The sequence below is a fragment of the Bacteroides sp. HPS0048 genome (assembly GCF_964240755.1).
GTDB lineage: Bacteria > Bacteroidota > Bacteroidia > Bacteroidales > Bacteroidaceae > Bacteroides > Bacteroides nordii.
On sequence record NZ_CAXSVC010000011.1, the window covers coordinates 57,672 to 115,342 of the forward strand.

The 57,671-nt window shown below is 40.8% G+C and carries 42 protein-coding genes, 1 tRNA gene and 2 pseudogenes (2 of these 45 cut by a window edge); 11 read left to right on the top strand and 34 right to left on the bottom strand.

From position 1 onward, the window contains the following. The 4 genes from ACESQI_RS10875 to ACESQI_RS10890 form a co-directional block, all read right to left on the bottom strand. Positions 1 to 199, bottom strand: partial view of a pyridoxal phosphate-dependent aminotransferase gene (locus ACESQI_RS10875; RefSeq protein WP_002559157.1) — the 5' portion only. It extends 995 nt beyond the left edge of the window; only the first 199 of its 1,194 coding nucleotides appear in the window; the start codon lies at positions 197 to 199; its stop codon lies beyond the left edge, outside the window. An 82-nt stretch (positions 200 to 281) separates the two neighbouring features. Beyond that, positions 282 to 1,496: a bifunctional 3,4-dihydroxy-2-butanone-4-phosphate synthase/GTP cyclohydrolase II gene (locus ACESQI_RS10880; protein ID WP_007483864.1), complete on the bottom strand. Its 1,215-nt coding sequence runs from the start codon at positions 1,494 to 1,496 to the stop codon at positions 282 to 284. Between the two features lie 11 nt (positions 1,497 to 1,507). Then, complete coding sequence (locus tag ACESQI_RS10885) at positions 1,508 to 3,409, bottom strand: LptF/LptG family permease (protein WP_002559155.1); 1,902 nt, start codon at positions 3,407 to 3,409, stop codon at positions 1,508 to 1,510. A gap of 79 nt (positions 3,410 to 3,488) precedes the next feature. Then, positions 3,489 to 3,875 carry an START-like domain-containing protein gene (locus ACESQI_RS10890; protein WP_002559154.1) on the bottom strand — a complete coding sequence of 129 codons (387 nt, stop codon included), beginning with the start codon at positions 3,873 to 3,875 and terminating at the stop codon, positions 3,489 to 3,491. A gap of 223 nt (positions 3,876 to 4,098) precedes the next feature. On the opposite strand from ACESQI_RS10890, the gene ACESQI_RS10895 reads away from it, so the two are divergent. Next, positions 4,099 to 4,172: transfer RNA gene (locus ACESQI_RS10895), tRNA-Met, on the top strand. 255 nt (positions 4,173 to 4,427) lie between these two features. Here the strand turns inward: ACESQI_RS10895 and guaA are convergent. After that, on the bottom strand, positions 4,428 to 5,735 hold the full coding sequence (guaA, locus tag ACESQI_RS10900) for a glutamine-hydrolyzing GMP synthase (protein WP_002559153.1): 1,308 nt from the start codon (positions 5,733 to 5,735) through the stop codon (positions 4,428 to 4,430). 425 nt (positions 5,736 to 6,160) lie between these two features. Between guaA and ACESQI_RS10905 the strand changes: the two genes are divergently transcribed. The 3 genes from ACESQI_RS10905 to ACESQI_RS10915 all read left to right on the top strand — a co-directional run bounded on the left by ACESQI_RS10905 (position 6,161) and on the right by ACESQI_RS10915 (position 10,889). Continuing rightward, on the top strand, positions 6,161 to 8,983 hold the full coding sequence (locus tag ACESQI_RS10905; protein WP_007483862.1) for a TonB-dependent receptor: 2,823 nt from the start codon (positions 6,161 to 6,163) through the stop codon (positions 8,981 to 8,983). 61 nt (positions 8,984 to 9,044) lie between these two features. Continuing rightward, on the top strand, positions 9,045 to 9,977 hold the full coding sequence (locus ACESQI_RS10910; protein ID WP_007483861.1) for a metallophosphoesterase: 933 nt from the start codon (positions 9,045 to 9,047) through the stop codon (positions 9,975 to 9,977). Between the two features lie 513 nt (positions 9,978 to 10,490). Further along, the gene (locus ACESQI_RS10915; RefSeq protein ID WP_002559150.1) at positions 10,491 to 10,889 is read left to right on the top strand and encodes a polymer-forming cytoskeletal protein; all 399 of its coding nucleotides are present in this window, start codon (positions 10,491 to 10,493) and stop codon (positions 10,887 to 10,889) included. 273 nt (positions 10,890 to 11,162) lie between these two features. Here the strand turns inward: ACESQI_RS10915 and ACESQI_RS10920 are convergent, their stop codons facing one another. The 4 genes from ACESQI_RS10920 to ACESQI_RS10935 all read right to left on the bottom strand — a co-directional run bounded on the left by ACESQI_RS10920 (position 11,163) and on the right by ACESQI_RS10935 (position 12,413). Next, the gene (locus ACESQI_RS10920) at positions 11,163 to 11,369 is read right to left on the bottom strand and encodes a hypothetical protein (RefSeq protein WP_122200965.1); all 207 of its coding nucleotides are present in this window, start codon (positions 11,367 to 11,369) and stop codon (positions 11,163 to 11,165) included. 54 nt (positions 11,370 to 11,423) lie between these two features. Further along, the gene (locus ACESQI_RS10925) at positions 11,424 to 11,714 is read right to left on the bottom strand and encodes a hypothetical protein (protein ID WP_007483859.1); all 291 of its coding nucleotides are present in this window, start codon (positions 11,712 to 11,714) and stop codon (positions 11,424 to 11,426) included. Positions 11,715 to 11,828: 114 nt separating this feature from the next. Further along, positions 11,829 to 12,125 (bottom strand): YtxH domain-containing protein, encoded by a 297-nt coding sequence (locus tag ACESQI_RS10930; RefSeq protein ID WP_007483858.1) that lies wholly within the window; start codon positions 12,123 to 12,125, stop codon positions 11,829 to 11,831. Positions 12,126 to 12,155: 30 nt separating this feature from the next. Next, positions 12,156 to 12,413 (bottom strand): GlsB/YeaQ/YmgE family stress response membrane protein, encoded by a 258-nt coding sequence (locus tag ACESQI_RS10935; protein ID WP_007483857.1) that lies wholly within the window; start codon positions 12,411 to 12,413, stop codon positions 12,156 to 12,158. Between the two features lie 593 nt (positions 12,414 to 13,006). Between ACESQI_RS10935 and ACESQI_RS10940 the strand changes: the two genes are divergently transcribed. Further along, positions 13,007 to 13,522, top strand: coding sequence for an outer membrane protein (locus ACESQI_RS10940; protein ID WP_007483856.1), 516 nt, complete (start codon positions 13,007 to 13,009; stop codon positions 13,520 to 13,522). Between the two features lie 108 nt (positions 13,523 to 13,630). On the opposite strand, the gene ACESQI_RS10945 is transcribed toward ACESQI_RS10940, so the two are convergent. The 17 genes from ACESQI_RS10945 to ACESQI_RS11025 all read right to left on the bottom strand — a co-directional run bounded on the left by ACESQI_RS10945 (position 13,631) and on the right by ACESQI_RS11025 (position 35,763). Next, the gene (locus tag ACESQI_RS10945) at positions 13,631 to 14,560 is read right to left on the bottom strand and encodes a hypothetical protein (RefSeq protein WP_373126061.1); all 930 of its coding nucleotides are present in this window, start codon (positions 14,558 to 14,560) and stop codon (positions 13,631 to 13,633) included. 173 nt (positions 14,561 to 14,733) lie between these two features. Beyond that, the gene (locus tag ACESQI_RS10950) at positions 14,734 to 15,678 is read right to left on the bottom strand and encodes a hypothetical protein (protein ID WP_278511459.1); all 945 of its coding nucleotides are present in this window, start codon (positions 15,676 to 15,678) and stop codon (positions 14,734 to 14,736) included. Between the two features lie 293 nt (positions 15,679 to 15,971). Further along, positions 15,972 to 17,957, bottom strand: a complete 1,986-nt coding sequence (locus tag ACESQI_RS10955) for a hypothetical protein (RefSeq protein WP_373126062.1) — start codon at positions 17,955 to 17,957, stop codon at positions 15,972 to 15,974. A gap of 28 nt (positions 17,958 to 17,985) precedes the next feature. Next, on the bottom strand, positions 17,986 to 18,981 hold the full coding sequence (locus ACESQI_RS10960) for a T9SS type A sorting domain-containing protein (RefSeq protein WP_157457808.1): 996 nt from the start codon (positions 18,979 to 18,981) through the stop codon (positions 17,986 to 17,988). Beyond that, entirely contained in the window at positions 18,978 to 20,687 is a 1,710-nt protein-coding gene (locus ACESQI_RS10965; RefSeq protein ID WP_234130619.1) for a T9SS type A sorting domain-containing protein, read from the bottom strand. Before ACESQI_RS10965 ends, ACESQI_RS10960 begins: the two co-directional genes overlap by 4 nt. Before the next feature lie 54 nt (positions 20,688 to 20,741). Further along, positions 20,742 to 21,140 (bottom strand): DUF3244 domain-containing protein, encoded by a 399-nt coding sequence (locus tag ACESQI_RS10970; protein ID WP_195660476.1) that lies wholly within the window; start codon positions 21,138 to 21,140, stop codon positions 20,742 to 20,744. A 140-nt stretch (positions 21,141 to 21,280) separates the two neighbouring features. Beyond that, a complete protein-coding gene (locus tag ACESQI_RS10975; RefSeq protein WP_234130618.1) occupies positions 21,281 to 22,972 on the bottom strand; it encodes a tetratricopeptide repeat protein in 1,692 nt (563 codons plus the stop codon). A gap of 27 nt (positions 22,973 to 22,999) precedes the next feature. After that, on the bottom strand, positions 23,000 to 24,700 hold the full coding sequence (locus ACESQI_RS10980; RefSeq protein ID WP_251235252.1) for a T9SS type A sorting domain-containing protein: 1,701 nt from the start codon (positions 24,698 to 24,700) through the stop codon (positions 23,000 to 23,002). Positions 24,701 to 24,755: 55 nt separating this feature from the next. Continuing rightward, positions 24,756 to 25,358, bottom strand: coding sequence for a T9SS type A sorting domain-containing protein (locus tag ACESQI_RS10985; RefSeq protein ID WP_251235251.1), 603 nt, complete (start codon positions 25,356 to 25,358; stop codon positions 24,756 to 24,758). A 291-nt stretch (positions 25,359 to 25,649) separates the two neighbouring features. Then, positions 25,650 to 27,089 carry an ATP-binding protein gene (locus ACESQI_RS10990; protein WP_373126064.1) on the bottom strand — a complete coding sequence of 480 codons (1,440 nt, stop codon included), beginning with the start codon at positions 27,087 to 27,089 and terminating at the stop codon, positions 25,650 to 25,652. Positions 27,090 to 27,273: 184 nt separating this feature from the next. Further along, positions 27,274 to 28,401: a sensor protein KdpD gene (locus tag ACESQI_RS10995; RefSeq protein ID WP_373126065.1), complete on the bottom strand. Its 1,128-nt coding sequence runs from the start codon at positions 28,399 to 28,401 to the stop codon at positions 27,274 to 27,276. A 203-nt stretch (positions 28,402 to 28,604) separates the two neighbouring features. Continuing rightward, positions 28,605 to 29,363, bottom strand: a complete 759-nt coding sequence (locus ACESQI_RS11000) for a hypothetical protein (RefSeq protein WP_373126066.1) — start codon at positions 29,361 to 29,363, stop codon at positions 28,605 to 28,607. Positions 29,364 to 29,375: 12 nt separating this feature from the next. Then, positions 29,376 to 29,945 (bottom strand): K(+)-transporting ATPase subunit C, encoded by a 570-nt coding sequence (locus ACESQI_RS11005; RefSeq protein WP_291582280.1) that lies wholly within the window; start codon positions 29,943 to 29,945, stop codon positions 29,376 to 29,378. 11 nt (positions 29,946 to 29,956) lie between these two features. Next, positions 29,957 to 32,005 (bottom strand): potassium-transporting ATPase subunit KdpB, encoded by a 2,049-nt coding sequence (gene kdpB / locus ACESQI_RS11010; RefSeq protein ID WP_373126067.1) that lies wholly within the window; start codon positions 32,003 to 32,005, stop codon positions 29,957 to 29,959. A 9-nt stretch (positions 32,006 to 32,014) separates the two neighbouring features. After that, the gene (gene kdpA / locus ACESQI_RS11015) at positions 32,015 to 33,721 is read right to left on the bottom strand and encodes a potassium-transporting ATPase subunit KdpA (protein ID WP_373126068.1); all 1,707 of its coding nucleotides are present in this window, start codon (positions 33,719 to 33,721) and stop codon (positions 32,015 to 32,017) included. Positions 33,722 to 33,728: 7 nt separating this feature from the next. Next, positions 33,729 to 33,809, bottom strand: coding sequence for a K(+)-transporting ATPase subunit F (gene kdpF, locus ACESQI_RS11020; RefSeq protein WP_081504715.1), 81 nt, complete (start codon positions 33,807 to 33,809; stop codon positions 33,729 to 33,731). Between the two features lie 610 nt (positions 33,810 to 34,419). After that, entirely contained in the window at positions 34,420 to 35,763 is a 1,344-nt protein-coding gene (locus ACESQI_RS11025; protein ID WP_373126069.1) for a sigma-54-dependent transcriptional regulator, read from the bottom strand. Between the two features lie 266 nt (positions 35,764 to 36,029). Here ACESQI_RS11025 and ACESQI_RS11030 point away from each other — a divergent pair. From ACESQI_RS11030 to ACESQI_RS11040, 3 genes and pseudogenes are all read left to right on the top strand, one after another. Beyond that, positions 36,030 to 37,688: pseudogene (locus tag ACESQI_RS11030) on the top strand (FAD-dependent oxidoreductase); the annotation flags it as partial. A gap of 78 nt (positions 37,689 to 37,766) precedes the next feature. Further along, positions 37,767 to 38,489 (top strand): annotated as a pseudogene (locus ACESQI_RS11035) (DsrE/DsrF/DrsH-like family protein); the annotation flags it as partial. Between the two features lie 16 nt (positions 38,490 to 38,505). Beyond that, complete coding sequence (locus ACESQI_RS11040) at positions 38,506 to 38,862, top strand: MarR family winged helix-turn-helix transcriptional regulator (RefSeq protein ID WP_278511479.1); 357 nt, start codon at positions 38,506 to 38,508, stop codon at positions 38,860 to 38,862. 133 nt (positions 38,863 to 38,995) lie between these two features. Here the strand turns inward: ACESQI_RS11040 and ACESQI_RS11045 are convergent, their stop codons facing one another. After that, positions 38,996 to 40,294, bottom strand: a complete 1,299-nt coding sequence (locus ACESQI_RS11045; protein WP_373126072.1) for a S28 family serine protease — start codon at positions 40,292 to 40,294, stop codon at positions 38,996 to 38,998. Positions 40,295 to 40,471: 177 nt separating this feature from the next. On the opposite strand from ACESQI_RS11045, the gene ACESQI_RS11050 reads away from it, so the two are divergent. Together ACESQI_RS11050 and ACESQI_RS11055 are read left to right on the top strand one after the other, a co-directional pair. Further along, positions 40,472 to 41,104: a DUF4136 domain-containing protein gene (locus ACESQI_RS11050; protein WP_007483825.1), complete on the top strand. Its 633-nt coding sequence runs from the start codon at positions 40,472 to 40,474 to the stop codon at positions 41,102 to 41,104. A gap of 18 nt (positions 41,105 to 41,122) precedes the next feature. Then, a complete protein-coding gene (locus ACESQI_RS11055; RefSeq protein WP_002559122.1) occupies positions 41,123 to 41,752 on the top strand; it encodes a porin family protein in 630 nt (209 codons plus the stop codon). Between the two features lie 97 nt (positions 41,753 to 41,849). Here ACESQI_RS11055 and ACESQI_RS11060 read toward each other — a convergent pair whose 3' ends face one another. The 4 genes from ACESQI_RS11060 to ACESQI_RS11075 are packed head-to-tail and all read right to left on the bottom strand — an operon-like array spanning position 41,850 to position 49,508. Then, entirely contained in the window at positions 41,850 to 44,849 is a 3,000-nt protein-coding gene (locus ACESQI_RS11060; RefSeq protein WP_373126097.1) for a glycoside hydrolase family 3 N-terminal domain-containing protein, read from the bottom strand. Between the two features lie 14 nt (positions 44,850 to 44,863). After that, positions 44,864 to 47,878 carry a glycoside hydrolase family 3 N-terminal domain-containing protein gene (locus ACESQI_RS11065; protein WP_373126074.1) on the bottom strand — a complete coding sequence of 1,005 codons (3,015 nt, stop codon included), beginning with the start codon at positions 47,876 to 47,878 and terminating at the stop codon, positions 44,864 to 44,866. Then, positions 47,875 to 48,708 carry a bifunctional UDP-sugar hydrolase/5'-nucleotidase gene (locus tag ACESQI_RS11070; RefSeq protein WP_373126099.1) on the bottom strand — a complete coding sequence of 278 codons (834 nt, stop codon included), beginning with the start codon at positions 48,706 to 48,708 and terminating at the stop codon, positions 47,875 to 47,877. Before ACESQI_RS11070 ends, ACESQI_RS11065 begins: the two co-directional genes overlap by 4 nt. Positions 48,709 to 48,740: 32 nt before the next feature. Further along, positions 48,741 to 49,508 carry a 5'-nucleotidase C-terminal domain-containing protein gene (locus tag ACESQI_RS11075; protein WP_002559118.1) on the bottom strand — a complete coding sequence of 256 codons (768 nt, stop codon included), beginning with the start codon at positions 49,506 to 49,508 and terminating at the stop codon, positions 48,741 to 48,743. A 155-nt stretch (positions 49,509 to 49,663) separates the two neighbouring features. On the opposite strand from ACESQI_RS11075, the gene rplS reads away from it, so the two are divergent. Beyond that, positions 49,664 to 50,017: a 50S ribosomal protein L19 gene (gene rplS / locus ACESQI_RS11080; protein ID WP_002559117.1), complete on the top strand. Its 354-nt coding sequence runs from the start codon at positions 49,664 to 49,666 to the stop codon at positions 50,015 to 50,017. 319 nt (positions 50,018 to 50,336) lie between these two features. Here the strand turns inward: rplS and ACESQI_RS11085 are convergent, their stop codons facing one another. The 3 genes from ACESQI_RS11085 to ACESQI_RS11095 all read right to left on the bottom strand — a co-directional run. Continuing rightward, positions 50,337 to 51,644: a LamG-like jellyroll fold domain-containing protein gene (locus tag ACESQI_RS11085; protein ID WP_002559116.1), complete on the bottom strand. Its 1,308-nt coding sequence runs from the start codon at positions 51,642 to 51,644 to the stop codon at positions 50,337 to 50,339. A 520-nt stretch (positions 51,645 to 52,164) separates the two neighbouring features. Then, positions 52,165 to 55,905, bottom strand: coding sequence for a LamG-like jellyroll fold domain-containing protein (locus tag ACESQI_RS11090; protein WP_373126077.1), 3,741 nt, complete (start codon positions 55,903 to 55,905; stop codon positions 52,165 to 52,167). A gap of 42 nt (positions 55,906 to 55,947) precedes the next feature. Continuing rightward, on the bottom strand, positions 55,948 to 57,671 hold the 3' portion of the coding sequence (locus ACESQI_RS11095; protein ID WP_002559114.1) for a SusD/RagB family nutrient-binding outer membrane lipoprotein. The gene runs 43 nt beyond the window's last position; the window shows 1,724 of its 1,767 coding nt (coding positions 44-1,767); the start codon falls outside the window, past its right edge; it ends in the stop codon at positions 55,948 to 55,950.

Consider the following 57,671-nt stretch of genomic DNA (forward strand, 5'->3'; position numbering starts at 1 on the left):
CAGGAGAATAACGTGAGAAATTATCATCTACAGCTTTCTTTGCAGCTTCTTTGATATGATCGGGAGTATTGAAATCGGGTTCTCCCACACTCAGATTAATTACATCAACGCCTTGTGCTTTGAGTTCGTTACTCTTCTGCGACATAGCAAGTGTTGCCGACGGCGACAAGCTGTTCAAACGGTCTGATAACTGATTCATTTTGTATCTATTTTATTATTGTTGATTGAAAATCGCTGCAAAATAAGCTAAAATATTTGATATATGAAAGCAAATTCCCATTTTACTTGTTAAAATGCAGCGTATGCCCCATACGTTCTTTCTTTGTTTTCAAATATCGTTCATTGTAAGGATTAGGAACTGTTTCAATAGGCACATTTTCTACTATTTCAAGCCCATACGCTTCAAGCCCCACACGCTTAATGGGATTATTGGTCATCAGACGCATTTTATGAACACCCAGTTCACGCAAAATATGCGCACCCACACCATAATCACGTTCATCGGGATCAAATCCAAGATGAATATTAGCATCTACCGTATCATACCCTTCTTCCTGAAGTTTGTAAGCTTCCATCTTATGCATCAATCCAATGCCTCGTCCTTCCTGATTCATATAAACAACTACTCCTTTTCCGGCAGCATCAATCATCTCCAGAGCTTTATGCAACTGTTCTCCACAGTCACAGCGACAAGAACCAAAAATATCTCCTGTCATGCAGGATGAATGTACACGTACAAGAATAGGTTCATCTTCGCTCCAGGTGCCTTTAAAGATGGCAACATGTTCCATTCCGTTTGATTTCTGTCGGAAAGGAATCAGGCGGAAATTTCCATATTGAGTAGGCATATTAACTTCTACCCCTTTCTCCACAAGCGATTCCATGTGCACACGATAAGCTATCAGATCTTTAATAGATATGATCTTGAGTCCGAATCGCTTAGCCACTTCCATCAACTGCGGTAAGCGTGCCATAGTGCCGTCTTCATTGATAATCTCAATCAGCGCAGCAGCAGGATAAAGCCCTGCCAACTTAGCAAGATCCACACTTGCTTCCGTATGTCCGGCACGGCGAAGCACACCACGCGAACGGGCACGCAACGGATTGACATGTCCCGGACGACCAAGATCGGTAGGCTTGGTATTAGGATCGGCCAACGCACGAATCGTAGCAGCACGATCATGCATAGATACTCCTGTAGTACACCCCGGCAACAAATCAACAGTCACAGTGAAAGGAGTCTCATAAATAGAAGTATTGGCAGTAACCTGCATATCCAACTCCAGTTCTGCACAACGCTCTTCTGTTATAGGTGCACATAACACACCACGTCCGTGCGTCATCATGAAATTTACTTTCTCCGGAGTTATCTTTTCGGCTGCGATGATAAAATCACCCTCATTTTCACGATCCTCATCGTCTACTACGATTACGAAATTACCTTCTTTAAAGTCGGCAATAGCCTCATCAATCGTATTCAATCTTATTTCTTCCATACTATATCATGCTATAAATTATTATTCTCATTAATTATAAACTGAACACTTTCATTGTTCTTTATAATCCGTTCTATATCCCGGGCAAGGCGTATACGGAAAATCCAGATACGGAAGTAGAAAAACAATCCTATCGGAACAATGATTCCTGCCAACAGATTCAACCAATAAACGTGGAACGGACGTACGTGCGCCGTTACAGGTATCACCGGATAGTTATTCAAAGCGGTCAACAAAGTGAAGGACTTAGAATTTGATAATTCTTCAACCAACGTTTCAAGGTGTTCATTGATAACTTTTATATCATCATCGTCACCAGTAGTCATCCAAAGCTTAAAATAATTAGGTGCCTTTTTCAACTGACGCTTACTTATATAAGTACGACACTCTGCCGTAAGAGCTGTCAACTCAGATGAAATCCGCGTATAATCCGGGTCGTGAATGATCACCTCCTTCTTGAATAAGTGCCGTACGCTGCGAATTCCCACAATACGCTTGAACCACGCAACGTAAGCATCGCCATTCAGCACAACAGAGTCATTATTGGATTTGTAGGTAAGAAAAGCCCCAAGCGGAGCCAAAATAGAGGAACTGAGCCACATCCCCATCCATACAACCCACTTCCCGTCACGTGCCATCTTGAACCCGCTATTATCTATCACATAATAAATAATAAACACCAATACGGATACAATGACAGGCATACCCAGCCCACCTTTACGAATAATACCTCCAAGGGGTGCACCAATGAAAAAGAACAGCAGGCAGGAGAGAGAAATTGTGATCTTCTTATGCCATTCGGTCCTGTGTCTGCGTATCTGGTAATCATTCCCATCCATCGTGTAGGTCTTAAAGCTGTAATCTCCCTGCAAGCTTTCAGCACGGCTGGTAGCCGAAGAAAGGATTTTTTGCTTCTGCATCAAAGTAGCAGCTTCAAAGAGACTGTCCACATTGTATAAGCTCATATTGGCCCTTTCTATTTTAAGTGTATCCTCTCTGGAAAGCCCCGTCGGCCGACTGTAAACGCCACCGATAGCTTCCTTATAATACTGTCGCCCGATACTGTCGCCCACATATTTCATGGAGTCAATAGAAGCCTGCAACGTCTGCATACTTTTGGTGGTCGCCTGATTACTCATGATACTTGCATCGGCCATATTAAAATCCGAATCAAATTCAATAATCGTATGTTTTTCCCGGAAAGATTCACGCCGATAAGGTACGTTTTGTGCCTTTACATTCTGACTCTTCAGATTTTCAAACAGTTCTCCACTATAAAGATGCAGGTGTAGATGTTGCTTGTCGGCAGTCATTTCCATACGTCCCGAATCCGCATAAATGATATGTGCATTCTCTGCTCCGTCTTTAAAATTATAGATCAACACATCATACAACATACCGGTTTTACGATCCTTCTTACCTACTTTAAGATTATAATCGGGAATTTCCGAATAGAAGACACCCTCCGGAATATCCAGTTCCGGTGACTTCTGTTTCATCGAAATCAACAACGTTCCCAACTTTCCCTGGGCAATAGGACCAATAACATTCTGAAAATAAAAGGAAATACCGCAAATAATACAGACAAGTATAATGAGAGGACGCATAATCTTAAGCAAAGAAATGCCCGCCGCTTTCATGGCGAGCAATTCATAACGTTCTCCAAAATTTCCGAAAGTAATAAGTGATGCCAATAGTACGGCCAGTGGAAGCGACAAAGGCACCAAAGTCAATGCCGAATAGAAGAAGAACTGAGCCATCACACTCATCTCCAACCCTTTTCCGACAAGCTCATCTACATATCTCCACAGGAACTGCATCATGAAGATGAAGAGACAGATGAAGAATGTGCCGACAAAGAGTAACAAAAAACTCTTTACAATAAATATATCTAATTTTTTTATGCGTAGCATCTTACTATTCGTTTCGTACGATTGAGATGCAAAATTAGCACAAAAAAAGGAGTGCAGAAAGTTTTTAGTTGAAAGTTAACTAAAAACCACAAGTTCTTCTCAATTTATTTACCTGAGACTCCCACAGTTCCTTCATATCATCTACCTCATCAGGTTCGGCAAAATCAACGATCTCCAACACAAAATCTCCTGTAAGTTCATTATAATTCATTTTTATCTCAAAATAATCCCGCTCGTTCTCGTCATCCAGCCAGCGGAAACGTATAAAAGAATAAGCACGTATAGCTATAATTTCAGCGTCTCGTTGTTCTGTTTTTCCCCAATGAAACTCCACAATTTTATCATTTGATACAACTTTGTCCGCAAACCAGTCCTCCAGACCGGTCGGTGTGCTGATTGCCGACCAAAGAATATTTTTAGAGGTCGCATTCAGAAGATATTCTAAACGAATTTTCTCTCTTTTCATAGTTACATTTACTTAATTTGTGTGTGCCAAGATAAATACTTTTTTCTAATTACACAGTATAAATCAAACACTTTATTTCTTTATGCTTTCATTTCTCAGTCCCAATGTATCTATTTATCGCAGATTACACATGGGTTTCTAATAGAAAAAACAGAAAAAAACGACAAATGTTTTGGAGTTTTAAAAAAAGTATCTATCTTTGCACCCGCAATCGAGAAACGATGGCGGGATAGCTCAGCTGGTTAGAGCGCATGATTCATAATCATGAGGTCCCCGGTTCAATCCCGGGTCCCGCTACTAAGTCGAAAGACTTACAGATAAGACGTTTGGAGGGCTTCCACCTCTGGGCGTTTTTTCATTTTACTACAAGCCCTTCCTTTTTCATTATTAATCCACAAAGTTATTAACAAGGTTATCAACAGGTATACTATAAAGTTACCAACAAGATAATTTTCTTATATACAATAAATTAACCTCACACCGGTAGTTATATAAAAAATATCCCCGAAAGCTATTTATCTAACTTTCGGGGGAAGATTCAATTTTATTCTTTTATTCCCATTCTATGGTCGCATTGGGTTTCGGCGACATATCATAACAAACACGATTTACATTCTTCACTTCTTTCAGAATACGGTCTGTTATTTTCATCAGAATAGGCCAATCAATCGGTTCGATAGTAGCTGTCATGGCATCCACTGTATTGACAGCACGAATAATAACCGGCCAATCAAAAGAACGGGCATTATCACGTACACCGACAGATTTGAAATCGGGCACTACTGTAAAGTATTGCCATACCTTCTTATCCAATCCGGCAATTTGGAATTCCTCACGCAAAATAGCGTCGGACTCACGTACGGCTTCCAAACGATCGCGTGTGATAGCACCCAAACAACGTACACCTAAACCGGGGCCGGGAAAAGGTTGGCGATATACCATTTCATAAGGCAAGCCCAATTCCAGGCCACAGGCACGAACTTCATCCTTGAACAGTTGACGCAAAGGTTCTACAAGTTCGAATTTAAGGTCTTCGGGCAGACCGCCTACATTATGATGAGACTTCACCATTTTAGCAGTCTTCGTTCCGCTTTCCACAATATCCGGATAAATAGTACCCTGACCTAAGAAATCGATACCGTCCAGCTTACGTGCTTCCTCTTCAAATACACGGATAAACTCACCGCCGATAATCTTACGTTTTTGCTCAGGATCTTCTACGCCTGCCAGTTTATCAAGAAAACGATCTGTAACATCTACATAAATAAGATTCGCCTTCAACTGATTACTGAATACTTCAACCACATCTTCAGATTCACCCTTACGCATCAACCCATGATTCACGTGCACACATACCAAGTTATCCCCGATTGCTTTCAGAAGCAAAGCAGCCACCACAGAACTGTCAACTCCCCCCGACAAAGCCAGTAACACTTTCTTGTTGCCTACCTGACGCTTAATCAACTCTATCTGATCATTGACGAAGTTCGTCATATTCCAGTTAGCTTCAGCCTTGCAAGTATCGAAAACGAAAGATTTTACAGCAGCCTTAATAGCTTCAATATCGTCTGTAAATTCTACCAGTTTCACTGCGCAAGTCGCTTTGTCATGACCGGCAGCCATAACGGGAATCCCCATTGTATAGATATCCGGATTTACGTCAATAGCAACACCGTCAATCACATTGTTCGGTCCGCCATTGATAATAATCCCCTTTACGTTGGGTAATGCTTTCAGTTCTTCTACTGTGATGTCGTGAGGATAAATCTCACTATACACTCCTAATGCACGGATAGCGCGAGCCAATACCGTATTCTCATGACTACCTAAGTCAAGGATAACAATCATGTCCTGTTTCATCTGATTCTGTTTTTTTAAATTATGTTATTATCAGTAGTTTCTTTAGTTTCAACTTATCTGCAAATATAGATATTTCAAAAGACGCTACAATGCCTGGCTTCTCCAAAGTTTCATTTTTCCTTTTCTACTTCCACATCCGTATCGTTAATTCAATAGAGTTGAAAACCTCAGCGATACGTTATTAACAAAGTTATCAACAGGTATACTATAAAGCCGACAACAATGCAACAAACTCACAAACAACTAATTAGCATCATATCGTATACTTTTCATAATTATTAATTCACAATATATAAACAACCAGCTTCAAATAGTACCGACACACAAACGAAACATATTTGTTACTGCATCTTCAATATCCAGCAAAGAAAATGAAACATGATCCCCCTACTTTTGCGGCATATTATTAACGCATACTAACAAATATGAAACGACTCGTTAAATTAGTCTCATTGATTCTCTTATTTTTAAACATGAGCAGCAATACTTTCGCCGAAGAGAAAATAAATGTAGTCAAGCAAGGAACAATCCGCGGACGAATCATCGATGCTTCCAAACAAACACTCCCCGGAGCATCTATCTATATTGAAAACTTACGTACGGGAGTAACAAGTGACGTCAATGGATATTACACATTTTCCAATCTGAATCCAGGCACCTACACCATAAAAATCAGTTACGTCGGCTACTCACCGGTAGAGATGAAAATTACGATTCCTGCCGGAAAGACTTTGGAAAAAGATGTTGTACTCAACGAAGGATTAGAGCTACAAGAGGTAGTAGTAGGAGGCGCTTTTCAAGGACAACGCCGGGCTATTAACTCACAAAAAAACAGCCTGGGTATCACCAACGTTGTTTCTGCCGATCAGGTGGGGAAATTCCCCGACTCAAACATCGGAGACGCACTTAAACGTATCTCAGGTATTAATGTACAATATGATCAGGGCGAAGCTCGTTTCGGACAAGTTCGCGGAACCTCTGCTGATTTAAGCTCGGTCACGATCAATGGTAATCGTATTCCTTCCGCCGAAGGCGATACACGTAATGTACAGTTAGACCTTATCCCGGCGGATATGATACAAACCATTGAAGTAAATAAAGTAGTAACCCCAGATATGGATGGAGATGCCATTGGCGGATCGATCAACCTGGTTACCAAGAATTCTCCTTACAAACGTACAATCACTGCTACTGCCGGAAGCGGTTACAACTGGATCAGTGAAAAAGCCCAACTTAACCTGGGCTTCACCTATGGTGATCGTTTTTTCAACGATAAACTGGGCATTATGCTTTCTGCTTCCTATCAAAATGCTCCCTCAGGATCTGATGATGTAGAATTTATTTGGGATACAGATTCAAAAGGAACAATCTGCCTGACTGATTACCAGATTCGCCAATACTACGTAACCCGTGAGCGCCAAAGTTACTCGGCAGCATTCGACTGGGATATAAACGCAAATCATAAATTATTCTTCAAAGGAATATTCAACAATCGCAATGACTGGGAAAACCGGTATCGCCTTACTCTGAAAGACTTGAACAAAGACGTTAATAAGAAGAAAGAAGGCGCAGTTGCCGACAACAAGGCCTCTGTACGCCTACAGACAAAAGCTGGAAGTCCAAACAACCGTAATGCCCGCCTCGAGCGTCAGCGTACGATGGATTTCACTCTCGGTGGCGAACATCTTTTCGGCAAGTTATCCATGGACTGGAATGCCTCTTATGCCCGTGCCTCGGAAGAGCGTCCCAACGAACGTTACCTGGGATATGAACTAAAGAAACAGAATTTCGACATAGACCTGAGCGATATAAGAAGACCCTATGCTTCAGCACAAGCCGGATCGACACTTATACTTAATAATGATTTCTCCCTGCAAGAACTTACAGAACAACAGGAAGATATTGTAGAGAAAGATCTTAAGTTTTCAATGAATTTCAAACTACCATTAGTGAAAGGATTCTATAGTAATCAGTTGCGATTCGGAGCCAAAGTAGTAGACAAGAGTAAAGACAAAGATCTGGAGTTTTATGATTATGAGCCAGTGGACGAAAAGGCTTTTAATTCAAATAGTTTTTCCAATACCAGCGAACAAAACAGAAATGGATATATGCCCGGGGAAAAATACAAAGCAGGGACATTTATCAGCAAAGAATATGTGGGAGGGCTCGACCTGAACAACAGTAGCCTGTTTAATAAAACAGAAAATCTGGAAGAGCTGGCAGGCGAATACAAAGCACGTGAAACAGTTACAGCCGGCTACCTTCGTTTCGACCAGAACTTCGGTAAAAAACTTAGTGCAATGGTAGGTCTGCGTCTTGAAAATACCCACTTGAAATACAACGGGCGCAAACTGACACTGAACGACGATGGCGATCCGGAATCATTGACTGTTACCCCGGATGTAAAAGACAGCTACCTGAATATTTTACCTTCCGTCTTATTGAAGTACAACGTCAATGAAGATTTCAAGATTCGCGGTTCATTCACTGAAACACTTTCACGCCCTAAATACTCAGCATTGATACCGAATGTAAATATCAACAACAAAGACAACGAATTGACACTTGGTAACCCGGAATTAAAACCGACCACTTCGTTCAACTTCGATCTGAGTGCAGATTATTATTTCAAAAGTGTAGGACTTGTTAGTATTGGTATATATTACAAAGACATCAATGACTTCATCGTAACCCAGACAGTCAGAGGATATGAGTATGAAGGCAATTCTTATGATAAATTCATGCAACCCCGCAATGCAGGAGATGCCAATTTGTTAGGTGTAGAAGTAGGCTACCAACGGGATTTCGGTTTCATCGCTCCCACCTTAAAGTGTGTTGGATTTTACGGAACCTATACCTATACACATAGCAAGGTGAACAACTTCAACTTCACCGGACGTGAAAACGAAAAAGACCTGAAACTGCCCGGATCACCGGAACATACAGCCAATGCGTCTCTCTACTTTGAAAAAGGAGGACTTAACGTACGCTTATCTTACAATTTCGCATCTGATTTTATTGATGAAATGGGTGAAAGCGCTTTCTACGACCGTTATTATGACAAAGTAAACTACATGGATGTAAACGCCAGTTATACTTTTGGTAAAAAGCTTCGGACGACCTTTTATGCCGAGGCTAACAATCTGCTAAACCAACCTCTGCGTTATTACCAGGGAATATCAGAACGCACCATGCAATCAGAACATTATGGCGTAAAGGTAAATGCAGGAGTCAAAATCAATTTCTAAATCTCTATAAAAAGACGCAAAACAAGTATCTATTAATAATCAATAAGAAACAATTTATAAAATGAAAACAAAAAGCCTTCTCGTTCTTCTGTTTATCACAATCTGTACAATAGGATATGCACAAAAGAGCGACTATTCCATCTTCGATAAAAAATTCAATTTCTATATTGCCAATGATCTGGGACGAAACGGATATTATGACCAAAAGCCAATTGCCGAACTAATGGGAACAATGGCAGAAGAAATCGGTCCTGAGTTCGTAGTTGCCACCGGAGATATTCACCATTTCGAAGGTGTACGCAGCGTCAATGACCCTCTATGGATGACAAATTACGAATTAATCTACTCGCATCCGGAGTTAATGATCGACTGGTTTCCTGTATTGGGAAATCATGAATATCGCGGTAATACCCAAGCCGTACTTGAATATAGTAATATAAGCCGCCGCTGGTCCATGCCTGCCCGCTACTACACCAAGGTATTCAATGAAGAAGGTACAACCGTCCGCGTCGTTTGGTTGGATACTGCCCCCATCATTAATAAATACCGCAATGAAAAAGAGACTTATCCGGATGCCTGCAAGCAAAACAGAGAAAAACAGCTCGCTTGGGTAGACTCAGTACTGACCGCAAGCAAAGAAGACTGGGTAGTTGTAGTAGGACACCACCCTATCTACGCTGAAACTCCCAAAGATACCAGTGAACGAGACGACCTGCAGAAATATCTGGATCCCATCCTGAGAAAACATCATGTAGATATGTATATCTGCGGGCACATTCATAACTTCCAGCATATCCGCGTATCAGGAAGCGATATTGACTACGTTGTCAATTCTTCCGGCTCACTGGCACGTAAAGTAAAGCCGATCGGAGGAACACTGTTCTGTAGCCCGGAACCTGGTTTTTCAGTCTGTTCTATTGATAAAAAAGAATTCAACCTGCGCATGATCGATAAAAAGGGAAACGTACTTCATACAATAACCCGAAAGAAATAAATTCTACTCTTATAAAAACACACAACTCAAGGGTACTCCATTCGTGATGAAAGGAGTACTCTTTTTATTTAAACTCAATTATAGGAAATTCAAAAATAACCATTATCTTTGCGCCTCAAACAAGAGAATCCTTCTTTTTTTCTCCCTGCCCCACTCTTAATCCACAAAGTTATGAACAATGTTATCAACAGGTGGATGCCAAAGTTATCAACAAGTTAATACCCTTATTATCAAACGAATGTAATCTTCACACATCATTTATCATAATTACATATTCACAGACCTACAAACAGATTCATACCACTGCCCTTTCAAATACCTGGTAATTTTAAAAGAGCTAAAAATCTTTTCCAATTGAGATATTATCAATCAAAACACAAAAACTCTTCAATATATCCCTACACATTCCAAATAAAAATAATATTAATATTTATTATTTTACTATTTTTGCAATATCATTCGATATTTAAGCAAATAAACAATATATAGCATAAACATTAATATAAAATCGTCATGTTTGGAAAAAAGAAAGATGAAAGAAATTCCCAAATACAGTCTGAGCCCCTGAAACTGACAACTATAGCTATGGGGACAGTTATAAAAGGAACAGTTGATGTAGAGGGAAGTTTAAGAGTAGATGGTACTATAGAAGGAAATGTTTCCTGTCATAAAACCATGATATTGGGTCCACAAGGAACAATCATAGGAAATGTAACCTCTGTTTCTGCAATATTACATGGTATCCTGAAAGGAGATATACATACGGAAGAGGAATTAGTGCTGAAGTCAGGATGTTCAATGAAAGGAGATATTTACACTTGCAAGTTAGAAATAGAACCGAAAGCACTCTTTAACGGTGCTTGTAAAACAATGGAAGAAAATATACAGCCACAAGGACAATCACCTGAATAATCCCAGATCAATCTGACTTTATAATCATAAGATCCCGGAAGCGTCCTCAAAGCTAACCATTTTTGAAAGCAAATATAACGGAAGAAGTGCGTATCACTCGAATGACAACATAGATATATTTCTTATTATATAAGTTAAAATACTAAATCAGTTCAATGCAACATTTCCATATTTGTATGATTACATTATAAATATCCCAAAACAAAAAATGAGTCAGAAATCTTCATCAGTTTTGGGATATTTCTGTCAGGTAAAATCCGGATTCCGAGATTATCAATACTTTTCTACTTCGGTACCCAGCCACCGTGGCATTCGAGATTTACCATAAAAATAATAGAATAGTAATCCTATCCAACTAGTAAGCACAATCAAGACTATAGCAATTAATCTTTTTTCTGCCGCAGCATGAATACGCCATATTTCCAATGCGGCCTTAATTGTCAGCACCAGACCTACAACCCATATAACAAATCCAATCATAACTTATTAATATATAACATATTACTATTCACAGAATGATATCCAAATGAAAAATCAATCAAGTTTTTTACTTGCTTCCTTTTTTACTTCGTTATATCCTTCCTTTATTTCTTTCTTAGCTTTTTCCGCACCCTTTTTAACATCCTGCTTTGTATCTTTCCAAGCATCTTTTACGGCATCAGCACCGTCTTCAACTTTGTCAGATACTTTATCTGCTGCATCATTAACATTTTCTTTCACTTTTTCAACCTGTTGTTGCATTTTATCCTGTTCTTTTTTGTTACGACAGGATGTGAGAGATAATACAGCTGTAAATACCAGAACAGCAACTAATATCTTTTTCATATATTTCCTATTTTAATTAACATAAATAAGGTTTCAATTTGAGCAAAGACCCCTATCTATAACCATTTGTAAAAATAATCCCGTATATCCTTGGCTGACACACCAGACTTCGACTTATTTTTTTGCCTCGGCAGCTTTGGTGTGCATTTTATTTTTGAGTTCATCCGCCTTTTCAGCAAGATCCAATGTCTTATCGGCAACTTTATCAGCAACAGCAACTCCGGTATCCAAAACCTTTTCTTTTCCAAGATCCAATATGTCTTCTGCCTGTCCACCTATTTTTTGAAAGGTATCACATACTTTTCTCTTCAACCTTTTTGCTTTTGAAGTGCGTGAAAAACGATAAACAATCGCACCAATGACCGATCCTATTCCCAGACCAATCCAAAAATTAGAATTCTTATTTTCCATAATTAAGTTGGTTTTAAATGGTTAAAAAAATTAAAGTCCAGTTTTTTTCCTACCAGTAAATAAAGAAACTATCCATAGCAACACAACCGCCCCCACAACGGAAGTAATTAAGCTCCCCAACAGGCCAGTCGTAGCGATTCCTAATAGACCGAATACCCAGCCTCCCAGTACACCACCAATGACACCCACTAACAAATTGATGAAGAGTCCGAAACCGCCACCCCTCATGAGTTTACCGGCAATAAATCCGGCAACAATCCCAATAATAATGTACCAAAGAAAATACATAAATTAGCTTTTTAAAATTAAACACTCATTTTTAGCATTTACATGTAAACAATTCATATTTTTTCAAATTTCTTAATCACATAGGGAAACTACAGGCACAAATATCTCTTTACAGAATCTATTGTATGCAAGAATTTTCAATTACATATAATTTCCTTTCGTTCCCCTATCAGCCTACTCGTGCTAATCATTAATTTGATCCATAAATCACGACTTATACTTTTCATGGTTGTAGATTTTAATAATACAATTAAAAGTTTAGTCTTTGCAGACCAATACAGACTCAATTTGTTGCAGTTGTTCAACACACTATACCATTCCTATTTTATACAAGCATGTAATTCACAATGTAACTTTTGTTCCTGTGATATGAAAAAAACACAGTATAAAAAAAAATAGTTCGAGGTATAAAAACATAATTAACATCATTTTTTACTTTATAAAAAATTGAAGAAAAACATTAATATATTAACTTTATCCAATTTGTTTATGTAACAATATATAGCAAACAAATGTAACAAAACTGTTGTTTTTTTTATTAAAAGGGATTATTCTCTTTTTAGAAAACATTTTATTAACTAAATGCCTTAATTATGAAAAAATTATTTTTGTCGGCCATGATTGCATTGGCATCAATGGGTATGAATGCTCAAACTGTTAAAGGTGAAGGTTCTCTATTAGGGAATATTGGTTATCAGACCAACTATGAGAGATTCGGTTTAGGTGTACAAGGGCGTTATGCGATAGCCAATAAACTTCGGATTGCACCAGATGTAACCTTTTTCTTTCCTAAGGATAAAGTCACCGGATTGGATGTAAACGTAAATTTCCATTATGTATTTAACTTTAAAGAAGATGGCCAGGGATTTTCCGTTTATCCCCTCGCCGGTATCGGTATGCAAAACAACTTTTATGGAAAAAACAGTGTTGAAATAGAAGGGAAAGAGATTGAAATAGATCGAAGCAACTCTACTAAATTTGCTTTCAATCTGGGAGGAGGAATCACTCTTCCACTTTCCGAACACAGTTATTTGAATGCCGAAGCCAAATTTATGTTTGCCAAAGATGATAACGTAGTCATCATGCTGGGTTATGGATATAAATTCTAAATGCGTAATCATATAGTCAAAAATGTAACGGGAATTATCCTAAATCCTGGATAATTCCCGTTTGATATATAGACCACTCTACCATCGAGACTTACAAACAGATTCACCTCACTGCCCTTTCAGATACTTGATAGTCTTAAAAGGAATACCATCTTTATTGCATAGCCGAAGTATATAAATCTCTTGATTAAGTTCTTTCAAATTATCCCAATCGGTTATCTGCATCATATATTTTCCTTCTTTCGTATATATTTTTATAACAGAAGCATTTACAAAATCGCTATGTATTGTCTGTACCCCTGTTATATCACTCTCCAAGGTTATAATAACCTCATCTTCGCCATACTCATTGTAAACATGAAGCCAAACCCATGCACAATCAAATGTATTAATACCACTTCGGCGCACATGGGCAACAAAGGGTTCTTCAATCGTTTGTATTTCCAAAAAAGGTGAATATTCCTCTCTAACTCCAACTTCCAAAAAATCAGAACCTACATAGCGAACCGTAAAATCAATGCTGTATGCAGTATTCGTTTCATTTACCGTTTTTATGATTTCACTATAAGATATAATGTGAGGTTTCAAATCCAACATTATATTATATGAGACTATCGCCTCTTCCCCATCAATTATGTCACGAAATACGATCCGCCCACTAATGCAATGATCTGCATCTATATCATAGAGATCTTTACTCCCAACTATAGGGATCGTAAATATATCATTTGGGGATGTAGCAATAATGAACTCTCCACCACCTTTCAAAGGCAAAGTATAAGTCCACTGCGGCTCACTAATAGGATGAACCGTGTTATTTTCAATACTAAAGTTATAACTTTCATAAGCAGAAGCAAATCCATCCTCTTCAATTCTTTCACATACAATCTTCAAGCCCGATTGTTCTTGAACCTCTCTTCCAACAGGCGATATCTCTGAAAACCGGCTATTAATCGGCAAAGATTCCGTATCGTTCTTTTGCGCAAAGAGAGTACAACTAAGACTAATTAACAGCAGCATGATAATTCGTGCTTTCATACACTTTCCTTTTTAAATTTAGTTGTTTGAATTTTAGAATTATATCATAATAAATTAAACACCAGCAAGTTTATCAGACATTCCCCCAACCTTATGATTACAAAGACATTAAGCTATGATTAGATATCCGACTACCCAACTGATATAAACACAAACTTACAAACAAATTCACATCACTGCCCTTTCAGATACTTGATAGTCTTAAAAGGAATACCATCTTTATTGCATAGCTGAAGTATATAAATCTCTTGATTAAGTTCTTTCAAATCATCCCAATCTGTAATCTGCATAATATATTTTCCTTCTTTCGTATATATTTTTATAACAGAAGCATTTACAAAATCGCTATGTATTGTTTGTACCCCTGTTATATCAGAATCACCTATCAAGTTCTTCAACGTTATGGTAATCTCATCTTCGCCATACTTATTGTAAACATGAAGCCAAACCCATGCATAATTAAAAGCATTAATACTACTTCGATGCACATGGGCAACAAGGGGTTCTTCAATCGTTTGCATTATCAAAGAAGGCGAATATTCCTCTCTAACTCCAACTCTCAAAAAATCAGAACCTACATAGCGAACCGTAAAATCAATACTGTATGCAGTATTCGTTTCATTTACCGTTTTTATGATTTCACTATAAGATATAATGCGAGGTTTCAAATCCAACATTATATTATATGAGACTATCGACTCTTCCCCATCAATTATGCCACGAAATACGATCCGCCCACTAATGCAATGATCTGCATCTATATCGTATTCATCTTTATTCTCAACTACGGGGATCGTAAATATATCATTTGGGGATGTAGCAATGATGGACTCTCCACCACCTTTCAGAAGCAAAGTATAAGTCCACTGCGGCTCACTAATAGAATGAACCGTGTTATTCTCAATGCTAAAGCTATAACTTTCATAAGCAGAAGCGAATCCATCCTCTTCAATTCTTTCACATACAATCTCCAAGCCCGATTGTTCTTGAATCTCTCTTCCAATAGGCGACATCTCTGAAAGCTGGCTATTAATCGGCAAAGATTCTGTATCGTTCTTTTGCGCAAAGAGAGTACAACTAAGACTAATTAACAGCAGCATGATAATTCGTGCTTTCATACACTATTTCCTCTTTTAAAAATTTAGTACTGGAAAAAAACGGTCGATCCCCCACATCCATTCACTTTTTGTCATCATCTTCCATGTATCACAAATATAATTGTTTTTTCTCATTCTTTCACCTTTTTAGCTCAAAACGTATAGCTGTATGTACTATTCTTTCTAAAATGACATCTGCAAACATTTAATACATTGATTGAAAACATTTATAATTAAAGAGTCACTGAAAAGAATATTCTTCTCCCAATGACTCTCCGTTCATATAAATCCTCCCTCAAGAACTTTATAAGAACTTATTTTATGAATTTCATATTATAGGATTTACCATCTTCGTCTGCAACCTGTAAGCCGTAAACGCCTTTACCTAATGAGTTAATATCAATATTATTATCAAGAACTTTACCTTCTTGTACTACCATCGAGGAATTCAAGTCCAAGACTTTATAATCTGTTATCAACTTATTGATATTTCTCTTACGGCTATTTCTCAATTCTAAAGATATAACATTTTTATCTACGCGTGAGCTTAAAGTATACGTTGCCGGCACTAATGGGGACACAAGCAATTGTTCACTAATAGTTTCTCCATTCTTGTTCATCGCACGCAATCTAAAAGTTGTACTATACTCTTTATCAACCGATGCAATGAAATAACCAGCTCTTATATCCTCAACATAGAAAGTAAATGGCACTGGAGATCCTTCTTCCAACTGTTCTACCATGATACTTTCAGTTCCTTCCACATTCTGAAATGCAATTTTCACATCAGCATAATAATCATCATCCGAAGCTCTAGTTTGTGGCATTACTTTAGAGAATGCCAGTTGGGGCTTCTGAGGAAGATAGTCCAGAAGGAAATAACGAGCAAACGTGTATATGCCGGGAGGTATGGGAAGAGATTGGTCATAATAATAGTCTTCGTCCAGATGAGCTAATTTACAACGCAAATATCCATCACTTGACCGAATATAATCTAATGCTTTTACGGGATCTATTTCGGAAGTAGAAAACTTTATTTCAGGAAGCATCACATTTGCTGTTTTCACGATGTCCCATGTTCCATCTTTACGCAAGATAGAAATACTCCATCCCAACAATGTATGTTGGGAACTCATATTTAATTCAGGATAGGTCATAAATTGGCGTACATAGTCATAGACTTCGTCACTAGATGATCGCTTCATCTCATTTAGATAGTTATAGGAAACTATTGAATTTACACTTCTATTTTTCAAACTTTTATCAAAAGACAACTCTTTTCCGTATGCTTTTACTTTATCCGTAGAAGTAGAGGTTGCGTTGCCCTGTCCACCACCTCCACCTCCGACAGCAATATCTGTATACCAATCCATAGCTCTCAAAAAAGGTTTGAACCATTTACCAATATTACGTATAGAAGTTCCTCGTGGTAAATCCGGCTGCATCAATCTTGTTTCAGTATTTGCTTCATCAGCTTTGAAAAAAGACAAAGACCTTCCATTCTCAAACATAGAGGGAGAATACAAGCCATATGAATCTCCATAAGAAAACTCGATGATTGCATTACCTGATGTGGCTCGATTATAGGCACCTACCAGATCATATTCTTGTGAAAATATATCAAAATCAGGCGACAAAACCAACTCGTCATAACGAACAAAAGATCCTTTTTCCAATTGAATAACCTTATTTATATTATCACCACGAGGTGTGAAGCAAAATCCAAAAGTCTTACAAAGTTCACGTAACACAACCGTTACAAAGTCATACTTATCTTCTACTACAGAATCCAGTGAATAGGAAAAAATATCATTATCACTAAAAGTGATTACTCCATCAGGGTTGTTAAAATAACTACGTGCAACATTCATTCCCGTAAGCCCATTATCTCTAAATCTATACTTCGTTGTAGGTCTCACAACTCGTTCAATATAAGGATAACCACCTGGAGCCATATTGCAAGAATCAAAACAAAGAGCTGTGTTAGCTATCACATTGTTCCCTCGTAATCTTCCAAATCGAGCATTCACTTTAAGTGGTAATGCCGTAGGCATTTGTTCCTCTAAAAGCCGACAAGCATATTCAAAAGCACTTTTTCTTTCTAAGTTTTGCTCCCATTCTTCACCTTCATACAGAACTTGAATAACCGTCCCACCCACAACTTCACGTACCATAGGCTTAGGTAAAGTTTCTCTACGGAAAAAATCAGCACCAAAACTTATAGTTTCAAATCCATCTTCTTGCGCATAAGAGAAAGTAGCCAATCCAAGCACAAATAATAATAGTAGTAATTTCTTCATAACTCGTGTTTTTATAAATTATACATCATTAATTCTTTATCATTTTGAATGTAAGTTTCTTTTCCGAAGATTGATCTTTGTATGAAACAAAATAGATACCTTCTACCAAGTTTGAAACATCAATATTATTCATCGGCATCCCTACATACTTCACCAGCCTTCCTTTAGAATCATATATAGACACAGGAAAAATAGCATCCATACCATCGTACACATATAATACATCCCTTACAGGATTTGGATAAAATGGAATACTTTCTACTTTAACAGCCGGTATAGATGTAGCTACTTTGGAATTCCACAAAGTATCTTTCCCTGTTACTACTCCACTAAAATTGACAGCAGAAAATACAAAATAACGATCACCATCATAAAATTCTAAAAGTCCAATCCCTTTTTCAGCATCTATAACAGGCTCAAAATAAGTTATTAACGTCACATAAGTATATTTATCTTTTTCTATACTAGCAATATCTTCTGCTCTACATGAATTAACCTGTAAAGTCATACATCCATCGTCATAAATATTCCATTGCTCATCATAGTTACTCCATGTAACATCCAATACTTTTACTTTGGGGATAGAAGGAAGCAGATTTATATAAAACTCCTTATCAAGTTGTATTTTTCGTCCTTGATACTCTCCCTCAAAAGTAACTTTTCCTTTGAAGTAAGTGGAGCTATCATTCTGGACTGTATATCTTCTATACTCGGGTTTGGAATTTTCATACGGTGACGAATCTATCATAATTCCATAATCTATAGAAGTAGCATTCTTCACAGTCACGTAATTTCCTTGCTTTGCTTCAACACCAAAATTCCATTTACAAACATCAGGAATTACACGCCTTCCTGTCTTATCCACCACATGAAAAGCACAACTGTCATTAAGCAATAAAGCACCATATTTATCCAAAGAGCTAACACTCGGTTTTATCACAGTTCCCGAAAGGATATACTCAGCCTGTGCATAAATATCGCAAGAATAAGTAAAAACTAATATAAGAGCAAGCAGCATTCTCATTTACATATTTTTTTTGTTATTTTTTCCCCGTTTACATACGTTATCATTATGATATACATTCCTTTCGGCAAACGTTCGACATCTTCATAATTTCGCGTTTGAAGAATAATTCTCCCTTGTATATCTCTTACTTCCACCTGCACAATATTTGGATCTGCCACTTTCTCTTTTATTTGAGTAGAATCATCTAACGAATTCAGCTGACTTGGAATTTCAACAGTATAATACGCTTTTCCTACTTCATTATTTAATACCAAATCAACCCAAACTCTTCCATCTACATGGATGTGTTCGTAGTGAAGATGAACAATATATGGTATTTCAAAAGTATGAGTATTCATAAAAACTCCAAACTCTTCAGACTGTTCTGTGTAAAGATAATCAGCCCCACTATAAATCACCGTTAAATCAAGACTATAAAATGATGATCCAGGAACCCGAGTTATAGCGTCTACTTTCACCGATATAAAAGTCGGTTTGGTAGCAAGATATATATAAAATACCTTAGACATTTTCGTCCCATTAACAGTAGCATTCAAGCTTATTTTACCCTTAATGTCACCATTAATATTTTTATAATATTTAGTCAAATCATCTACCTTATCTATACTAAACTCCGAAGAATTTCCTACTTTAATAGAATCAAACACCATCTCGTTATTCAGTAATTCATACTTCCACGAATAATCCGTAATATTCCCGGAAGTTGTTTCTGCATGAAAACTATAACCTTGAAAAGCGGAAGCCATCCCGGTAGCATTAATATCTTTTGCCATTATCTTCAAGCTGTTTTCAGGTTCTTTCCAACCAATTTCCTTAAGAACTTCCAATGTCTTTTCATCGATTTGTTGATTCTTATCTCCGATTCTTATATTATATGACATCAAATCACCTTTCGTATCAAAATAGCTCAAATAGTTATAGCCGTGGAATTCAGATGGAGCATATAGTTTAAAACTATCATTATTAGGAGTTTTATAATATACATTATCGCCCGATACATACGAAATAAGTTCCGGACTTGTGCGTCCGTTATTTGGCATCGTATTTAAACATATATTATTAGAGTTAACAATCAGATTATCAAAAGGAGAGAAATATCTCCTTGTAGAAAAAACAACCCCCTTTGCAGGGTTATTAACAACAGAGGATCCAAATCCCAGGGACATAGCAATAGCACGCAACATTGCTGTTGTAAGATTTTTCTTATTCGTAATTTCACCGCTAAAACTATAATCCCAATCTACATCTTCGTTCACTAAAATAATAGCATCTTCCGCCAATCGTTTATTATCAGTTAAAAAGTTTATAAAAAAACTTTGAGGATACGCCTCATTCTCTCCCGGTAATAAAGTATATCTTACCTGAGCTGCGAAATCAGCAGCTTCCATTCCCATTCTTTCTTTTTCAAACTTCAGAATTATCTTTTTAGGAATATACAGTTTTTCTTCCCAAAGTTGTGCAGCAGCTTTTATAGCATACTGCATTTCTTCACTCATACCACCTCCGAACTGTACTTCAATAACTCCTCCAAAATCACTACTCAAGCGTTCTGTACGTAATAAACAAGGTTTTATAGTCTGCGTACTTACAGGAGAAGTATCCAGACGTCCTTCAAATACCAAAATTGTGTCTTGTTGAGCTACTACTAAACCCATGCTTTGCATAATCAGTAGGCATATTAAAATCAAAAAATGTTTTTTCATTTCATCAAGTATTAGTGGAAACTACATTTTATTATAATCCCTAACAGGAGCTATTTATTTTACTTCAAACACTCCGTAAATATGTCCTCCATACGAATTTGTTAGTTCTAACAAATAGACTCCGAGAGAGTAATCCTCAACAGAAATGCTATATTTCTCGGGATTATTAACCAAAAGATCATTAGAGTATATAATCTGATTAACTTTGGAAATAGTTATCGAGACATCACCTGCAAATTCCTGAAACTCGAGAGAAATAATAGAATTTTCAAGAGATGCAGTTATAGGTATAAAAGGAATGGAACGATGAGTTTCCTCTTCATTACTATCACCTTTCCAGTGACCAGAAAAAAATATTTGTCCCCATGGCGAAATAAGGTCATCGCCATTCTCATGTGCAACAACTGTGCAACTAAGACAAACTAACAATAGTAGGACAATCCGTGCTTTCATTTTCTGTTGTTTTTATGTTTCTGTTACACAAAAGTAGAGCATTGGGTTCAATGAACAAAAAATAAGGCATGGACTAAAAATTAGCACATATATATCTACAAATCAACAAAATAGATATCAAACAACTTAAAATAAGTGGACTATTTGAGTTTATCACTCTGACATTTGTGCAAAAAATCTTCTACAGATTCATCTTTTGTTAACTTTAAACGCTCCTTTAAACGCATCTTAGCTTTAAATATCGTATGATTATCTTTACTATCAAAGAGAATCTTCAATTCTCTTGTAGTAAATCCTAAAAACAGAAATGTTAAAAGTTTAATATCATGCTTTGTTAGTTGACTACATTCTCTCTTCAACTTGATTAGAGAGTTGCTATAAAGACTATTCACTAAATCAAATATTTTATCCCACTCTTCAGGAGTTAGTTTTTCTACAAGTACCTCCCCATTCTTTAGCATCTTGATCAATGTACTGACATCAATTTTACTACGCAATTTCTCATTTTCTGTGATCAATACTTTCATTTTTCGGGACAATTCTTCTACCTTACACTGTACACTTGTTTCATTCTTCTGTTGTTTATACACTCCGATTTCACTCTGATAAGAGGCTATTTGCTTATTGTTTTTTTCAATAACCTTTCTGGTTTGTATAACTTCCAATTTTACACGCCCATATCTTGCATAGAAAAAATATACTATCCCAGAAAACAAAATCACAACAATCAGATAAAGAATATGTAAGCCCCTCTTCTCTAATTTGCCCTGCAACAATTCTGTTTCAAATTCTTCCTTTTGGTATTTAACCTGAAGCTGTACCAATGCTTCTCGCTTTCTATCATTTTCAGCTATATATAATAAAGAGTCCGATCGTCCTTTCAAAATGAGAGCTTGCTCATAATCATGATCAGCTTTAGCCAATTTTGCCAAGCATTCATAAGCTTCAGAACTGGTGAATAGATTATCACTATCCAAACAAAGTTTCAAGTACTTCTCTGCATCTTGTTTTCGCCCCATCATCTGATACAAACGTCCTAATGACATATAATGAAGCACAAACATATCTTTATCAGGCTCTTCATCGAGAATCCTCAGAAAAACCTTTTCAGCCTTTAAATATTGCTTTTCAAAACAATACATCTTTCCCAATATCTTGGAACCATTGATTTTTAACCGGACAGGATTATTCGTAAGTAATTGTAAACTTGTCATAACACACTGGTAGACACTATCCATCTCTTGCTTTAAGAAAAAAGAAGTTCCCATAGTCTGATAGGCGTAGGCTACACCCAATGTATCTTTCGCCTGATAATAATAAGAAATGGCTTGACGGCAACAGTGAATAGCTTCATCATAAAGTGATTGATCGCGATTAAAAATCGACATATTTGCAAACATCAGCCCCATTATCTTATACTCTTTCGTATCCTTCAAAACTCGCCGGGCTTTCCAATAGACTTTCATTGCCCGCGTAGTTTCCCGTTTTCCATGAAGTACACGCCCGTAATAATATAATGCTTTACCATATTTACTTTTATCCTTTTTCTTCTTGAAATAATCTATGGCAAAAGTGATAGAAGAGTCAGCAGACATATCCATATAATTCTTATCGCGTGCCTGAGTCAGTAACAACACATAATCTGCACGTTCCTGACCTGACAACTTACCGGGACAAGATATTTTCCTTAATAGATTTAATGCACTATCAGGGTATACCTCCATACACTGCTCCGCTTGCTGAAGAGTTACTATGACCTCTTCTGATGCAGAGGAACAAGCAACGAAAGCTGCAATAAGAAAAGAAAAAAAGAAAATGCGATTATATTTCATTCGTAAAAATGATTAAAAGTGAAGGTCTTACGGACAGATCTTCTTCGTTACTACTGTTCCATCTGAATAGGTAATCGTCACAATATACATTCCTCTCGATAGATGATTAACAGCCTCATAATTTTCTGTTTGAAGGAGAAGCCTTCCTTGTACATCCCTTACTTCAACTTGTGAAATGCTTGATTCTGCTGTGACTTCTATGATCGGATCGGGATTCAGCTGACTCGGTATTTCTACCATATAACACGCTTTTCCCACCTTGTTTTTTAATTCTATCTCAACCCAAGCCATTCCTATCATATAAACACCTTCAAAATGTAATTTAGTAAGATAAGGTTCATAGACATAAGCACTTTCTCCAAAACTACTATTTTCCTCTGTTTTAAAAGCATAAAGAAAATCAGTACCTGTATATATTAGCGCTATATCAAGATTATAAAATCTTTTTTGAGGAATTGGAGTTATAGCTACTTTCACCGATACAAAAGTAGGTTCAGTAGCAAAATACACATAGAATGTTTCAGACTTCTTTTTCCCATCGGCAGTAGTAGCAGTCAAACTGATCTTACCCTTAATATCTGCATTAATGTTCTTATTATACTTCGTTACATCATCTATCTCGTCTATACTGAAATCAGAAGAATCTCCTGTTTTGATAGTGACAAACTCCATTTCGTTATCCAACAGTTCATACTTCCATGAATAATTCGCTATACTCCCTGAAGTGGTTTCGGCATGAAAATTATAGCTTTGAGAAGAAGAAGCAATACCCGTATCATCAATGCCTTCTGCTATTATCCTTAAATTACTTTCAGGTTCCTCCCAGCCAATTGTTCTGAGAACTCCCAATACTATCTCATCTATTTGCTGAATTTTATCTCCTGTCCTGGTATTGTATGACATCAAGTCACCATCAAAATATAGATAATTCAAGTAATTATAACCTTGGAACCTGCGAGAAGTATACAGTCTGAAGCTTTCATTAGCAGACGTTTTACAATAAACACGCTCTTCCGACACAAATGAAGAAAGTTCATGGCTTGTAACTCCATTATTCGGCATTTCATTCAGACGGACATTATTGGAATCAACAATCAGATTATCAAAAGGAGAGAAACATCCCTCTATAGAAAAGATAATGCCATGTGATACATCATTTACAACCGATGAACCAAAGCCTAACGAGATGGCAATGGCACGTAACATGGCTGTTGTGAAATTCTTCTTATCCACAGCCTTTCCGTTAAAACTATACTCCCAATCCGTATCTCCATTAATCAGGATAATAGCATCCTCGTCATACACACGTTCATCATCAGTTAAGAAATTCTGATAATAACTATTGGGATATGTGGTTTTCGCATCGGGGAATGAAGTATATCTCACCTGAGCCTGAAAATCGGCAGCTTCTGCTCCCAACTCTTTTTTCTCAAACTTCAAAACTACATTTTCAGGAATATATAACTTTTCTTCCCAGAGTAGAGCGGCGGCCTTTATACAATGCTGCATTTCATCATCTATTCCGGCTCCACATATTACTTTAATCACTCCTCCAAAATCACTGCTCAAACGTTCTGTTCGAGGCAAACAAGGTTTCATTATTTGCGATCCCCATGGAGTAGTATTCATATGTCCTTCGAATACTAAAATTGTATCTTGCTGAGCCATAGTTAAACCTATGCTCTGTAGTGTCAACAAACCAACCAAAACTAACAAACATTTTTTCATAGCTTTAAATATTAGAAAAAACAAACAATATTCAGTACCAGAACAATAAATGTCCTCATCGACAAATCTTCCTCGTTACTACTTTCCCATCCGAATAGGTAATCGTCACGATATACATTCCTCTCGATAGACGATTAATATCCTCATAATTCTCTGTTTGAAGAACAAGCCTTCCTTGTATATCCCTTACTTCAACCTGTGAAATACTTGATTCCATTGTTACTTCTTCTATGGAATCAGGTTTCATCTGATTGGGAATTTCAACTGTATAAGACGTTGTTCCCACATTGTTCTTTAATTCTAAAACGACCCAGACTCTTCCACCCTTGTAAATATTTTCAAAGTGAAGATGAACGATGTACGGTTCTTGATAAGAACGCGATCTAATTACAATGCTGAACTCTTCATAGAGTTCTGCATAAAGAGATTCAGCACCACGAAATTCGGCTGTTAGGTCAAGATTATAAAAATTTGATCCGGGAATTGGAGTGATGGCATCTACAGTCACGGAGATAAAGACTGGTTTATCCGTCTCTTCCAAAGCAGTTGACCGAAATTCCTCTAATGTATTTAAATCACCTTTCATGTCACGAGACATCACAAAACTTGTGCCCTGTAGTGTCAACAAACAAACCAAAATCAATAAATATTTTTTCATAGCTTTAAATATTAGTAAACAAGGAAACTCTATCACAACGATAACAGAAGCAGTTTGCTTCACTCCCAGACATCAATCATAAGTATATCCTCCTAATATTCCTATGATACAGAATAGCATAACATGAAAGTTACAACATAAGGCAATCTATAATTATGCCTCACTTGTAACTAAGTAAGATATCAAACTTTACAAAAGTAATAAAAATTAAAAGGAACGAGTCTTTTATCTTTAAATAATATGTAACTTTTTAAGTCAGAACAAACAGAATAGTATAAGTTTCAAAGAGTATCATGCTCTCAACCGAATAACAAACCGGCTACCTTTGCCCAACTCACTCTCTACAGTCAACGTGCCGCCATGTGCTTCTACGAAATCCTTAGAGATGGAGAGTCCCAGTCCACTGCCTTGCACTTTAGTACCGGGTACACGGAAATAGCGGTCAAAAATGCTCTGATGATAACGAGGATCGATGCCTTTGCCAAAATCCTGTACATAGAGCTCTATCTGGTCACCTTCTTGCTGAGCACCAATAACCACACGTCCGTTCTCTCTTGAATAGCGGATGGCATTACTTAGCAGATTGGTAAGTACCCAGGCTATTTTTTCACTATCCACAAACAATTTGCCGATCTTCTCTTCCGGATATTCCACTTCAATCTGTATATTGAACTTATCGGCCTGAACCTGATTGGCCTTGATAGCATATTCAATCAGTTCAATGGGTTTCGTGATCTTTGGCATCATCTGGAGTTTTCCGGCTTCTACCTGTGTCATATTCAGCAGTTCACTGGTAATCTCCAACAGGCGCTGGCTACTGTCTTTAATGCTCTTAGACAGCTGTTCCTGCTCTTCATTCAACATACCCACACGCTTATCTTCCAGTAGTTGAAGGCTCATCATGATAGCAGAAATAGGAGTTTTCAACTCATGGGAAATGGTAGAGATAAATGTGGTTTTAGCTGAATCCAATTCTTTAAATTCGGTGATATTCTTCAGAAGGATAACATCTCCCAACTTATGAGGTTCGTCTTTATCGGCATTGGTATTGTTGATAGGGATATAGGCAGCCTTGAAATAACTCTCCTTGTTATCTGCATAAATTTTCAATGGTTCTTTCTTATCTCCGGGGCTAACGAGTTCGCGAATCAAGCGACGGAGAAGGTCATTTTTCAAAGAGAGCTCTTCGGCAGACCGACGGATCACGTTTTCTCTTTTCAAATTGAGTACATTCAGTGCCTCGTTGTTGATGAAAAGGATTTCACGCTCGGTATTCAATCCGATAATAGGCTCATTGATACTATTGACAATGGCTTCCAGAAACTTTTTGGCGGAAAGGATATCGGCAAGCGTACTGGCCCGATACTCGGTGAGACGTTCTGCCATACGATTAAAACTGTCAGCAACTTCCCTGAATTCTTCACTGCTTTTCATATCAAGGCGCTTTTCGTAGTTATGATTGGCTATTTCAAGAATACCTTGTTTAAGCTCCAGAATAGGCTTACTAATGGAGCGCGGTAACCAAAAAAGCAGAACCAGACCTGTGAGTACACAAATACCTCCTGTAACAGAAATCCATAATAAAGCCCGTTCGAGGGCAGGCATGGCAGCCGGGCTGTCCGGTTCCGTAGCAGTCAGTAGCTGCAGGTTGACAACAGATAGAGTTACCAATAAAATAATCATTCCGGCCAGTATCCCGATTCCGAAAAGTAATTTCGTTTTTATATTCATGATTTATAGAAGTTTTTAGTTTATGAGTTCTTTAGTTCGTGAGTTTGTAAGTTTGTAAGTTGGTAAGTTGGTGAGTTGGTAAGTTATTAGTGCTCTTCATAATAGCTACTATATATATGCAAAAAGAATCATAAACTCACAAACTAAAGAACTCACGAACTCACAAACTCAAGAACTTACAAACTCATTCCACTGCAAGTATAATCAAATCTACGTTTGCTTGTGCTAAATTTGCCAAAAACTTTTTATAGGCGAACACTGCACAAAAGGCATTCGAGACACGTAAGCGGGGACTTCCCATACAAATAGTTGTTATCTGCCTCTCACGACACGTCCGGACAATGCTTCCAAGCACATCCTTCGATTGTACCTGAACAACTTCTCCCCCCAACTCAGCTACCAATTTAAAATGATTTAATAAATGGCGCTGACTGGCAAGATCTATCCGGTCCATACTCTCACGGGGTGTCTGCACATAAAGGGCTACAAAGGTGGTATTGTAACGGGTGGCCAGACGGGCTGCTTTACGGATAATACGCCGGGGCATCTTTTCATGGCTGCTAATACAAGCCATAAACTTTTCATGCCGGACACCCATACTCATTACAACTTCGTTCTCTACTTTTTTTTCTACACGCAACGCTACCTCTTTCAGAGCGAGTTCGCGTAACTGAAGGATATTCTCCGTTTTAAAGAAGTTATTCAAAGCTACCTGAATTTTATCCGGACGATATATCTTTCCGGCTTTCAAACGGGTTATCAGTTCCTCGGCGGTAAGGTCTATATTCACCACTTCATCTGCCTCTTGTAACACACTATCGGGAACACGCTCTTTTATTTCGATGCCGCAAATGTCCTGCACTTCTTCGTTTACACTCTCGATATGCTGGATGTTGATGGCAGAGATTACATTAATACCCTCATCGAGCAGTGTCAGTACATCCTGCCAACGTTTCTCGTTCAAACTACCTTCAACATTGGTATGTGCCAACTCATCTACAATCACGATTTCCGGATGGACACGGATGATGGTTTCAAGGTCCATCTCTTCCAGTTCTTTCCCTTTATAGAAAATCTTCCGCCGCGGAATCAGCGGCAAGCCCTCTATGAGTGCCTCTGTCCCGGCACGCCCATGTGTTTCGATGTATCCTATCTGCACATCTACCCCGTTATCGAGTAAATCATGTGCTTCCTGAAGCATACGATAGCTCTTACCCACACCGGCAATCATCCCGATATAAACTTTAAATTTTCCCCGGCGTGACTTCTTTATCAGATCCAGGAAATGCTGCACACTCTCTTCTCTATCCATACTTCTATCTATTTTTCAATCCCATAAAGCTGTGCCAAAAGTCTAAAAAACTATCAAGCTGCAATTCAACAACGCGGATTAACGCAAATTATCGCAGATTTAATTTAATCTTTGCGTTAATCAGCGTTAATTTGCGTTTTAATAATAACGAGTTTTACTTTTTACACATCCTCAAGATATTAATTAGTTATACCAGAGTTTAGTTAGGGTTTCAAAGTAATGCCGAAAACCAAATGGGCATCTTCCATACGCGGATTCCAGATGGCTTGTGCAAAAACCGGCAGGGAAAACCGATCACTAAACCGGATGGCAGTTGTTCCTTTCAAAGCAATATTAGTCACTGCAAAACCATTGCAATTGTACTGAGGAGCAGTGTAGGGAACAATGCCACACGTCACATTCAGATCTACTGTCTTCACATTGAACGGATAGTTGAATTCCATATAAGAGGAATAATTCTGTTTCATTTCTCCCCGGGCATTCTCCTTTTTATCCTGTCCGGCAAACATCGTGTACCAGGCAATTGAAAGCGGAAACTTTTCAACCGGCAGCGTATAAGCCAATCCTGCTTCAAAGTGATGTGTTGTTTCATGGCTTTTGAATTTAAAATAATTACCCGTCCCTTGTCCGGGCCACCAAAGGTCTGCCACTGAAAGGATCAGTCCTGTACTTCCAAAAGTGTAGGCGGCGGTCAGGTCTATTTCTTTATTCGCTCTTCCTTCTGAGGCCTGACAACCATCGAAATCGGTTGATCCCCAGGCCGTCAATGAAAAGCCACCGATAATAAAGCCTAAGGTTGGCTGGATACTGGCTCCGGTCTGATAGATTCCACGCCATACATATGAACTGACTAAGTCGCCCTGTACGGTAAATTCCTGTGCCTGTGTGTTGGGGGTTGCCATTAGGCAACTAACTACAGCTACCAATGGGCCTAAAAATACTTTCTTACTAAAAACCTTCATATACTACAATGTTTATTTTGCTTTCTCCAAAGCAATGTTCAGTTTCAATACATTCACTTTCTCTGTTCCAAAAAGTCCTAATAAGGGCTTTTCTATCGTTTTGTCGACAATCTCTTTTACCTGTTCCTCATGCATTCCACGTGCCTGTGCCACTCTTTTCACCTGTACATAAGCACAGGCGGGAGTGATATCCGGATCGAGTCCCGATCCACTGGCGGTTACCATCTCGGCAGGAACCTCACTACGGTTCAGGTAGGGATGATGAACGAGGAAGGTATCAATACGGGCTTCCAGTTCTGCCAGATATTCGGGATTCGTAGGGCCTTTGTTACTGCCGGAAGAACTCGTAGCGTCATAGCCATCTCCGGCACAGGAAGGACGACCCCAGAAATAAATATCTTTTGTGAAATTCTGTCCCACATTGGCAGCACCTACTACCTTACCATTCAATGTTACCACTTCGGCATTTCCTTTATTCGGTCCTGCCACCTGTGCAAAAAGCCATAGAATAAGGACATAAAACACTGCAAAGAATACGCAGAACGCAAGCGTTATTTTAAATGATTTCAATAAAGTTTTCATCGTCATATTATTTAAAAGAATAAACTTACTACCAAATCGATCAACTTAATCCCGATGAAAGGTACAATTACCCCTCCAAATCCGTATATCAGCAGATTACGGCGAAGCAGTGCACTGGCACCTATCGGTTTGTACTGTACCCCCTTCAAAGCAAGTGGAATCAGGATCGGAATAATGATAGCATTGAAAATGACAGCCGACAGAATAGCACTCTCCGGACTATGCAAGCCCATGATATTGAGCGCTGCCAACTCGGGGATAGCCACCATAAACAAAGCAGGTACAATTGCAAAGTATTTGGCTACGTCGTTGGCTATCGAGAATGTGGTCAGTGTACCGCGTGTCATCAGTAGCTGTTTACCGATCTCCACAATCTCAATCAGCTTGGTAGGGTCATTGTCAAGGTCTACCATATTACCGGCTTCTTTGGCTGCCTGTGTGCCACTATTCATTGCTACGCCCACATTGGCTTGTGCCAGTGCAGGAGCGTCATTCGTTCCGTCGCCCATCATCGCCACCAGTTTGCCGGCTTCCTGTTCTCTCCGGATGTATTCCATTTTATCCTCCGGTTTGGCTTCGGCTATGAAATCGTCTACTCCCGCCTTTTCTGCAATATATTTGGCAGTCAACGGATTGTCTCCAGTCACCATAACGGTTTTCACTCCCATCTTACGCAGGCGTTCAAAACGCTCCTGAATGCCCGGTTTGATGATGTCCTGCAACTCTATCACCCCGGTAATCTGCTGATTGACGCATACCACCAGCGGTGTCCCCCCATTGCCGGAAATAGCTGCAATAGTCTCTTCCACTTCCTTCGGAAAGGTGTTCCCGGCCTTTTCTGCAATCCGGCGGATAGCGTCAAATGCCCCCTTGCGAATCTGGGTACCATCGGACAGATCAACGCCCGAACATTTCGTTTCGGCAGTAAACTTAATCATGCGCGCACCGGTTGTGTTCAGGTTCCGCATTCGCATCCCCGACTCACGTCCCAACTCTACAATCGATTTACCTTCGGGAGTTTCATCGGACAGAGAGGCCAGCAGGCAGGCTTCCACAAACGCACGTTCATCTACTCCCGGTGCCGTATGGAATTTGGTCGCTTTACGGTTACCAATGGTTATCGTACCTGTTTTATCCAATAACAGCGTATCAATGTCTCCGGCTGTCTCAACGGCTTTACCGGATTTAGTAATCACGTTGGCACGCAACGCACGGTCCATACCGGCAATGCCAATGGCGGAAAGTAATCCTCCGATAGTAGTCGGAATGAGGCAGACAAATAGTGAAAGAATGGCAGCAATAGAAATGGTTGTGCCCGGATGATCAATGTTAGTATAATCGGCAAAAGGAATCAGTGTGATACAAACAATCACAAATACCAGCGTAAAACCTGCCAGCAAGATAGTCAGGGCAATTTCATTCGGCGTTTTCTTTCGGCTGGCACCTTCTACGAGGGCAATCATCTTATCAAGAAAACTCTCACCCGGTTGCTGAGTCATCAATACTTTAATGTTATCCGAGAGTACCTTCGTTCCGCCCGTCACCGAGCTTTTGTCTCCTCCGGCTTCTCTGATAACGGGTGCTGATTCTCCCGTTATAGCACTCTCGTCGATGGAAGCTAATCCTTCAATGATCTCACCGTCGGCAGGAATCGTATCTCCGGCTTCACAAACAAAGACATCTCCTTTCTTTAGCTTTGAACTGCTCACGGTCTGAAGTTTCTCACCTGTCATCAATTTTGCAGGAGTCTCTTCACGCGTCTTACGCAAACTATCTGCCTGTGCTTTGCCCCGTGCTTCGGCAATGGCCTCGGCAAAATTGGCAAACAACAAAGTGGCAAACAGAATAACGAATACCAGCAGATTGTATCCGAATGAACCGTAATGATCTCTACTCAGGGAGAGGATGGTAACCACCAGCATAATAACCGTTACTATCTCCACTGTAAACATAATCGGATTCATCATCATCGTTCGTGGATTCAACTTCACGAATGATTGCTTTAAACTCTCTATGACTTGCTCCTTTTGAAATAAAGAAGCCGATTTATTCTTTTTCATACTCTTTACTTATAGACTAAAATGTTCAGCAATCGTACTCAAGGCGTGTACAGGGAAGAATGACAAAGCAGCGACGATAAAAATAACTGCAAACGTCATGACGCCGAAAGTTGCTGTATCTGTTTTCAACGTGCCGGCGCTCTCGGGGATAAACTTCTTCTGAGCCAGCAAACCCGCAATAGCTACTTGCCCGATGATAGGAATGAAACGACTGAGAATAAGTACAATACCGCAGGAATAGTTCCAGAAATAAGTATTATCACCCAAGCCTTCAAAACCGGAACCGTTGTTGGCAGCCGAAGAGGTAAACTCATAAAGCTGTTCGCTCAGTCCATGGAAGCTGGGATTATTGAGCCAGCCTCCTTCACTCGTTACGAAATCCGGATGATGTGTATACAAATAGCTGGACAGAGCTGTACCAACAAGAATCACGAACGGATGGAGCAGAGCCACAATGGTAGCTATTTTCATTTCACGGGCCTCTACCTTCTTTCCCAGAAATTCCGGTGTACGTCCCACCATTAATCCGCTGATAAATACAGCTATTATGATAAAGGTGTAATAGTTCATCCATCCCACACCAACACCACCAAACCAGGTGTTTATCTGCATGTTCAGCATCTCGACCAACCCACTAAGCGGCATAGTAGAATCGTGCATACTATTTACCGATCCGTTGGAAGTCACCGTAGTTGTCACACTCCACAGAGCACCGGAGGCTGAGCCGATACGTACTTCTTTTCCTTCCATGGCCCCACCGGACTGGGCAATTCCCATTTTGTCGATACGCGGATTACCACCCATTTCCTGGCTCACGTTGATAAAGACTCCTACCAGATAGGCTGCCAGCATAACTCCAAATATGCTATATGCCAGTTTCTTACGTTTAATGTAGAATCCAAAGGCAAAGACCATTGCCATAGGAATAATCAGGATAGACCAGCATTCTACCACATTGCTCAGGAAAGTAGGATTCTCCAGGGGATGTGAAGAGTTGACTCCAAAATACCCTCCACCATTCGTACCCAGCTGCTTGATCGGTACGATAGCTGCCGTAGGCCCTTGCGAAACCATTTGCTCCTGTCCTTCCAGTGTGGTTACTTTCATCTTACCGTCAAATCCCATCGGCGTACCCTGTAAGATAAGGATAAAGCCCACAATCAATGAAAGCGGCAACAGGATACGTGTACAACTCACTACCAGCAGTTGCCAGAAGTTACCAATTGTTTTCGTGGTTTTAGCAGCCATCGCCTTCATCATACCCGCCATAGCAGCCATACCGGTTGCAGCAGTTATAAACTGGAAGAGCATAATTACGAACAACTGCGTAAAGTAAGTCAGCCCGCTTTCGCCGCTATAGTGCTGCAAGTTGCAGTTGACCATAAAACTAATACAGGTATTGAATGCCTGATCGGGTGATTGCGGTCCGTTCCCATCAGGGTTTAAAGGAAGCCATCCCTGAGAAATCAAAAGCACCATTCCCCAGAAGAACCAGAATGCATTCAGAATCAATAATGATTTGAGGAATTGTTTCCAGTTCATCTCTTCCTGCGGACGGATGCCGCATACTTTATAAATTATTCTCTCAACAGGAGCCATGAAGTCCGACCAGCTCTTCTCTCCTTTATAAACCTTAGCGATGTACTTTCCTAACGGATAGGCAAGTACCACCATCAGGATCACCTGTAAAACTACACCTAAAATTTCTGTATTCATTGCTCCATTAAAATTTTTCCGGTTTGATGAGTACGTACATCAGATAACCGAAGATTGCGATACCTATCACAAATAGTATTGTATACATAAATCTAATTCTCCCTTTCTTTAAATCTTCTCAAACCAATCCACACATTTCCAAAAGAGCCAGAAGCAGGCAAAGCCGCTCAAGAGGCAGAAAATAAATGATACTGTAATTCCCATGTTTTTACCTTGTTTTAATTGTTACTAATAGTTTTTACCTGATTTACGATGTGCCAATTGCGTGCCAAAAGCGGAAAGAAAGTAATAAAACAATAAGTATCAACAGATTATATCACGAAGCATTTAAAAGAAGAAACAGCGCTACCCTTCCATTTTGAAAAGGATTGCACTGTTTTGAAAGAATGGAAAGCGTTGTTCCATTAAAGGGTTCGTCAGGGATGTCGTAGACAAACCTATCGAAGCTCGTAGAGGAGCGTTGTTTTACATGTACATGTAAAGCTGTACGACATGTGCATGTCGTGCTGCTCCACATGTGCATGTCGTGCTGCGTTACATGTACATGTAAAACAACGTTCCCCGGTGAGAAAAACAACGCTCCTCTACGAGATAAGGAAAGTATCCCGGTGAGTAAACACACGAAGAAAGGTGAGAGTGGCATACCCTGCCAACGCAGCCCAATTGGCACATTGGCACATCAACATATTGCCACATTATTATAGTTTATATTCCTCGATTTTACGATACAACGTGGTAAGTCCTATTTTAAGCAGACGGGCCGCTTCTGTTTTGTTCCCTTTGGTATACTCCAACACACGGGCAATATGCCGGCGCTCCATGGCAGATAATTCAAAACTCCCCGGTACAGCCTCGTCAGACAGCTCATAATGGCAATTCTGTATTTCCAGTGGAAGATCGCATACATCCAGGCACTCTCCATCGCATACAATAAGGCTACGCTCTATCACGTTACGCAGTTCGCGTATATTTCCCTTCCACATTTGCTGGCAGAGTGCTGCAAGATATGCCGGAGACATCCCGGTCACCGGATGGGAAAGCTTTTCGGAGAAACTACGCACAAAAGCCTCAGCAAGAATTCTGATATCTCCCGCTCTTTCGCGGAGGGATGGCAAGTGTACCTGGAAAACCGAAAGACGATAGAATAAATCTTCCCGGAAGCGTCCGGCAGCAATTTCCTCCGGTAAATTCCGGTTAGTGGCAGCAATGATCCGGACATTCACCCGGGTGGGTTTCGTATCACCTATCTTTATATATTCGCCGGTTTCGAGAATACGGAGCAACTTAGCCTGTAATTCAAAAGCCATCTCCCCCATTTCATCCAAAAAAATAGTTCCGTTGTTTGCCTCTTCAAAAAGCCCTTTCTTATCTTTCAATGCCCCGGTGAATGATCCGGCCCTATGACCAAACATTTCACTTTCCAGCAAATCTTTGCTGAACGAAGAACAATTGACGGCCACGAAGTTCTGCTTGCCACGCTTACTGTTATAGTGTATAGCTTGTGCAAAAACCTCTTTACCTGTTCCTGTTTCTCCGGTCAATAACACCGGCACATCAGTCACAGAAACCTTCCGGGCCAACTGAACAGCCTCTTTCAACGGTTTCGATTCACCCAGAATAGACTCGAAGGAGTACATCTGCCCCACCTTCTTTTCCAGTTTTTCAAGGCGAACATTCATGCATGCTTTCTCTACAGCCCTGCTGATAAGAGGGATAATCTTATTGTTATCATCTCCTTTGGTGATATAATCGAATGCACCATTCTTGATGGCCTGTACGCCATCCGGGATATTTCCATGAGCTGTCAACAGGATTACCTCCGTATTGGGAGCCGTCTTTTTGATAGTTACTACCAAGTCTACACCATTCCCATCGGGAAGAAATACATCACACAAAGCTACATCGGGGGAGTGAAGCTCCAGTTGTTTTAAAGCCGATTTGCAGTCTCCGGCCTGGCACACTTCATAACCTTCTAATTCCATCATTCGCGCCAACAGGCTGCGAATCTGGGTTTCATCATCGATAATAAGAATCTTACTCATGATTTCATAAGAGCGGTAAAAACAGGGTGCGCAAATATACAGCTTTTCAACAGACTGCCAAAGATTTTGGTATACCATTTGATTTCCATTTTCCTTTCATTTTGAAAGAAACCTCCATCGTTTCGAATGATAAACCAAAAGCCCTCAATGATGTATTATTCGCCCCCGGATACCTAAAATAGACTTTTTTTCCAACCATCGGTGAACTTTATCTATTTCTTTTGCGTTATTATTTCCAAAGGAAACTATTTACAATAAAAAGAAATATGAAGATTATCATCATCGGAGGTGTAGCAGGAGGAGCAACCACTGCCGCCCGAATCAGAAGAATGGACGAGACAGCAGAGATTATTCTCCTTGAAAAAGGAAAGTACATATCCTATGCCAACTGTGGGCTACCCTATTATATAGGAGGGGTAATCGCCGAACGGGAGAAACTCTTTGTGCAAACCCCGGAGGCTTTTTCCGTACGTTTTCGTGTAGACGTACGTACAGAGAACGAGGTCATTTTCATTGACCGGAAAAGAAAGACCGTAACCGTGCGTCTCAGCAGTGAAGACACGTACGAAGAGAGTTACGACAAGCTATTGATCTCTACCGGAGCTACTCCCGTTAAACCTCCATTGCCGGGCATTGACTCTGAGGGAATTTTCACGTTACGCAATGTGAAAGATACGGACCGGATAAAAGAGTATGCCAACCAGCACGCTCCCCGGAGAGCCGTAGTAATCGGTGCCGGATTCATCGGACTGGAAATGGCAGAAAACCTGCATGCACTGGGAGCCAAAGTATCTATTGTAGAGATGGCCAACCAGGTGATGACTCCCATAGACTTCTCTATGGCATCGCTCGTACATCAACACCTGATGGATAAAGGGGTAAACTTGTATCTGGAACAGGCAGTAGCTTCTTTTGAGAAGACAGGCAGAGAGATAAAGGTTGTTTTCAAAGACGGACAATCCATACCCGCAGATATTGTAATACTCTCCATCGGAGTGCGCCCGGAAACAACGCTGGCACGTGCTGCCGGACTGGTTATCGGAGAAGCCGGAGGTATCTCGGTCAATGACTACCTGCAAACTTCGGACGAATCGATTTATGCGATCGGAGATGCCATTGAATATCGCCACCCGATAACCGGAAAACCCTGGTTGAACTATCTCGCCGGTCCTGCCAACAGACAGGGACGTATTGTTGCTGACAATATACTGGGAGCTAAAATCAGTTATGAGGGTGCTATCGGCACTTCTATCGCCAAAGTTTTCGATCTGACCGTAGCTACTACCGGCTTACCGGGCAAACGGTTGAGGCAAGCTGAAATAGCCTATGCTTCTTCTACTACCCACTCGTCTTCGCATGCAAGTTATTATCCGGACGCTACGCAGATGAGTATCAAGATTACATTCGATAAGAAAACAGGAAAACTATACGGTGCACAGATTGTGGGTTATGACGGGGTGGACAAACGCATCGATGAATTTGCCCTGGTCATCAAGCATCAAGGCACCATCTACGACCTGATGAAGCTGGAACAGGCCTATGCTCCTCCTTTCTCATCCGCCAAAGATCCGGTAGCCATTGCCGGTTATGTGGCAGAAGATATCCTGACAGGAACCGTAAAACCGGTTTACTGGCGTGACCTGCGCGACATTCGCCTGGAACATGAGTTTCTGCTGGATGTACGCACACCAGATGAATTCTCTCTGGGTTCATTGCCGGGAGCCATCAACATCCCACTGGACGAGATACGCGACCGCATAGATGAAATACCCAAAGATAAGCCGGTCTATGTGTTCTGCGCTGTAGGGCTGAGAGGTTATCTCGCCTATCGCATACTCGTTCAGCACGGATACGATAAAGTCCGCAATCTGTCCGGCGGATTGAAAATATACAAGGCGGCCACTGCCCCGATCATCAGGAATGAGGGGGGTGATACTCCTGCCAATAGGAAAGAGAGTACAACACCCGTGTCCATTCAGGAAGAACCTGCCGTTCCTTCACGCACCGTTCAGGTAGACGCCTGTGGTATGCAATGCCCCGGCCCTATTCTGAAAATGAAAAAGACAATGGATACGCTTGTACCGGGTGAACGCGTACAAATAACCTCCACTGATCCCGGCTTTGCCCGTGATGCAGCCGCCTGGTGTAACTCCACCGGAAACAAGCTGATATCCAAAGAGAGTGCTGCCGGAAAATCAATCATCGTTATCGAGAAAGAAGAACCCAAGGCTTGTAGCATAGTGACATCCTGTGAAGGTAAAGGAAAAACATTTATCATGTTCAGTGACGATCTTGATAAGGCATTAGCTACCTTTGTACTGGCGAACGGTGCGGCAGCAACCGGACAGAAGGTAACTATATTCTTCACTTTCTGGGGACTGAACGTCATCAAGCGTCTCAGTAAGCCTAAAGTAGAAAAAGATATCTTCGGAAAGATGTTTGGCATGATGCTGCCTTCGAGTTCCCTGAAGCTGAAACTGTCTAAAATGAGCATGGGTGGCATAGGTGGCAAAATGATGCGCTACATTATGCACAGCAAAGGGATCGACTCGCTGGAATCTCTTCGTCGTCAGGCATTGGAAAATGGTGTGGAGTTTATTGCCTGCCAGATGTCAATGGATGTAATGGGCGTGAAGAAAGAAGAGTTGCTGGATGAAGTTACAATTGGCGGCGTAGCCACCTACATGGAACGTGCAGACAATGCTAACATCAACTTGTTTATATAAGTAAGAACATAAGAGTATGAAAACAATATGCATGATGCGCGATCTTTATAAAGCCTTAGCGGAGTTTGAAGCGCAATTCGAAAAAGAATATGACCTGTCACTCAATGAAGCAATGATACTATGTGCCTTACAGGAGGCGAAGGAAGAAATGACTTCTACTGCCCTCTCTGCCCGTACAGGTATGGCTACTTCACACACATCCAAAGTTATCAGAGCAGTGGAAGAGAAGGAATTGATAAAAAGAGCCTTAGGAAAGACAGACAAAAGGCAAATGTATTTCAGCCTGACCCCGAAAGGGAAAGAACGGCTGAAAGAACTCAACCTTGAAAAGGTAGAGGTGCCGGAGAGGCTGAAGGGAGTAATTAGTGAGTAGTGAGTAGCGATTAGTGAGTAGCGGTTTAGTGATTAGTAAGCTGCGCTATCATTCTGCATAGTCAACTGTCAATTGTCAACTGTCAATTGTCAACTAAATAAGCGCAGCTTACTAATCACTAAACCGCTACTCACTAATCACTAATCCACTCCTCTATCTGCGCTATCGCCCGAACCCTCATCGCTTCGGGTAATGTACTGATACGTGCCAGGTGGCTTCCGCCGGACTGCACAAATACATGGACATTCTTTTTCCCTTTCAGCCAGGTGACACCGGCTGCCGTCCATGGGTCATTCTGACCATAGATAAATATCATCTTCGGATCATTCTGTTTCAAGAACTTCACAATCTTCCGTCCCAGACGCTTATCAAATTTCATGTCTCCCAATTCCTCCGGAAGCATCAACCGATGCAGGTAGTTCTTACTGCTTTTGATAGAAAGATATTTCTCAAACGGCTTTATATCATAGCCATAATAGCCCAACTCACGTGCAGCCTGCACAAAGAAGGATACGTTAGGACTGTCCTTTGTGAAATAAGAAGGTTCACTGATCTCCAGAAAATGCCGGAACACTTCATCGTCCGTATCCGTTACGGAAGGAATAGTACTCACTTCTGTCCCCCACTGCCACAACGCAAAGGAATATTCGAGCACACAATAATCATAAATCTCCTCCAACGGTGCACGGAAAACGTATCCCTTTTCAGCACAATACTTCTCAAAACGAGGCAGCAACGTACTTTTACGCTTCAACACTTCCAACTGGAAGTCTTCTATCGTCTTTCTCTCTTCTGCCGTAGATACCTGCCGTAAAAACGGTTCATGCCGTCCATCTTCCACCCCATAACAAAGCGGAGCGACATAGGGTACTGAAACGTCTACATCATCGGGGAAGAATGCACGATACAACAACGATGTCTGTCCTCCTTTACTGATACCGGTACTTATCCACTTCCCGGGATACAACGTTTTAAAAGCGGTAGTCACTGCATGCAAATCTTCTGCAGAGTTCTCAGCAGTCAGATATTTCCAGTCCCGGGGTTGCGGGGTAGACTCCAGAAAATAGCGGTGTTCCACAAATATCATATTGGCATTGAACAGCCGTGATAACTCCTCACGATACCCCGGACGCAACGCATAAGCAGCGCCATACCCTTCGGTAACAATCACCGTTGGACGATCAAACCCGGCATGTGCCACAATGACACGTTGACCAAACGAACCTTTTTCGGGACGACGATGATCCAGTGGCTGTGAGAAATACACGACATATTTTTCAACAAATTCGGTAGTTTCCAATGGCTTCACACTATCCACGGAAGTTATGTTTTCTACTTTTCTTTGTAACGCTGTCTGTGCCGACAAATGGGTGGACAGGACAAAAAGTAAGAAAACCAAAAGTGCTGCGTAGCAGCGGGGTAACGGTTTCATATGTATTCAGTTTTTAATTTCGTACAAAGATAGTCCCTCTTACAAAAAAGTCGGCCCATACTTTAACATTTTAACATTCACCTTTGCGAACCTTTTATAAAAGAAGTTGTTGTTTCTATCAAAAGCCTAAGGTACCAGGGCAGGATTTTTTTATTTAACCTAAACATTATAAAAGATATGAAGAGATTAATTCCTATTTTATTAGCGGTCTTTGCATTCGCTGCTTGCGAAAAAGACCCTGACATGGACAAATTGGACAATGATTATTTGGTGTATACCAACTACGACAAGAAGGCTAACTTCAAAGAGTTCACCACTTACTATTTGCCGGACAAAATTCTTGTAATCAGCGACAAAGAAGAACCAGAATATCTGGAAGGTGAAGCTGCACAAGAAATTCTTGCTGCTTATAAGAGCAATATGGATAACAGAGGCTACACGATGGCTGCTTCTAAAGAAGATGCTGACCTGGGTGTACAGGTAAGTTACATTAAGAGTACCTATTTCTTCACCGATTACGGACAACCAGAATGGTGGTGGGGATATCCAGGATACTGGGGCTCAGGCTACTGGGGTAACTGGGGTGGCGGATGGTATTATCCGTATGCTATAAACTATAGCTACAGTACCAACTCGTTCATTTCTGAAATTGTAAATCTGAATGCACCGGAAGGACCGAAAGAAAAGATTCCTGTTCTGTGGACAAGTTACATGACCGGATTGGTATATTCCAACAGTATGAACAAGGCACTTGCCGTAAAAGGTGTGAACCAGGCATTTGCACAATCACCCTATCTTACTAACAAATAATAAATAATCAGAACCGTTATGAAGACAATAAAATATATTTCATTGAGAGTGCTGGCTATAGCAGCTTTGGCTCTCGTCTTTGCCATGCCGGCAAAGGCACAATTATCAGATAATGGATACGCTAATATCGACTGGCAGTTCAATGTGCCATTGAGCAATGGATTTGCCGATGATGCCAGCGGTTGGGGTATGAACTTTGAAGGTGGTTATTTTGTAACCCCCAATTTGGGTCTCGGACTCTTCCTCAACTATCATAGCAACCATGAATATGTAGGTCGCGAAACTTTCCCGGTAAACGGCGGTAGTATGACCAGCGATCAGCAACATACTATTTTCCAGATGCCTTTTGGTGCTGCTGCACGTTATCAGTTCAACCGTGGCGGAGCATGGCAACCTTACGTTGGTGTGAAACTGGGTACTGAATATGCAAAAGTACGTTCTAACTATAATGTCTTTGAATCCAGAGATGAAAACTGGGGATTCTACGTTTCACCGGAAGTCGGGTTAAACGTTTACCCATGGGCTTACGGTCCGGGTTTACACCTTGCACTGTATTATAGTTATGGAACAAACAAAGCTGATAAGGTATTGACTTATAGCGTTGACAAACTGAACAACTTCGGTTTTCGCGTCGGTCTTTCCTTCTAAAACAGAAGAAATAGTGATTAGTGAGTAGTGATTAGTGATTAGTGGCATGCGCTGTGAGTGCGCAGCCTGCTAATCACTAATCACTACTCACTAATCACTATTTTAACGCCTCATACATCGCTTCCTGTATTTGTCCACGTATGTCCAATTGCATCAACTTACGGTTTGTGGCATCAGGATACGTACGATTACTGAGAAAGACATATACTAAATCATTTTCCGGGTCCACCCAGGCACATGTTCCTGTAAATCCGGTATGACCGTAAACAGAGGCAGGAGCCGATTCGGAACAAGGACTCTTGTCGGGTGATTTTGCATCCGGCTTGTCAAACCCTAATCCACGACGGCTGATTTTGGATATTTCCGTAGTAAACAACTGACACGTTTCGTTACTCAGATAACGACGTCCGTTCAACTCTCCTCCATTCAACAGCATCTGATAGATAGAAGCTACTTCACGGGCATTTGAAAACAATCCTGCATTTCCGGAAACACCTCCCTGGAAAGCTGCGGATTCATCGTGCACAAATCCTTGCAACACACATTTACGAAGGAATTTATCATTGGCAGAAGGCACAATCTGAACTTTCGGGATCCGCTGTAAAGGAAGATATAAAGTACGCTCCAATCCCATCGGTTCGTAAAATTCACGTGTCAGGTATTCATCCATAGGCATACCAGCCAACTGTTCGGCCAAGAAACAAAGAAGAATAAACCCAACATCACTGTAACGGTACTGCTTCGCCCCCAAAGGAGCTTCAATAATCTTCTCTTGTATCACTTTTATAAACGACTTATTGAGCCAGAGGCTATCGCATATCTGCAAAGTGTAATTGGCATTCCGGGTTCGGGACAGTGTCTCCGGCTTGAAATGAAAGTTCGGATTGGCCCAGGTGGTAGCTCCCAATCGTAACGGATGTAACGCATCTTTACGGGCGGAGAACAGACGGCCTTTATAACTCTCCTTATCAATAGCCTCCGGATAGAGTACAATTCCGGCAGGCAATCCGGACTGATGTAACAACAGCTCACGAATGGTCATATCTTTCTTATTTGTGCGTTGCAGCCACGGCAGGTAGTCAGATAGTTTATCGGAAAGGTTAAAACGACCCCTATCATACAATTTCATTAAAGCCAGCAGTGTTCCGGTCGTTTTAGAAAGAGAAGCCAGATCGTACAAATCTGTAGGCCGTACTAATGCACTTCCTTTGCCTGCATGGGTTCCAAAAGCGTGGTCGTACATTGTCTTTCCGTCTTTCAGAATCACAATCTGACATCCGGGATAAGCTCCTTCCTGAATGCCCCGTTTAGCGATGGAATCAATACGCCTCAAGGCAACGGAAGACATTCCATACTCTTCCGGATTGAAATGCGTCGGCGTATGCGGAGTAATTGTAACTCCGGCACCGGTTGGAAACAGCCCTCCTAAGCTGGCAGAAAGTCGTCCATCGGCAGAAGCACGGGCGAAGAGTACATCAGCAACCTGTTGCTGTACATCGTGACCGGCAGAATGTGCCAACACTACAGATTGGGCGGCTGACACGGCACGATGTATCTGTAGCATCATCTTTCCGGGAGTGAAAAAGATATAGATTGCCGGAGCCGCTTTTTTATCAGCTGCCAAGGCAGCAAAAAAAGGTTGAAAAGGTGCCAACCGCTGTTCGGCAACAGCTACAATAACACGGCGATACTTCGAGAGAGAATCTCTCAAAGCCTTTCCCTGTGCCTCCGTCATCTCCTTACGAAGACGAAAGCGCACAAGGGAGGTATGTTTCTCCAACTGTTTGGCAAAAACATCCGTCTCTCCCACATCGCCTACCTCCAGCAGAGCCATAGGTGGCATTTCTTTGTCGGAATGAAGAGGAAGAATATTACCTTTATTATTCAGTACTGTTATAGCAGCCAGGTTCAAACGCCGGATAAGGTCACGCGTCTGAGGTGTATTAATACGACTCCCCAATCCGGAGAGTTGAATGGCCGGTTTTCTCTTTAAACCAAGTACGTATTTATAAGTAAGTACCTTCCGGCATTTACGATCTATATCTTCACGGGATAGCTCACCACGATCCACAGCCTCAATGACTGCCGCAACCTCTGTTTTCAGATTTCTCGGAGCAAGTACCATATCATTACCTGCCTTCAAAGCCTGCAAACTGACACTGGCATTACCGGATACCCCTCTCATTGCAAGGGCATCGGTAAAGATAAGACCTTTGAAGGCCAACTCTTCCGTCAGCAAACCGTACACCACATTGCGCGAAAGAGAAGAAGGCAACCCTCCCAAAGGCTCGATAACAGGTACTTGGAGATGCCCTACCATCATCCCGCTCAATCCGGCACGTATGGCTTCTTTGAAAGGATACAACTCCACGCTGTCCAATCGTTCGCGAGTGAAGGGCAGTACAGGCAATGCCTTATGAGAATCGACGTCCGTATCTCCATGTCCCGGAAAGTGTTTACAAACAGAAAGCACTCCTCCTCCTTCCAGTCCGGTGGCATACGCAATCACTTTATCAGCCACACGTACGGGATCTTCACCAAAAGAACGATTGTTGATAACCGGATTTTTAGGATTGACATTCACATCGGCCACGGGAGCAAAGTTAACCTGCACTCCCAGTTCACGGCATTGACGAGCCATCTCACGACCGTATTCATAGATAAGACGATTGTCTTGTATGCACCCTAACACCATATTACGTGGGAAAAGCGGCGTACCGCGAAGGCGCATCGCAAGTCCCCATTCACCATCAAAAGTAATCATCAACGGCAAACGTGCCATTCGTTGCGCCTGATTGGTGAGGATGGCCTGTGTCTGCATCTTACCACCGGAAAACAAAAGTCCTCCTACTTTATAAGTATCCACAGCATCACGTAGTAACGCCTGATTGTGTTTTGTATCGACCGGAGCAATGGTATAAATAAAAAGCTGACCGATCTTCTCTTTCAGACTCAGACGGTTCATCACCGAATCGACCCATTGCCGGCAACGCGCATCTTGTTCCGCTTTATAAAGCAGGAGAGGTTGTACATCGTTCTGTCCATATATTGCTTTTCCGAAACATAAAAACAGAAGAATTATCAGGTATTTTCTCATATTCATCATTGGCATCATTCATTATCGCCCGACAAACCTTTGGTATCCGGCAAAGAATCATAAATGGCTTGCTGTATGTTCTGGCGTATCTTCATATTGTTAAGTTTAGCATTCCACTGATCAGGGCAAACACGGTTACTCAGAAAAACGTAGATCAATCGTTCTTCGGGATCTACCCAGACACAAGTACCCGTAGAACCGGTATGTCCATAAACCCGAGCAGGCGTTCCGGGAGCACAACTACTGGCTTTCACATCCCGGTAGTTCGGTTTATCAAAACCCAATCCGCGATGGCTGAGAACGGATGTGTATGTGGTAAACAGGCGAACGGTAGCCCCATCCAGATAACGATGTCCTTTCCACTCTCCATCATTGAGCAACATCTGATATACAGCTGCCACCTCTCCGGCTGTGGAGAATAATCCTGCATTACCGGCAATACCACCCAGGCAAGCAGCCGTTTCATCCTGCACGTAACCGCAAAGGTCTTGCCTCCGCAGGTAATCGTTGGCAGCTGTTGGCATCACTTCCGATCGATCATAGTGAGTAAGCGGTGTGAACAAGGTACGTTCCAATCCCATCGGACGATAGAATTCCTTATTCAGAAACTCATTCATAGGCTGTTTGGTTATTGCCTCAACCACTTGCTGGAGTACTACGAAACCGACATCACTATATACATAGCGTTTCTGTCCCATCTCCGAACGGGCTATTGATTGCAAAACCGTACTCTTAAATGCTTTATTCAGCCACATACCTTCTGCCATATGCAACGTATGCGTTGGCGTCTGCTTCGGAGATATTAACCCTTTCTTAAACTTAAAGTCCGAACAGGCGTAAGTATATTCTCCGATACGTGTGTGGTGCCACTCGTCTACGAATCCTTGCGTGAAAGGCCCCGTAACTGTATTCTCATCTATTGCCTCCCGATAGAAACGGATATAAGGCAACAATCCGGACTCATGTAACAAAAGATCACAAATCGTTATATTCTTTTTATTGGATGATCGCAACCAGGGTAACCAGGCAGATGCCTTGTCTGTAAGTTTCAGTTTTCCCTGATCATAAAGTTTCATCACAGCGAGTAAAGTTGCGGTGGTCTTAGTCAGTGAAGCAAGGTCAAAAAGATCAGTGGGGCGCACCGCAGTCTTATCGGTATCAGAATGACTGCCAAAGCAACGATTATAAACAGGAATACCATCTTTCATCACCACCACCTGACAACCCGGGAAAGCTCCGGCAGCTAATCCTGCATTGACAAGCGAATCAACACGATGCAACCTGTATCCTTTCATACCGCAATCTTCGGGCTGTACCACAGGCTTCATTCCCGGAACAATATCACTCCCCTCACCTATTGCAAACAGATGCCCGATACGCATAGACAACCGTCCCCCGGCAGGAGCTTTGGCAAAACAAACGTCTGCAACATGTCGCTGAAGATCTTCCTCAGACGAGTGCGCTAAAACAACAGTAGCGGTACGTTCCAACATCGTCCGGATTGGAAACATCGCCCGGTAAGAAGTGAAAAAGACACAGGTAACAGGTACCTGTAAATCCAATGTATTCAGAAGTGGGGCACATGCAGCCAATTCTTCTTTCTCCATCGTAACAGAGATAACGACACGACGAAAACGTTTCAAATCATTAGTGATCCGGTACCACTCTTCCTCTGTCATGTCTTTTGTGATCCGAAAACATTCCACCGGCGATGTATACTGAACAAAGCGGTCGATAAAGGGTTGATCGGACTTTTCCCTACCTACACACAGAATGGCCGTAGACTGATCGGCCGGCAAAGGTATTGTACTAAAATTATTGCGTAATACGGTCACTCCCGCAAAGCGCAACTTGCTCGCAAGCGCTTGTGCTTCGACTGTATGAATGCGCCCATTCAATCCATCTGCAGAGATTCTGTTTTCTTGATCCAATCCTAACAGATACTTATAAGTTAATATCTTACGGCATTTGGCTTCCACCTCATCCACACTTAAATCTCCCCGGTCAATAGCTGCCATCACCGTCTCAAGTGCTTGTTCTATATCCCTGCCCACAAGCACCATATCATTGCCCGCCCGTAGCGCTTTGGCTGTAACATCACGCTCACCGGATACGGCTTTCATTGCCAACGCATCAGTAAACACCAATCCGCGAAAGCCTAACTCTCCTTTTAAAACATCTGTCACGACACTTCGTGACAAAGAAGCAGCAGTCAACCTGTCCGGTTCCAATTCCGGTACGCGCAGGTGCCCCACCATGATACCTCCCAATCCGGCACGAATCACCTCACGAAAAGGTAACAACTCAATGCTATCCAACCGGGCACGGTTATAGTACACGGTTGGCAATGCTTTATGAGAATCTACATCCGTATCCCCATGCCCCGGAAAATGCTTACTGACAGACAGTATACCACCACTTTCCAGACCACGGGCATAAGCTAATACCCGTTCGGCTACAGTCTTCGGATCACCTCCAAACGAGCGTATGTTAATTACCGGATTCTCCGGGTTGGTATTCACATCTGCATCCGGAGCAAAATTGACGTGGACACCTAACTCGCGGAGTTCACGGGCTACCTCATGTCCATATTCTTCTATCAGTGAATTGTTTGTTATACAGCCCAATGCTGCGTTTTTAGGAAAAAGAGGTGTATCCTGCAATCGCATGGTAAGCCCCCATTCCCCATCAAAGGTTATCATTAGAGGAATCTCTGTTTCCTGCTGTGCAAGGTTAGTCAGTCTCACCTGCCCGCCGGCTTCTCCACCGGAAAAGAGTAATCCGCCTACTTTATATTTCTTTGCCAGCCGGCGTACCAGCTTTTCGTTCTTTTTGCTCCATTCCGGACTTAGTGTATAAACAAATGTCTGACCGACCTTTTCCTTCAGACTCATCCCCGAAAGCATCTTGTCCACCCACTCCCGGCATGCATCGTCTTCCTGCCGGGGAAGCAAACAGGGTACTTGTTGTGCCATCAGAGGCGCTACCGCTACCAACCACACAACAAGTATACATATCATTTTCCTCATCGTTCAAATGTCAAATCTATCTTCCCCACAAAAACACCGTTTTTACCTGTATGAGATACAGGTACACTCTCTCCATCCAGATTCACAAAAAAAGCCGGTTCCTGCATGAAAGTATGTGAATGCCCACCCAGTACCACATCAATATTGCGGGTTTGATGCACCAACATTTCATCTTCTTTTATTCCCATATGCGAAAGACAGACAACGGCATCACATCCTTCTACTTCTTTCAATTTGGCAGCAATTTCATTGGCTACGGCCACAGGATCCTGAAAGGTTACTCCTTCGTATTTATCCGCCTGCACCAGTCCTTCCATTTTTGCACCAAGGCCAAATACACCTATCTTCAAACCATCACGTTCCAATATAACATATGGTTTTACAAGCCCTTCAAGCACTGTTCCTTCCACACCATAATTGGCACATACTATCGGAAAATCTGCCATTTTGAACAAACGCGCCATATTCTCCAACCCAAAGTCGAACTCATGATTGCCAATGGTGGCAGCGTCGTACTTCATGAGATTCAACATTTCTACTTCTACTTCACCTTTAAAAAGATTGTAATAAGGGGTACCCTGCGAAAAGTCTCCACAGTCGAACACCAATACATTCGGATTGTCTTTACGAAACTGGTCAAGCATGGTGGCACGACGTACAAATCCACCCATTCCGGCATATTTATCGGCTGCATGTATATCTATCGGCTCTATGCGACTGTGGGTATCACTGGTTTGCAACAAAGTGAGTGTTTTAGTCTGTTGCGCAAATCCCGGAAGAAACACACACAGGAAAAACAATATAGTGACTGATATCTGATATCTTTTCATCTTCTCATAATTTGGTAGTTCGTTATTCATAATTATTTCACCGTAATTCTTCCTTCCATACGTGAAGTGATCTTTTTACCGGCTTTAGTCTGCTGCTCTACATAGTTCATAAACAGCCCACGTAGAGTAGCACCGGGAGGACAGTCTCTTTTTTCAGCCTTTGCCAACGGTCCCATTCCGTCATTCCCATCTGCCAGATAGTCAATAGTAGCTACCGTATACAGTTTATTATCATCGATTGGCTTACCACCAATAGTACCATCAAGTAATTTACCGTCTTTAGTGATTTCAAGACGTACTCCACTTACTCCTTCACCTTTACAGGCCGCTATGGCCGCAAACAATTCTTTCAATACGCTTCCCTTTAGCGTCACTACACACAAAGAATTCTCAAAAGGCAATATCTCATAAATATTTCCACAGGTTATCTCTCCTTCAGAAAGAATATTCCGCAAACCACCCATATTCATCAGACCCATATCGGCAGGTTTACCCAAAACTTGGGTAGCAGCCCCTTTCAGCACATCCGCTACCAGATTGGATAGCAAACTTTCCGGTCCTCCCTTTTCCATTGTCATTTCGCTTGTACCTACTACACGATACATCATGCTGTCTACCGATGCCTTGTAAGGGGCTAACAGCGCCACAGCCTCTGCATCAGGATGGGTATCCCAGACCGAATCAATTGTAATCATACTTCCTTCGGTATTCACCAGTTTATAAGGTGACTGACATGAAGAAAGCATCAGGAGTGCCATCAGAGCCACTCCGGAAAAGAGCTTTTCATAAGTTTGTTTCATATCTTGTTTTTTTAATCGTGCTACAAATATAGATAAAAATGTTGGTAGTGTGCTAAATAATTCGTTACTTTGCACCGCTTTCGCGCAATCGCTGTCAGGAGAGAGTTGCCTGATATGTTGCGTTGTAACGATAAAACAATTTAATAACAAGAACAATGGATTTCATTAAAATTGCAGAAGAAGCATTTGCTACCGGTAAACAACACCCAAGCTTCAAAGCAGGTGACACAGTAACTGTAGCATATCGTATTATCGAAGGTAACAAAGAACGTGTGCAGTTGTACCGTGGTGTTGTTATCAAAATCTCCGGTCACGGAGACAAGAAACGTTTTACAGTACGTAAAATGTCAGGAACTATAGGTGTAGAAAGAATTTTCCCGATTGAGTCACCGGCTATCGATAGCATTGAAGTGAACAAGATAGGTAAAGTTCGTCGCGCTAAACTGTATTATCTGCGTGCACTTACCGGTAAAAAAGCAAGAATCAAAGAAAAAAGAGTTAACGGTTAATTCCGAGACCCTTCGATTCGAGATAAAAAAGAGAGAATTCCACAAGGAATTTTCTCTTTTTTATTGTAGCATTTATCAGGAAATATCCAAATGAACCGATTCTAAATCAGATAGAGATTTTTGTTTGCATTATTATTAACATTCCTGACGAACCTATTTAAAACATAGTAAAAGTACGTATTTTTAAGCAACAAAAATACGTACTTAACACACTGTTAATATGCATATTAACGATGCATTAAATACGTACTTTAAATTGGTATATATACGGTTGAAAGGACTATTACTCAATATATGAATCTTTCAAAAATAATGTAGCTTATCTTTTAATAAACTTCACTGTTTTGACCATATTCCCGATAGATACTTTTGCCAGATAATAACCATCTGCCAGGCCCGAAATATTTGTTTCCGGTACAGCCGAGGTTCTAACGTAATTTCCGGTAATATCGTAAATATCAAGTTTATCTCCTGCATTCATTCCATCAACATAAAGCATACCTGATTCGTAACGAACAACAATTGCTTCTATTGAAGTACCGTTAATAGAAGTGGGCTTAGCAAAGGATACTGTAATAACCATATCTTCAGTTACAGTATAAGTACTTCCCGTAAGTGGTGTATCGTTTACCTTCAGATAAGCCAGCACATATCCAGAAGCCGGAGTAGCCGTAATGGTAAGTTCCGTTCCTTCTTCAATTTGGTTTGCGCCACTCACTAATGGCGTACTTCCATTCATTACAGTCAATGTTCCGTTGGCTACTTCCGCCGGTAGTGTAACAGTATGTTTTATAGTAGCAGCCGGACGTCCTTCCACAAAAGTCACAGCAGTTGTAGCTGCATTTACAGAAGTATACCATCCCCGGTTCGTAACAGTTAGTTCCGAGTATTCTGCATTACATGCTCCACCAGTTCCTTTATTACTAAAAACGCCATTGGCTTCTGTTCCGTCAAAACTGTAACGACAAATCAAGTCATCTGGAGTATTGCTTTGCTCCATAGAACTTTTAATTTCTTCAGCCGAAAGAACTTTATTCCAAAGTTGAATTTCACTTACTGCACCTTCGAATCCCTGATTTCCAATAAAAAACACAGAAGCATCGGGTAATAATCCGGCTCCCTGATTGCCTTTAAATTTATCTTCTGCAACTAAAATTCCGTTTTTGTACAAGGATATTTTATTATTAATATTACTAATAACTATAGTTACAAATGCCCATTCGCCAACAGAAATAGTTTCGTCCGTCACTTTTGTAATAGCATCTTCGTCAGGGAAACCGCCATCATTCTTTGTTCTGCTAAAAAGCTCGAGCTTTCCGTCCTTGAATCTGACGCAGAAGCTGGGCGCCGGTGTCCAGTGTTCAGCTTGAACGAGTCCCATAATATGCCCACTCTGATTAATTGGTTTTACCCATGCAGACATAGTAAATTCACGCGTACGGTTATCGTTGTCTGAAGAACCGACTACATGTTCTCCCAAAAGTTTATCATCAAAGCGAATTGCATAAGAAGTACCGGAACCATTAGACAAACTTGTAGGTTCTATTTTAACTGCATTTTCACTTGCTCCCATTTGTAGGAAAGGAAAGCACATCGCCAATAAAAAGAATAGAAAATGTTTTCTCATAATAACTAATTTTTTAAAATTAAACAAAATACTGCTTGTATCTATAAAGCAGATAAAAAGAAAGTATCCCTAGTAAAAAAGTTTTTTTTCATTCTTCTATTTTAAGCTTAAAATCATAAAAGTCTATCTAAAGTCAAACATTTAAGCAAATTCTTAATTAAGATTATATCCACAATTACAATAGCTCGTTAAATTCAAAGATTAACAGATAATAAATAAGAGCAATCGCTACGCAACGTATTTCTCATGCTGAACCAAGGATATACTCGTGTAAGCTCAGAAAGTACAGGGAAAACAATATCAGCATTGGGCCATGAATTGCAACGAACAGGTGACTGCAAAAAAGAGATTTAAAGTCAAAAAAAATAAAGAGTAAAATCTATTTTAAAATAGATCTTACCCTTTATCTTCACGAGAAAGAAAAGTACTTACCAAACACCACTATATAAAATCAGATAAATCTCTGAATAACTTTTTTTATAAGAGCATTAAAGTTACTTCTTTTACGTTTTCATCTATATTATTTCTTAACAAGCTTAAGAGTTCTATACAACTTTCCGTCTTTCATAACCTGAAGTAAGTACATTCCCTGACCTCCTTCTACAGATACATTGACTATTTCTCCTTCATTCGCTTTCAGAACAATAGATTTGATCTGGTTCCCCTTTACATCCAGAATATTAACAGAATATTCACCACTTTCAAGGAACTTCATATTTACCGATTCTACAAACGGATTAGGATAAACAGACAAGCCGAGTTCTGCATCAAACTTATCGATTCCTGTTCCTCCCTGCACAATTGTGATATATTCAGCCAAGTTTTCAGAATCTTTTCCCCACAAGTTAGAAATCATTAGTCCAGCATTGAATGTACCAGCTGTTTTATAGGTAACTTTCAACTCTTTTCCATTTGTTTCTGCTGGTAAGGTAGCTCCTGCAAGATTCCATTCTGGGGCAGTCTTTATTTCAAGAGATCCCGGAATACCCGGATAACCGATATGCTGATTGTCCGCTGCTTTTTGAACATAAGAAGCACTGGACGTACCTTCGCCGCCACTACCTTCCATCACAACGATTTTTCCTTTTAGATCTCCACCTTTTCCAAGATTTGCAAAAGTTTCATCTTCCGCTTTATTTTCGAAAGTATAATAAGCTATCAAACCCTCAGGAGCATCTTCATAACCATTCATACAGGCAAGCACCTCTTCATCTGTCAAAGCTTTGTTCCACACCTGTACTTCATCGATCCAGCCATTAAACCCTGATTTGTAAACGCCACCACCACCGAAGAATATATTCGCAACTGCAGTTTTATCGATACGGCTGTCAGATGAGTTCTCACGACGAGTAGATGCATTGAAAGTGGTTTCAGCCAGTTTTTTTCCGTTCAGATACATCTTTTGCAATTTATTTTCCTGTGTCACAACCAAATGGTTCCATACATTAGGCGTAATACTATAGCCGGTGGACATCATATCCTCATTCGGGCTGTCATGAGCAGTCCATCCCATAGTATTGAATGAAACTTCATTTGCAGCATGCTTTCCCCATTCCGGGCGTATAGTCACCCAAAGATCTCCCCAATTGTTATGGGGCCAGCTATCGGCAATCGTATTTTTATTGATCAGATTTGTTCCCTGCTTGTCATGCGAATACGACTCTACTTTAAACCATACGGCATAAGAATAAGTCATTGTGGTCTGTGCTTCTCCCGGTACCATAAACATGTTGGGATCTACGATTTTCAATCCACGTGAAACCCGTCCTTCTCCGTCTTTCGAAGTATAACTGAATTTTACTTCTTTGTCTGTTTCGGCTTTCTGTATATCAGAAGCAAATGTAAGGATCTGCGGCATAGCTCCTGTAGATTCGGGCGTAATTTGCACGAACCCTCTGGTAATGGATTCATCTCCTTCGCTATTAGTAATATACAAATCATACAATCCTACTTTCGCAATGGATAGTTCCAATTCGGATGCATTGGAAACACTACCCATACTTGTGCCGGTCAACGGGTCTTTAACTTCCCACTTCTGAGCCGGTTTTTGCATGGTATCTTCAAATTTGATAACAAATGATTCATTCGGCTTGATGACAGGCTTATTAATAATAAGTTTGCTCGAAGGTTCATTATAAGGAATTTCCTGGTATTCAGTCCATGCAATAGCAGAGCCATTTTTTCCATCAGGCGATACGGCACGAACTCCAAAACGTCCTTCACGCCCTTCCATACCCGGTACTACCGGCGCATCAATTACATAAGCTGCCCATGAAGGAGTAGCAGTCAACAGTTGTTCAGCTTGTCCTTGCTGTTGGAAATAAATTTCGTAATACCATGTTCCTACTTCGTCATTATAGGTTTTTACACCACCTGCCTCTTCACGGCTTGCATAACGTACTTTGAAGTCCAGAGCATTGTAACGTCCACGTAGAATCTCTACTTCCTTGATATCCGGTTTCACCGTTGTAAATGTCTGTCCCGGATTAATGACAGACAGTTCACCAACCAACATAGCGTAATCTTCAGGTGTATTTTCAACACTGATACCCAACATAGCCACTACATCGTTGGCCTGCAAACCCAAGTCAGATAATTTAGCGGTAAACGTTGTCCACTCTCCCTGATTAGCTGCTGCCGGTATGCTAATCTCTTTGTATTGATTGAGAGCATCTCCTTTTGCAACGAAAAGTTTAGCATTCGTACCGGTTCCATTCAATGTCTTGTAAGTAATGGAAATCGTATAATCCGGCTGTATATCGAATTTTGTCTTGAAGAGTTTCACACGTGAAAATTCCGTTTTACCGTGAAGTTTCATACAAGATCCTCCGAACCATGCATCTTCAAATACAAGATCTGCCTTGACCAAACCTTCAACATTTTCTGTTGTTACCACATCCTGACGGTCGGTTATCCACCATCTCCATGTAGGCAGGAAGTCTTGCATACCTAAATTGTACCATTTATGATCGAAAACAGTCTTGCCTTCTTTCTTAAATGTTAATCCGTTACCCAAACTAAAGCGGGTCACAAAAGGAAGCTGCTGAAGAGTGGATTTTGCAGAGATGAATGTAGCCAGACCATGAAATGTTTTCAGATCAGAGTTTGCCAAAGTGGCATCTTCGCGAACAGAAGGTAATAATCCCGGATTGCGGTATCCTCCGGAGAAAGTCAGTTCCTGCTTCTGCAGATAGGCTTTCTGAATAGCAATGTCGGAGGTACCGTCATCTGTTGCACTCTGATGTAGCAGACTTTGAGCATGAGCCCCCCAGAAACCGATAGAGATTTTATTATTTAATAGAGCTTTCCAAGGAGCTTTATAAGCTCTTCCCTGAATGTCGAATCCTGCATAATAATCATAACTGTTACGGTTCAACTTTTCAGCATAAGCCACGGAGTTTTTCAAAAGTCCATCAGACCAGTTATAATTGGCAAACATCATATCGGTCACAACTTTTTCACCATTTCCAAACATTTTTTCATTGTGCGATCCTAACCCCCTGTCAAATTGATAGCTTCCACCTTCATTTGTTCCGTCATACCAATGAAGTTGAAAATCCCAACCAATCTCTTTGGCTTTTACATGACAATCGGCAAAGAAATCAATGATATCACTCATAAAACCGGTAGTAGACCTAAATTCGGAATTACACCCGAGACCGTCTATCCCATAATATTTCATGATTTCTACCAACTTCCTTGAATTTTTAAACGTATCATCATCATTCCTTTCAATTAGTTTGCGGAAGTTTCTGGAGTTATCATCGGTACCATATGGGCTCAGATAGGCAGCAAACGGTACAGACAATACACAGCCCACTTTCACTCCGTTTTTGTGTGCGGCATCGGTCATGCCGGCACTGACACGCACCCAGGGAGCCGTCCAGTTGCCATGAATATCAAGGTATGACCACATACTGAAATTATCTCCTTCAAGGCAATAACGGGGAAGTGCTTTCCACTTTGTGCTGGGATCGTCCAATGGCACCCACAGGCACATCTTACGTCCCGGGTCTACGTTCTGATGGATGCGATAATCTCCCTCATCGATACGAGCTAACGGACGTACGCGAGAAATATAAAACTGTTCATCCATTTCCGTAACCTCTCCAGGAGGTATCCCTATCTCCCAGGCATCGAAAATGCTATGCATACTAACGGTAACATCCTTGATATCCAACGGATGTTCCGGTGTGCGTTGTGCCCAAACAGAGGTTGTGGTGCACAATGCTAAAGCTAACATGGTGGTTAGTTTTTTCATAATACTTAGTTTTTAATGAATATAAAATTTTAATAAAGGATTTTAAAAATTAGGAGCTTCCGTATCCCACCAAAGGCGGGTAGCCTGTTTGTCTTCTCCTCCCAGCGCATCAAGGCCACTTGTAATAATGTCCTGCTGTACGGCTTCATTTTCCGTACCGGGGAAAGGCATTCTTCTGATCAAGTCTCCTTGTTGCAGGCTTCCGTCTCCATCTTCCACGTTGAGTACCGGAAAAATCTTAGGATAGCCCGTACGACGCATATCACTCCATCCTTCAAACGAATACGGGAAATTGGCTATGTATTTTTGGGTGATAATTTTTTCCAGTTTTGTTTCCAGATCGTCCCCTTCATTCCATTTTACACCAATCCGGGTGACACTTTCAATATCGTTGTTCGAATCCATGGGATCTTCATATTTGTATTTCACCGCATTTTCCAATCCCATGTATTTGTCTACTATACTATTATATTCCATATCGTAACCCAAATCACCTGCAAACGCATTCCGTATACCCGCCTCATAAAATGATTTTGCTGTACCTCCCATATTCCATTGACGTAATGCACCTTCAGCTCTCAGAAACTGTACTTCGGAAAGTTTCATCAATCCCAACATACTATTTTGGATAGCATTGCCAGACACACGCGAAAAAGCGGTTCGTGGATTAGCTTCGCTACTCTGACCAGCCAGCATACGTATACCAGCCCGTAAACCAACGATTTTACTTCCCGCTGTCAGTACTTTATCAGGATTTTTATTGTCTACCAGGCTGCTTGAGTTGGGAAGGCATATGAAATCCAAATAAGGATGTTCAAGGCTTCTTAACATGCTTTCAAACGATGCATTCAGTCGTGAGTCATTCCACGTTTCTGATATCATAGCAAGCGGATGTTCAAAACCTACTTTATTGGCCGACAAACCGACTTGTTGATTCTCATTCTCTATAACACCGGCCTGAACAGCCTCCTCTGCCCACTGTTTTGCTTTTTGAGGAAGAATCTTAACTACCCGCATGGCTATACGAAGCTTCAGCGAGTTAGCAAAACGCATCCATGTATCTATTTTCTGATCGGTCAACAGGTCATAGTCTCTCAGCAATCTGTTCACTCTCGTTTTATACCATTCCGGACGCGATTCATAACTACGGAAACAAGCGGAAATTGTATCAATGTTATCTACAATCGTATAATAAATATCTTGTAGCGGAGTATAAGTATATGGATGCTCTTGCTTATTCTCCTTATAATTTATATAAGGAAACGGTCCGTATATATCGGCTATTTCCTGAGAAGCATAATTGTAAAGAAGCAGGCTGATAGCTTTCATTTCCGGAATAGAGTCTATATCCGGATGATTCATAAGAGGTGCCAATCCGTTTTTAACTGTCAGGAATGAGCCGTTGGAAGCACTATTGAAAGCTTCACTGTTGTAATAAGTAGACACCATGCGTCCGTCAAAATTTTGAGGAAGACAGAAATAACCGGCATAATTATCAACAGTCAGATTGAACTGGAACTGGTAAGCATGAGCTCCGGGAGGATTTCCATCTTTACCTCCGCGCATGGCAAACTCACAGGTCAGCATAGTTCCGAATGGTTGTTTCAGTTTGGTAAGCGCCTGGGTGAAACCTTCTTCACTGATTTCTCTATGATAATCTATTTTATCAGCGGCACCGTAGTGTATCTCAGGATCACCTACTTCTTGCAACCCTGTATTTTCTGCCCCGGGAACATCGAAGTCAAAACATGATTGTAAACCGATCA

What these genes read in the sequence shown, in the direction of transcription:
- ACESQI_RS10880 (WP_007483864.1), bottom strand. Translation starts at nt 1,496, where the DNA reads ATGGAAGAAATAAGATTGAATACGATTGATGAGGCTATTGCCGACTTT.
- ACESQI_RS10885 (WP_002559155.1), bottom strand. Translation starts at nt 3,409, where the DNA reads ATGCTACGCATAAAAAAATTAGATATATTTATTGTAAAGAGTTTTTTG.
- ACESQI_RS10890 (WP_002559154.1), bottom strand. Translation starts at nt 3,875, where the DNA reads ATGAAAAGAGAGAAAATTCGTTTAGAATATCTTCTGAATGCGACCTCT.
- guaA (WP_002559153.1), bottom strand. Translation starts at nt 5,735, where the DNA reads ATGAAACAGGACATGATTGTTATCCTTGACTTAGGTAGTCATGAGAAT.
- ACESQI_RS10905 (WP_007483862.1), top strand. Translation starts at nt 6,161, where the DNA reads ATGAAACGACTCGTTAAATTAGTCTCATTGATTCTCTTATTTTTAAAC.
- ACESQI_RS10910 (WP_007483861.1), top strand. Translation starts at nt 9,045, where the DNA reads ATGAAAACAAAAAGCCTTCTCGTTCTTCTGTTTATCACAATCTGTACA.
- ACESQI_RS10915 (WP_002559150.1), top strand. Translation starts at nt 10,491, where the DNA reads ATGTTTGGAAAAAAGAAAGATGAAAGAAATTCCCAAATACAGTCTGAG.
- ACESQI_RS10920 (WP_122200965.1), bottom strand. Translation starts at nt 11,369, where the DNA reads ATGATTGGATTTGTTATATGGGTTGTAGGTCTGGTGCTGACAATTAAG.
- ACESQI_RS10925 (WP_007483859.1), bottom strand. Translation starts at nt 11,714, where the DNA reads ATGAAAAAGATATTAGTTGCTGTTCTGGTATTTACAGCTGTATTATCT.
- ACESQI_RS10930 (WP_007483858.1), bottom strand. Translation starts at nt 12,125, where the DNA reads ATGGAAAATAAGAATTCTAATTTTTGGATTGGTCTGGGAATAGGATCG.
- ACESQI_RS10935 (WP_007483857.1), bottom strand. Translation starts at nt 12,413, where the DNA reads ATGTATTTTCTTTGGTACATTATTATTGGGATTGTTGCCGGATTTATT.
- ACESQI_RS10940 (WP_007483856.1), top strand. Translation starts at nt 13,007, where the DNA reads ATGAAAAAATTATTTTTGTCGGCCATGATTGCATTGGCATCAATGGGT.
- ACESQI_RS10945 (WP_373126061.1), bottom strand. Translation starts at nt 14,560, where the DNA reads ATGAAAGCACGAATTATCATGCTGCTGTTAATTAGTCTTAGTTGTACT.
- ACESQI_RS10950 (WP_278511459.1), bottom strand. Translation starts at nt 15,678, where the DNA reads ATGAAAGCACGAATTATCATGCTGCTGTTAATTAGTCTTAGTTGTACT.
- ACESQI_RS10955 (WP_373126062.1), bottom strand. Translation starts at nt 17,957, where the DNA reads ATGAAGAAATTACTACTATTATTATTTGTGCTTGGATTGGCTACTTTC.
- ACESQI_RS10960 (WP_157457808.1), bottom strand. Translation starts at nt 18,981, where the DNA reads ATGAGAATGCTGCTTGCTCTTATATTAGTTTTTACTTATTCTTGCGAT.
- ACESQI_RS10965 (WP_234130619.1), bottom strand. Translation starts at nt 20,687, where the DNA reads ATGAAAAAACATTTTTTGATTTTAATATGCCTACTGATTATGCAAAGC.
- ACESQI_RS10970 (WP_195660476.1), bottom strand. Translation starts at nt 21,140, where the DNA reads ATGAAAGCACGGATTGTCCTACTATTGTTAGTTTGTCTTAGTTGCACA.
- ACESQI_RS10975 (WP_234130618.1), bottom strand. Translation starts at nt 22,972, where the DNA reads ATGAAATATAATCGCATTTTCTTTTTTTCTTTTCTTATTGCAGCTTTC.
- ACESQI_RS10980 (WP_251235252.1), bottom strand. Translation starts at nt 24,700, where the DNA reads ATGAAAAAATGTTTGTTAGTTTTGGTTGGTTTGTTGACACTACAGAGC.
- ACESQI_RS10985 (WP_251235251.1), bottom strand. Translation starts at nt 25,358, where the DNA reads ATGAAAAAATATTTATTGATTTTGGTTTGTTTGTTGACACTACAGGGC.
- ACESQI_RS10990 (WP_373126064.1), bottom strand. Translation starts at nt 27,089, where the DNA reads ATGAATATAAAAACGAAATTACTTTTCGGAATCGGGATACTGGCCGGA.
- ACESQI_RS10995 (WP_373126065.1), bottom strand. Translation starts at nt 28,401, where the DNA reads ATGGATAGAGAAGAGAGTGTGCAGCATTTCCTGGATCTGATAAAGAAG.
- ACESQI_RS11000 (WP_373126066.1), bottom strand. Translation starts at nt 29,363, where the DNA reads ATGAAGGTTTTTAGTAAGAAAGTATTTTTAGGCCCATTGGTAGCTGTA.
- ACESQI_RS11005 (WP_291582280.1), bottom strand. Translation starts at nt 29,945, where the DNA reads ATGAAAACTTTATTGAAATCATTTAAAATAACGCTTGCGTTCTGCGTA.
- kdpB (WP_373126067.1), bottom strand. Translation starts at nt 32,005, where the DNA reads ATGAAAAAGAATAAATCGGCTTCTTTATTTCAAAAGGAGCAAGTCATA.
- kdpA (WP_373126068.1), bottom strand. Translation starts at nt 33,721, where the DNA reads ATGAATACAGAAATTTTAGGTGTAGTTTTACAGGTGATCCTGATGGTG.
- kdpF (WP_081504715.1), bottom strand. Translation starts at nt 33,809, where the DNA reads ATGTATACAATACTATTTGTGATAGGTATCGCAATCTTCGGTTATCTG.
- ACESQI_RS11025 (WP_373126069.1), bottom strand. Translation starts at nt 35,763, where the DNA reads ATGAGTAAGATTCTTATTATCGATGATGAAACCCAGATTCGCAGCCTG.
- ACESQI_RS11040 (WP_278511479.1), top strand. Translation starts at nt 38,506, where the DNA reads ATGAAAACAATATGCATGATGCGCGATCTTTATAAAGCCTTAGCGGAG.
- ACESQI_RS11045 (WP_373126072.1), bottom strand. Translation starts at nt 40,294, where the DNA reads ATGAAACCGTTACCCCGCTGCTACGCAGCACTTTTGGTTTTCTTACTT.
- ACESQI_RS11050 (WP_007483825.1), top strand. Translation starts at nt 40,472, where the DNA reads ATGAAGAGATTAATTCCTATTTTATTAGCGGTCTTTGCATTCGCTGCT.
- ACESQI_RS11055 (WP_002559122.1), top strand. Translation starts at nt 41,123, where the DNA reads ATGAAGACAATAAAATATATTTCATTGAGAGTGCTGGCTATAGCAGCT.
- ACESQI_RS11060 (WP_373126097.1), bottom strand. Translation starts at nt 44,849, where the DNA reads ATGAGAAAATACCTGATAATTCTTCTGTTTTTATGTTTCGGAAAAGCA.
- ACESQI_RS11065 (WP_373126074.1), bottom strand. Translation starts at nt 47,878, where the DNA reads ATGAGGAAAATGATATGTATACTTGTTGTGTGGTTGGTAGCGGTAGCG.
- ACESQI_RS11070 (WP_373126099.1), bottom strand. Translation starts at nt 48,708, where the DNA reads ATGAAAAGATATCAGATATCAGTCACTATATTGTTTTTCCTGTGTGTG.
- ACESQI_RS11075 (WP_002559118.1), bottom strand. Translation starts at nt 49,508, where the DNA reads ATGAAACAAACTTATGAAAAGCTCTTTTCCGGAGTGGCTCTGATGGCA.
- rplS (WP_002559117.1), top strand. Translation starts at nt 49,664, where the DNA reads ATGGATTTCATTAAAATTGCAGAAGAAGCATTTGCTACCGGTAAACAA.
- ACESQI_RS11085 (WP_002559116.1), bottom strand. Translation starts at nt 51,644, where the DNA reads ATGAGAAAACATTTTCTATTCTTTTTATTGGCGATGTGCTTTCCTTTC.
- ACESQI_RS11090 (WP_373126077.1), bottom strand. Translation starts at nt 55,905, where the DNA reads ATGAAAAAACTAACCACCATGTTAGCTTTAGCATTGTGCACCACAACC.